The organism is Streptomyces sp. NPDC101132, from assembly GCF_044759225.1.
Lineage (GTDB): Bacteria > Actinomycetota > Actinomycetes > Streptomycetales > Streptomycetaceae > Streptomyces.
The window spans coordinates 54,980-99,243 of record NZ_JBIVYX010000004.1; the positions used below are offsets into that span (position 1 = coordinate 54,980).

The following is a 44,264-nucleotide window of genomic DNA, read 5'->3' on the forward strand; positions in this document are numbered from 1 at the left end:
CCGGGGGGGGGGGGGGGGGGGGGGGGGGCGCCGGGGGGGGGGGGGGGGGGGGGGGGGGGGGGGGGGGGGGGGGGGGGGGGCGGGCCGCCCCCACCCCCGCCGGCTCCGCTGAAGTCGTACGCGGTCTCGGCGTGCTCGACCTGGTCGATGCCGGAGACCTCGTCGTCCTCGGAGACGCGCATCCCGATCGTCTTGTCGAGCAGGAAGGCGAGCAGCGCGGACGCGACGAGAGAGTAGGCGAGGACCGCGAGGACGCCGACGGCCTGCTTGCCGAGCTGCTCGAAGCCGCCGCCGTAGAGGAGGCCCTTGGCCTTGGACTGGACGCCGCCGGTGGCGAAGAGGCCGACGAGGAGGGAGCCGACGACGCCGCCGACGAGGTGGACGCCGATGACGTCGAGGGAGTCGTCGTAGCCGAGCTTGTACTTCAGGCCCACGGCCATGGCGCACAGGAGGCCGGCGATCGCGCCGATGGCGATGGCGCCGAGCGGGGAGCAGGAGCCGCCGGAGGGGGTGATGGCGACGAGGCCCGCGACGGCGCCGGAGGCGGCGCCGAGGGTGGTGAAGGAGCCGTGGCGGAGCTTCTCGTAGCCGAGCCAGGCGAGCATGGCGGCGGCGGTGGCGACCTGGGTGTTGACGAACATCACGGCGCCGACGCCGTCGTCGTTGCCGAGCCAGGAGCCGGCGTTGAAGCCGAACCAGCCGAACCACAGCAGGCCGGCGCCGAGCATGACCAGCGGGAGGCTGTGCGGGCGCATCGGGTCCTTCTTGAAGCCGACGCGCTTGCCGATGACGAGGATGACGCCGAGGGCCGCGGCGCCGGCGTTGATGTGCACGGCCGTGCCGCCGGCGAAGTCGATCACGCCCATCTCGAAGAGCCAGCCGCCGGTGCCCCAGACCCAGTGGGCGACGGGGAAGTAGACGACGGTGACCCAGAGGGCGGTGAAGAGCACCCAGGCGGAGAACTTGACGCGGTCCGCGAGGGCGCCGCTGATCAGGGCCGGGGTGATGATCGCGAACATGAGCTGGAAGACGGCGAAGACGTAGACGGGGATGGTGTAGCCGTCCCACAGTTCCGTGAGGCCGATGTTGCTGAAGCCGGCGTAGTCGGAGCTCCAGCCGATGAGCGAGCCGGAGTCGGTACCGAAGGCGAGGCTGAAGCCGTAGAGCACCCAGAGGATGGTGACGATCCCGAGGCTGATGAAGCTCATCATCAGCATGTTGAGGCTGCTCTTCACGCGGACCATGCCGCCGTAGAAGAAGGCGAGCCCGGGGGTCATCAGCATGACCAGGGCGGAGCAGATGAGCATGAACCCGGTGTTGGCAGCAGACAGCTCGGGGGCGTCTGCGGCAAGGGTCGTGATGGCTGGGGCCATCGGCGTCTCCTCGTCGTCGGTACGTCGCGTGCGGGCGATCGTGGGAACCTGACGGCGCAAGGGGGCTGGCCGTCCCGGCTGGCTGGCCGGTTATGGCCCAGAGATTCGCGCAGGCCGGTTTCCGGCGTTGCCGCTCGATGTTTCGCGGCGGTGACGAAGGAGTCGGACGTGTTACGCGCCCATGAACGGGCTCCCGGCCCGGCGGGGCCGGGTCCGGACACGGGCCGGCCGCGGCAGCACCCGGTGACCTGGCAATGGGGGAGCCGAGTCGGGCTAACGGGGTGACTGCCGCGGCCGGGGCTTTACGGGCCCGGGGCGGGCCGCTAGACGGCCTCCGCCGTCTCGGGCAGCTGGGCGGCCAGGTGCTCGGTGAGGGAGACGATCTCGGCGACGTCCCCGTATGCGCGGACGGCCGTGTCCACGGTCTTCCGCAGCCGGGTGTTCACCCGCTCGGACCGTATCTTTCTGGCCACCACCAGGCCGCGCTCGGCCATGGCGGCGGCCTGCTCGGGCTGCCGCTGGAGGAGGTGGACGGTGGCCATGCCGATGAGGTTGAGGGCGTACGACCGCTGGTGCTCCTCGTCCTTCTGGAAGAGCTCGACGGCCCGCTCCATCACCGGCTCGGCCATGGACGCGTACATCGGGCTGCGCCCGGCGACGTAGGCGAGGTCGCGGTAGGAGTGGGAGTTCTCGCCGTTGAGCTCGGCCTCGGAGAAGAAGCGGATCCAGTCCGGCTCGGGCTCGCCGCCCAGGCCGACGTCGGCGAAGGTGTCCTCCGCCATCCGGACGGCGCGCTTGCAGCGGCTGGGCTGGCCCATGTTCGCGTACGCGCGGGCCTCCATCGCATACAGCATGGCCTGGGTGCGGGGCGTGGCGCAGTCGCGGCTGCCGTACTGGGCGAGGTGGATGAGTTCCAGGGCGTCCTCGGGGCGGCCGAGGTGGATCATCTGGCGGCTCATGTTGGAGAGGATGTACGAGCCCAGGGGCTTGTCGCCGGCCTCCTTGGCGGCGTGCAGGCCGAGCACGAAGTACTTCTGGGCGGTGGGCTGGAGGCCGATGTCGTAGCTCATCCACCCGGCGAGTTCGGCCAGTTCCGCGGCGACCTTGAAGAGGCGTTTCATCGTGGCGGCGGGGTGGGGCTCCTGGAGGAGGTCGGTGACCTCGTGGAGCTGCCCGACCACGGCCTTGCGGCGCAGGCCGCCGCCGCACTGGGCGTCCCACTGGCGGAACATCACGGTGGTGGCTTCGAGGAGGTCCAGTTCGGGATCTGAGAGGCGGGGCGGGCGACGGCCCGCCGGCCCGCTCTCGCGTGGTCCCGGGTCGGCGGCCGGGACGGGCACGAGCCAGCGCTGCATCGGCTCGATGAGGGCGGGGCCGGCGGAGAGTGCGAGCGAGGTGCCGAGGAAGCCCCGGCGGGCGAGCATGAGGTCGCTGCGCGAGAACTCGCTGAGGAGGGCGACGGTCTGGGGGCCCGCCCAGGGGAGGTCGACCCCGGAGACGGACGGCGACTGGTGGGCGGTGCGCAGACCGAGGTCCTCGATGGCGACCACGGCGCCGAAGCGCTCGGAGAACAGTTCGGAGAGGATCCGCGGGATGGGCTCGCGGGGCTGTTCGCCGTCGAGCCAGCGCCGCACGCGGGAGGTGTCCGTGCTGATGTGGTGGGCGCCCAACTGGCGTGCCCGGCGGTTGACCTGACGGGCCAGCTCGCCCTTGGACCACCCGCTGCGCACGAACCACGAGCCCAGCTGTTCGTTCGGGCGCTTCTCGGCTTGTGTTCCGCTTGCGCCGTTGCCGCTCACTGGAACGCCCCCATCCGCTCAGCCTCTTCGCATCCACCCCGGCCGCGGCCGGCCGGCGGCCGCCTTGCCTCCGGCATACCCATCGATGTGTGCGCCGTCGGGGTGTGTGCACCGAAAGTAATCCTACGATCACCCCTACGGCGAGGTCGATTCCAGAAACGCCACCATTCGCCACCCCTTCGAATGAACTCGCCACCCACGAAGCGCGATTCACTGGACACGGCACGCGTTAAGTGGCAGCGGCCGGGCGGAGGGATGTGCGGCGGGGCGCGCACTGCGAGGAGTGCGCCGGGCAGCGCCGCGGCGTCCCGTCCGCATCGGCCTCGTAACCACCGGCGAGTTGGACCCGTTGGAGGGGGCATGGGCTTCACGATCGGCAGCAGCCGGGGCACCAAGGAGTTCCGGTCCGGGTCCCGGCGCCGGGGCCGGATGTCGGAGTGCACAGCGGTGGCGGAGTACACCGGACTGTGGGGCTGGGACGTGGTCCCCGGGACGCGCGCCTCGGCCGCCGGGGAGTGCTCCTGCGGGGACGCGCAGTGCGCCGCGCCGGGCGCGCATCCGCTGGCCTTCGGGGCCGAGGTGCCCGCGGGGGCGACGCTGGACGAGGTGACCGAGGCGTGGGGCGCCTTCCCGGGGGCCGCGGTGCTGCTCCCGGTGGGCCGGTCCTTCGACGTCATCGAGGTCGCGGAGGAGGCCGGGCGGCGGGCGCTGGTCCGGCTGGAGCGGATGGGGCTGCCGCTGGGGCCGGTGGCGGTGACCCCCGCGGGCCGGGCGCAGTTCTTCGTGGCGCCGGGCGCGGCGGCGGAGCTGCCGGGGCTGCTGTACCGGATGGGCTGGGACGACGCGGACCTCGACCTGCGCGCGCTGGGCCCGGGTACGTTCGTCACCGCGCCGCCCTCGGACCGCTCCGGGCTCGGTGCGGTGGGCTGGCTGCGGCCGCCGACGCTGGACACGGCGGGCCGGCCGCCGCAGGCGCGGCTGCTGCTGGGCACCCTGGCCTACATCTGCCACCGCCTTCACCGCTTCTGACCGCGTCCCCCGCCTGTCCCCGTACACGAGGACGCCCCCGCACACCGGTCGTGTGCGGGGGCGTCCTCGCGTACGGGGTCGTGCCGGCCGGCACGGGGCGGCGTACGGGCGGTCAGTCGCCGATCAGGGCGTCGACGAACGCGCCGGGCTCGAAGGGCGCCAGGTCGTCCGCGCCCTCGCCGAGGCCGACGAGCTTGACGGGGACGCCCAGCTCGCGCTGGACGGCGATGACGATGCCGCCCTTGGCGGTGCCGTCGAGCTTGGTGAGGACGATGCCGGTGATGTCCACGACCTCCGCGAACACGCGGGCCTGGACCAGACCGTTCTGGCCGGTGGTGGCGTCGAGCACGAGCAGGATCTCGTCCAGCGGGCCGTGCTTCTCGACGACGCGCTTGACCTTGCCGAGCTCGTCCATCAGGCCGGTCTTGGTGTGCAGCCGGCCCGCGGTGTCGATGAGCACCACGTCGGCGCCCTCGGCGATGCCCTCCTTGACCGCGTCGAACGCGATGGAGGCCGGGTCGCCGCCCTCGGGGCCGCGGACGGTACGGGCGCCCACGCGCTCGCCCCAGGTCTGGAGCTGGTCCGCGGCGGCGGCGCGGAAGGTGTCGGCCGCGCCCAGCACCACGCTGCGGCCGTCGGCCACGAGGACGCGGGCGAGCTTGCCGGTGGTGGTGGTCTTGCCGGTGCCGTTGACGCCGACGACCATCACGACGCCGGGGGTGTCGAGGCCGCTCTCGGTCTTGACCCGGCGGTCCATGTCGGGGCCGATGATGGCCACGAGCTCCTCGCGCAGCAGCGCGCGCAGCTCCTCGGGGGTGCGGGTGCCGAGCACCTTGACCCGCTCGCGGAGCCGGTCGACCAGCTCCTGGGTGGGGGCGACGCCGACGTCCGCGACGAGCAGGGTCTCCTCGATCTCCTCCCAGGTGTCCTCGTCGAGGTGCTCGCGGGAGAGCAGCGTGAGCAGGCCCTTCCCGAGCGAGTTCTGGGAGCGCGAGAGGCGGGCGCGCAGCCGGACCAGGCGGCCGGCGGTGGGCTCGGGCACCTCGATCTCGGGCGCCGCCGGGGCCTCGGGCTCCGCGGCCGGCTCCTCGACGGCGACCGGGGTGCGCGCCTCCGCCTCGGGGAGCACGACCTCCTCGATCGTGCGGCGCGGCTCCTCCGCCGTCTGCGCGGCGTCCTCCCCCACCTGCGGTTCGGTGGGCGGGACAGTGATGGTCGGCGTGCTCGTCGGCGCCGTGGGCGGCAGCTGCTTCTTCTTGCGGCCGCTGACCACGAGCCCGGTGATCGCGCCGACCGCGACCAGGGCGATGACTACAGCGAGAATCAGGATTTCCATAACCCGACCAGTATCGGACACGGCTGCCGCGGGGCGGGGACCTCGGAGGTTGCCACAAGGGCTTAAGCCTCTGTTTGGGCTTTTCGGTGCGAATCTACGATGATGGACGACTTCCCCCGTCTGTACGGATTCCCCCTTTCCCCCTGCCCCACGGAGCCCCGATGCCTGCCGAGTCCGCCGAGCCCGACGGCGCGATAGAGACCCGCGGCCTGGAGCCGGTACCGGACCACGAGCGCGGCGGCCGCGTCCGTGAGCTGGTGCCGACCTGGGTCGCGGCCAACATCAGCGTGCTGCTGCTGACCATGGGCGCCGGCCTGGTGATCTTCAACGGGCTGAACCTGTGGCAGGTGCTGGTCGTCGCCGTCGTCGCGCCCGTCGTCTCGTACGGGCTGGTCGGCCTGATCTCCATCGCGGGCAAGCGGGGCGGCGCGCCGGGCATGGCGCTCTCCCGCGCGGTCTTCGGGCAGCGCGGCAACCTCTTCCCCGGCGGGCTGATCTGGGTCGCCCGGTGGGGCTGGGAGACCATCAACGCGGTCAGCGGCGCGTACGCCATCCTGACCGTGCTCGACCTGCTGTTCGGGGTGAAGAGCAACACCGTCCTGATCGTGGTCACGCTGCTGCTGTTCGTCGGCTGCACCTTCCTGGTCTCGGGTCTGGGCATCAACGCCCTGCGCGCGTGCAGCACGTGGTCGACGTACCTCTTCGGCGGCTTCAGCGTGGCCGTCCTGGGCTACCTGGTCGCCAACACCGACTGGTCGGCGGTCTTCGCCAAGCCGGCCGGGTCGACGGCCATGATGGTCGCGGGCATCGGCACCATCGCCGCGGGCGGCCTCAGCTGGGTGCCGTCCGGCCCCGACTTCACGCGCTACCTGCCGCGCACCGCGTCCTCGCGCGGCATGGTCGGCGCGACGATCGGCGGCGCCGCGCTCGTCGTGGTCCCGATGGTGCTGATGGGCGCCGTGATGGCGGTCGGCACGCCGGACCTGGCCACCGCGCAGGACCCGGTCTCGTTCATCGGCGAGCTGCTGCCCACCTGGATCGCCGTCCCGTACCTGCTGGTCGCCCTGGTCGGGATGCTGCTGATCAACTCGATGTCCATGTACTCGGCCGGCTTCACCGCGCAGACCCTGGGCATCCGGGTGCCGCGCGCCTGGGCGGTGAGCGTGAACGCCGCGATCAGCCTGGTCTTCGGCTTCCTGCTGATGGTCGTCGCCACGAGCTTCTTCGGCTCCTTCATCTCCTTCCTGACCCTGCTCGCCGTCGCGTTCTCCGCCTGGATCGGCGTGTTCGGCGTGGACCTGTGGCGCGGCCGTACGTACGACGCGCGGGCGCTGCTCGACACGGGCCGCTCCAGCGCGTACTGGTACCGGGGCGGCTTCGCCTGGCAGGCGATGACGGCCTGGGGCGCGGCCCTGCTGGTGGGGCTGCTGTTCACGAAGGTCGACTGGTTCTCGGGGCCGCTCGCCGGGACGTGGATCGGCGAGAACGGCCTGGGCTGGGTGGCCGGCATCCTCACCTCCGGCCTGCTGTACGCCGTACTGCCGCGCGCCGCCGGGCCGGCCCGCGCGGAGCGGGCGGAGGGGGCGGAGGGGGCGCGGCCGGAAGCGGAGCGCGAGCCCGCCGGATCCCTGTCCAACTGACGCCGCGTCAGCTAACGTCCCCCTTCGCCCGGCCCCTCCCGGCCGGTCCAGCATCCGGCGAAGGGGGACTCTCCATGCCCATCACCGTGGCCCGGTTCAATCTCGTCGACCCGCAGGGGACCCCGGAGTCCCTCTCGGCCCGCTACAAGGCCGCGCTGGAGATGGCGGTGTACGCGGACGACCGCGGCGTCGACACCGTCCAGACCGAGGAGCACCACGGCACGGAGAACAACTGGCTGCCCTCCCCCTTCGCCTTCGCCGGTGCCGTGTTCGGTGCCACCCGCCGGATCGCGGTCACCGTCTCGGCGATCATCGGCCCGCTGTACGACCCGCTGCGCGTCGCCGAGGACGTGGCGGTGCTCGACCTGCTGAGCGGCGGCCGCCTGGTGACCGTGGCCGGCATCGGGTACCGCCCGGAGGAGTACGAGCAGCACGGGGTGGAGTGGGGCCGGCGCGGCAGGCTCCAGGACGAGCTGCTGGAGACCCTGCTGAAGGCGTGGACCGGCGAGCCCTTCGAGTACCGCGGCCGGACGGTGCGGGTCACTCCCGTTCCCTTCACGCGGCCGCACCCGCTGCTGCTGGTGGGCGGCAGCTCCCGCGCGGCGGCCCGGCGGGCGGCGAGGCTCGGGCTGCCGTTCTTCCCGAGCGCGCACCTGCCGGAGCTGGAGGCGTACTACCGGGAACAGTTGGCGGAGCACGGCACCGAGGGCTTCTGCATGATGCCGGCCGCCGAGACCCCGCTGGTGCACGTGGCGGAGGACCCGGACCGGGCGTGGGCCGAGTACGGCCGGCACTTCCTGCACGAGGCCGGCATGTACGCGTCCTGGCAGTCCAAGGACATCCGCTCGGCGGTACGGTCCACCGCCCGGACGGTCGAGGAGCTGCGGGCGGAGGGCGTGTACCGGATCCTCACCCCGGACGAGGCGGTCGCGTACGCCCGCGGCGCGGGCGAGGCGGGGAACCTGGTGCTGCACCCGCTGTGCGGCGGGATGCCGGTGGACGAGGGGTGGCGGAGCCTGCAACTGCTCTGCGAGCAGGTGCTGCCGCGGCTCGGGGGCTGACCCGCCGCCGGCGGAGCTCCGGGGAACGGACACCGCCCCGGCCCGAGGAGGGGCCGGGGCGGTGCCGTCGTTCGAGGAGCGGGCGGGGCGGGGGTTGATCAGCCCATCTCCTCCAGCGCCTTGCCCTTGGTCTCCGGCACGAACTTGATGACGAAGGGGATCGAGAGCACGGCGAAGCAGGTGTAGATCACGTAGGCGCCCGACAGGTTCCAGTCGGACAGGGTCGGGAAGGTGACCGTGATGACCCAGTTGGCGACCCACTGGGCGGCGGCGGCCACGCCGAGCGCGGCGGCCCGGATGCGGTTGGGGAACATCTCGCCGAGCAGGACCCAGACCACCACGCCCCAGGAGAGGGCGAAGAAGAGGACGAAGGAGTGCGCGGCGACGAGGGCGACGATGCCCTGGTCGTGCGGCATGGAGATCTCTCCGTCGATCTCCTGCTTGTACGAGAAGGCCCAGGCGCAGGCCGCGAGGGAGATCGCCATGCCCACCGAGCCGATCAGGGCGAGCGGCTTGCGGCCGATCCGGTCCACGAAGATCATCGCGATCACGGTGCCGATGATGTTGATGATCGACGTGGTGAAGGAGTAGAGGAACGAGCTGGTCGGGTCGATGCCGACGGACTGCCACAGCGAGGAGCTGTAGTAGAAGATCACGTTGATGCCGACGAGCTGCTGGAAGACGGAGAGGCCGATGCCGATCCAGACGATGGGCAGCAGGCCGAACCGGCCGCCGCGCAGGTCCTTGAAGGTGGACTTGACCTCGGAGCTCATCGCCTGGCGGATCTCGCGGACCCGCGCGTCCAGGTCCACGTGGGAGCCCTCGACCTCGGCGAGCACCTTCTTGGCCGCGTCCTCGCGGCCCGCGGAGATCAGGAAGCGCGGGGACTCGGGGATCACGAAGGAGAGCAGGCCGTAGATCACGGCCGGGACGACCATCACGCCCAGCATCCACTGCCAGGCCTCCAGACCGCCGATCTCGCCGCGCTGGTCGCCGTCGGCGAGGTTGAGGATGCCCCAGTTGACCAGCTGCGAGATGGCGATGCCGATGACGATGGCGGCCTGCTGGAACGAGGCGAGCCGGCCGCGGTAGGCGGGGGGCGAGACCTCGGCGATGTACGCGGGGCCGATCACCGAGGCCATGCCGATGCCGAAGCCGCCGATGACCCGCCACATCGCCAGGTCCCACAGGGCGAAGGGCAGGGCCGAGCCGATGGCGCTGGCGGTGAAGAGCACGGAGGCGATCTGCATGACCCGGATGCGGCCGATCCGGTCGGCGATGCGGCCGGCGGTGGCGGCACCGAAGGCGCAGCCGATCAGCGCGGCGGCGATCACCTGGGCCAGGGCCTCGGAGCCGATCTCGAAGCGGTCCCGGATGGCCTCGACGGCACCGTTGATCACGGAGCTGTCGTAGCCGAAGAGGAAACCGCCCATCGCCGCTGCCGCGGTGATGAAGATGACGTGGCCGAGATGGTCGGGCTGGGAGGGGTTCCCGCCGCCCGGCGCAGGCGCCTTCGCTGTGCTGGTCAAGGTGCGCTCCGTGGGGTTTCGTCCGTCCTCCTAGTTGCGCACAGGTCAAGATCGCGCGCACCTGAAGACGAGAGGTAGCGCCCCAGAGCCTATGTGTTCACTTCCTGAAGTCAAGAGCGGGTACGAGGTTCATTCCAGCCGAAGACTTCGGCGCATGACTTCAAGAGATGAAATCAGCAGCCCTAGCGGAGACGCTGGCTGATCACCTTGGACACTCCGTCGCCCTGCATCGAGACGCCGTAGAGGGCGTCCGCGACCTCCATCGTGCGCTTCTGGTGCGTGATCACGATCAGCTGCGAGCTCTCCTGGAGCTCCTGCATGATCCGGATCAGCCGCTGGAGGTTGGTGTCGTCCAGGGCGGCCTCGACCTCGTCCATCACGTAGAAGGGACTGGGCCGGGCCTTGAAGATCGACACCAGCATGGCCACGGCCGTCAGCGACCGCTCGCCGCCCGAGAGCAGCGACAGCCGCTTGACCTTCTTGCCCGGCGGACGGGCCTCCACGTCCACGCCCGTGGTCAGCATGTTGTCCGGATCGGTCAGCACGAGCCGGCCCTCGCCGCCCGGGAAGAGCCGGGAGAAGACCCCCTCGAACTCGCGGGCGGTGTCCCGGTAGGCCTCGGTGAAGACCTGTTCGACGCGCTCGTCGACCTCCTTCACCACCTGGAGCAGGTCGGCACGGGTCTTCCGCAGGTCGTCCAGCTGCTCGCTCAGGAACTTGTGCCGCTCCTCCAGGGCGGCGAACTCCTCCAGTGCCAGCGGGTTGACCTTGCCCAGCTGCTGGTACGCGCGCTCGGCGGCCTTCAGCCGCTTCTCCTGCTGTGCGCGGACGAAGGGGCCGGGCCGGTTGCGCGGGTGGTCGGGGTCCTCGGGCAGCTCCTCGCCCTCGGCGGGCAGCGAGGGCGGTACGGGCTGGTCGGGCCCGTACTCGGCGACCAGGCCGGCCGGCTCGACGCCCAGCTCCTCCAGGGACCTGGCCTCCAGCGCCTCGATGCGCAGCCGCTTCTCGGCGCCCAGGACCTCCCCCCGGTGCACCGAGTCGGTCAGCTTGTCCAGCTCCCCCTTGAGGTCCCGGCCGTGGTTGCGCTCGTGCGCCAGCTGCTGCTCGCGGACGCCCTTGGCCTGCTCGGCGGCCTCGCGCTCGGCCCGGGCCCGGCCCAGCGAGACCTCGATGTGGGCCAGCAGCTGCCGCGCGCCGTCGCCGACCGCGGAGGCCACCGCGGCCTCGTGGCGCAGCCGGGCCCGCCGCCGCTCGGCCCGGGCGCGGGCCTCCCGCTCGGCCCGGGCACCGCGGTCCAGGGCGTCGGCCCGGCCGGCGAGCCCCTTGACCCGCTCCTCGTGGGTACGCAGCTGGAGGCGGGCCTCCATCTCGGTCTGCCGGGCGTTGGCGCCGTCGGCCGCGAGGCGGTCGCGCACCGCGTTGTCCGGCTCCTCCTCCGCGGGCATCTCCTCGGCCGTCACCAGCCGGGCGGCCAGCTCCTCGGCCTCTTCCAGGGCCCGCTCCAGGGCGTCCTGGGCCTTGGCCGCGGCGCCGGCCGCGCGCTCGGCCTCGCCGGCGGCGCCCCGCGCCTGGCCGGCCAGCCGGCCGAGCTGCTGCGCCACGCCGGACTTGTCCTTCTCGGCGGCGCGCCGGCGTTCGCCGAGCTCCTCCACACGGGCCGCGCACGCGGTCCGCCGGGCCGCGGCCGCCCGCTGGTCCTCCGTCAGCTCACCGCAGCGGCCGTCGAGCTCGACGAGCCGGGCCGCCGCCTCGTCGACGGAGGCCTGCACCTCCAGCAGGCTGGGGGCGCCGGCGGCGCCGCCGTACGCGAGGTGCGCGCCGAGCACGTCCCCGTCGGCCGTGACCGCGACCAGGTCCGCGCGCCCGCGCACCAGTTCGGCGGCCGCGTCGAGCGTGTCCACCACCACGAAGTCGCGCACCACCCAGCGCACGGCCGCCAGCGCCCCGGCCGGCCCGTGCACCAGTCCGGCCACGGGTACGGCGCGCACGCCGGCGGCCACCGGAGCCGCCCGGCCCGGGGCCTCGGCGAGGACCGCAGGACCGTCCGGCTCCCGCTCCCCGGCCCGCGCAGCACCGTCCTGCCCCCCGTCGCCACCCGCCGGCGGGGCGGACAGGTCGTCTCCCCCGGCTCCGGCGCCGCCGTGCCGCTCCCTCGCGGGCGCCGGGACGCGGCCCGCGGCGGAGCCCGGTACGGCGCCGACCGGAGCGGCGTCACCGGCCCCGGCCACCACCGCGTCTCCGGGCGCGGCCGCGGGGTGCGGGATGCCCGCGCCGCCTGCTCCGGCCGCACCGCCCGGGACCCCCGTCACCAGGAGCGTCGCCCGGCCGGCGTCCTCGGTGCGCAGGTGCCGCAGGGCGGCCACGGCGGCTTCGGCGTCGGCCACGGCCAGCGCGTCGGCCGCCGCCCCGAGTGCCGCCGCGACCGGGACCTCGTACCCTGGGGTGACCGACAGCAGCTCCGCCGCGGGGCCGAGCAGCCCGGCCAGCCGGTCCCGTGCCGCCAGCAGGGCACCCGTACCGTCCTTGCGCCGCAGACCCAGGGCGAGGGCGTCGTGCCGGGCGCGCACCGCGGCCCGCTCCCGCTCCGCGGCCGTGAGGGCGTCCCGGGCGCCGGCGAGGGCGGCTTCGGCCCCGGCCAGCTCGGCCCGCGCGGCCTCGTGTTCCGCGGCCAGCGCCTCGTCGCCGGTGTCCAGCTCCTCGACCTCGGCCCGCAGCTCCTCGTACTCCTCCTGGGCCCGCACGGCCCGTTCGGCCGCCGCGTCCCTGGCCTCGGCCAGCCGGTCGATCTCGGCCTGCGCGGCGGCGGCCCGCGAACGCGCCGCGCCCACCTGGCCGCTCAGCCGGGCGAGCCCCTCGCGGCGGTCGGCGATGGCCCGGGCCACGTCCTTGAGGCGGCGTTCCTCCAGCGCCAGCGCGCGCTCCAGCTCCGCCCGGTGCGCGACCGTGTCCTCCAGGGCCCGTTCGGCCGCCTCCAGGGCGGCGGACAGCTCCGCCTCCTGCTCGCGGATCCGGGCGGCCTCGCGCTCCATGTCCTCGGGGTCGCGGCCGCGGCGCTCCTCCTCGACCGGCGCCGTGGCGCTCTTGACCCGCGCGTCGGCCAGCGAGACGGTGCCCCGCACGCGTTCGGCGAGCTGGGAGAGCTCGTACCAGGTCTGCTGGGCGCGCTGGAGGCGCGGCGTCAGCTCGCGCACCGCCTCCTCCAGCTCGGCCTCGCGGCGCAGCGCGGCGGCCAGTTCGGCCTCGGCGGCCTCCTTGCGCTCCTTGAGCGCCGCCTCGTCGGCGAGTTCGGCGGCCAGGGCGGCCCGCAGGGTGACCAGGTCGTCGGCCAGCAGGCGGAGCCGGGCGTCGCGCAGGTCGGCCTGGATCACGGCCGCGCGGCGCGCCACGGCGGCCTGCCGGCCCAGGGGCTTGAGCTGGCGGCGGAGTTCCTCGGTCAGGTCCTGGACGCGGGCGAGGTTGGCCTGCATCGCGTCGAGCTTCCGCAGCGCCTTCTCCTTGCGCTTGCGGTGCTTGAGGACGCCGGCTGCCTCCTCGATGAAGGCGCGGCGGCCCATGGGGTCGGCGTGGAGCACGGAGTCCAGCTGGCCCTGGCCGACGATGACGTGCATCTCCCGGCCGATGCCGGAGTCGGAGAGGAGTTCCTGGATGTCGAGCAGCCGGCAGGTGTCGCCGTTGATCTGGTACTCGCTGCTGCCGCCGCGGAACATGATCCGCGTGATGGTGACTTCGGCGTACTCGATGGGCAGCGCGCCGTCGGAGTTGTCGATGGTGAGGGAGACCTCGGCGCGGCCGAGCGGCGGGCGGCCGGTGGTGCCCGCGAAGATGACGTCCTCCATCTTCCCGCCGCGCAGGGACTTGGCCCCTTGTTCGCCCATGACCCAGGAGAGCGCGTCCACCACATTGGACTTGCCGGAGCCGTTGGGGCCCACGACACAGGTGATTCCGGGCTCGAAGCGGAGCGTGGTCGCGGAGGCGAAGGATTTGAATCCGCGGAGGGTCAGGGCCTTGAGGTGCACGCCGCCGGACTCTACCTTTCACTTCCGGTTTCACATATGAAGGTGCAGGGCACATCAGACGTTAAAGAATCTCCCCGTCCACCTCCGGGCGGTGCGCCGTTCCCGTCCGGGCAAAAGAAAGAAGGGACGCCGAAGCGTCCCTTGCAGATCACGCGGGAGTAGTGACAGCGAACAGCGGGTCGAAGCGATCAGGTGAGCGCAGGCTCCGCCTTGGGTACGTCGATGTCAATGCTGTCCAGCAGCGAGTCTCCGTGCTGAGCGGCGGCCGTCAGCGCGTCGTTCTCGGACTGGATCCGTACGAGCTCGGACTCCAGGTCCTGGACGCGCTGCTGAAGCCGTCGCATCTCGGCGAGGAGTCGCGGGTCGGAACCGCCGACGTAACCGAGAAGCGCCTTTGCCATGATGGATGGTCCTCCACACTGAGTGACCGACCGAAGCGGTGTGGGTCGTGAGGGAATCGCACCCGCGGAGTCCGGCGGTGCCTGTCCGTCACTGCGGTTCTCGTGACGAACACCGTCAAACAGCTAGGTGCGCGGGGACTTCCAGCGTCTCACCAAAAAGTTTGACGGTCAACACGATCACGCCCCGTATCGGCGGGCAACCCGGCCCGCGTCGGGGCCCGGAGATCATCTGTGCAGGTCCGCGGGGCGTGGAAGGCCCGAATGGCGGACGGCCGAGATCATCCTCTCCCCGAGCCTTCCATGTCGCGGCGTGATCGGCAAGAGGTCCGCGGACCCGGCCGCCCCGCGCGTGACCGGCACGTCACCCCCGGTCAGCGCATTCCGAAGCCGTCGTAACCGCCCCGCGGGATGCCCCAGATCTCGGTGACGCCGTCCACCCGCCCCGGCGTGTCGGAAGACCGCAGCCATTCCAGGAGCCGGTGGCAATTCTCACGTTGACCTTCGGCCACCACCTGTACCCGCCCGTCGTCGAGATTGAGGGCGAATCCGGTGAGCCCCCCGATCGTCATCGCGTTCTCCCTGGTGAACCACCGGAAGCCCACTCCCTGCACACGGCCGCGTACCCACGCGGTCATACGGACGTCTTCGTTCATGCGTGAACGCTAACCGCCCGATTGGCCGACGAGCACTTCACGGCCATGCCCCATGGCGTACAGTCGCGCAGCAATAGCCTCACCCATTTGGGTGAGTAAAGGTTGATCTTGCACGCAAGGAAGGCATTGCCGATGGGACGCCACCGGAGCCCCGCGCCCCGCCGCGGAAAGCGGAACGCGCCCGTACGCACCGGCCTGCTGGGGGTGACCGCGGCCGTCGCGCTGGGCGCCGCCGCCGTGACCTCGGGGCTGGTGCCGGTCGGCGAGAACTTCGTCCTGGGCGGCCACGGGGATTCCGGGACGAAGGCGACGGCCCAGTCGTCGCCGAGCCGGTCCCCGCAGCCGCAGACGCAGACCGCGGCACAGCGGCCCGGGGGGCTGAAGAGCCTCAAGGACAGCGGTACGCCGGCCAGGAAGCCGGCCGCCCCGCCGACGTCGAAGCCGTCCGCGAAGCCCGTCCCGAAGGCGAAGCCGACCCCGTCGGCCAAGCCGGAGCCCGCCCCGAAGGCGAGCACCCGCGCGCCGGAGCGGCCCGAGCCGACGGCCACCCCGACGAAGGCCCCCGCCTCCGCCCCGGTCGTGCCGCGTGAGGACGCCACCGCCGCCGAGGCCGCGGTCCTGGCGTTGGTGAACCAGGAGCGCGCCCAGGCCGGCTGCCGCCCGGTCCGCGAGAGCCGGCCGCTGGCGGCGCTGGCCGGTGCCTTCAGCAAGGACATGGCCGTACGCGGCTTCTTCGACCACACCGACCCGGACGGCGCGAACCCCTGGGACCGCGCCTCCAACGCGGGCATAGGCGGCCTGGGCGGCGAGAACATCGCCCGCGGCCAGGGCGACGCGGACGCCGTGATGGCGGCCTGGATGAACAGCCCCGGCCACCGCGCGAACATCCTGAACTGCGAGTTCCGCACCCTGGGCGTCGGCGCGTACTTCGCCGCCGGCGGCCCCTGGTGGACCCAGGACTTCGGCTTCTGAGAAAACCGCAGGTCAGCGACCTATGAAGCGCCCTAGGTGTGTCGTCCTGGGACGTTGGTGACACGCGTGCTGGGTTCTTGAATGGGTGAGGGCCTCCGGGTTCGGTGTGGATTGCGACGTCTGCACCGAGATCAGGAGGCCCTCGTGCCCCACCGTAATGCCCCGCTGACCGAGACCGGGCGTCTTCGCCTGGCCCGCTGTGTCGTGGACGACGGCTGGCCATTGCGGCGGGCCGCGGAACGCTTCCAGGTCAGCCACACCACCGCATCCCGGTGGGCCGGCCGCTACCGACAGCTCGGCATCGCCGGAATGAGTGACCGCTCCAGCCGACCCCACCACCAGCCCCACAGGACCGCGCCCGAGGTCGAGGCCGAGGTGATCCGATTGCGGCGCGAGCACCGCATCCGCCCGCTGCGGCTGGCCGTCCGCTGCCACATCGCGGCCTCGACCGCCCACCGCATCCTCGTCCGCAACAACCAGCCGCCCCTGGCCACCCTGGACCGGGCCACCGGCGAGCCCGTCCGCCGCTATGAACGCGCCCGGCCCGGCGAGCTGGTCCACATCGACGTCAAGAAGCTCGGCCGGATCCCCGACGGAGGCGGCCACAAAACCCTGGGCCGGGCGGCCGGCAGCCTAAACAAGGACCGCCGCAACGGCGCCGGATACACCTACCTCCACACCGTCCTCGACGACCACAGCCGCATCGCCTACACCGAGGACCTGCCCAACGAGACCGCCCCGACATGCGCTGGTTTCCTGGCCCGGGCCACCGCCTACTTCGCGTCCCTGGGCATCCGCGTCGAACGGGTCCTGACCGACAACGCCTGGGCCTACACCAAGAACACCTGGCGCGACACCTGCCGTGACCTAGGCATCAGCCCCCGCTGGACCCGCCCCTGGCGGCCCCAGACCAACGGCAAGGTCGAACGCTTCCACCGCACCCTGCTCGAGGAATGGGCCTACCAGCAGCCCTACACCTCAGACCGCCAGCGCATGGAAGCGTTTCCCGACTGGCTGCATTGGTACAACTACCACCGACCCCATACCGGGATCGGCGGCCAAACACCCGCCAGCCGCGGCACCAACCTGCCCGGACAACACACCTAGGCCGTGCCGAGGCCGTCGTCCGCTGTGACGGCGCCCCGTAGACCGCGTCCACTGCGGCCCGGGTGCGGGTCGCGCTGTTCGGCATCAGGTGGGTGTAGGTCCGAAGGGTGAAGTCCGGATCATGGTGGCCGAGGTACTCGCTCAGGGCCTTGATGCTCTCCCCCGCGTCCAGAAGGACCGACGCGTAGAAGTGCCGCAGCGCGTGCATGCCGTTGTCCCGCCCAGAAGCCACACCGGCAGCGCGGAGAGCGGGCCGCCAATGCCGGTGGTTGAGGCGATTGCGGTCGAGCGGGAGTCCCTCTGGACTCCTGAAGATCAGAGTCGCCGTGACCGACGGTCCGGCAGCGTCTTCCAGGGCAACGTAACCTCAGGGGCCGGGAAGTTAGCTAAGTGGCCGGCGAGCGTGAAGCCGATGGACTCGGGCAGCGGCACGTCCCGCTCCTTACCTTCTTGGGCGGTGCGAAGACGGGCCGGTTCCCCCGCAGGGCTTGACCTGCCGGACGACGTGGACGACGCCGCCGAGGAAGTCGACGTCCTCGACCGCCAGGCCGAACACCTCCCCCTGGCGAAGCCCGCAACCGGCAGCGGGGTCCACCAGCGCTCGGTACCGCTCAGGCAACTCGGCCCGCACAGCCTTCACCCGCTCGCCAGACCAAGGCCGCACCTTGCGCGGATCGAGCCGAGGAGCCTTGACCGACCGGGCGCTGCACGGGTTCGACCGGATGATCCGGTCTTCCACGGCCGCCGTGAACACCGTAGAGACGTGGGCGAAGATCCCCCGGCGGTAGGCAGCCGACAGCCCCGAGTCCTCCCGCGTGCGCATCCAGAGGCGAAGGTGCGACGGGGCGAAGGAAGCCATCGGCCGCTTACCGAGGTGCGGGATGGCATGCACCCGTAGCGCATCTGGACGGATTCCCGCGTCGCCGGGTCCGTCATCTGCGTACGCATCCACTTGGTGGCGTACTGCTCGAAGGTGACCTTGCCAGCGTCCGGAGCGATGTAGTCGCCGCGCGACATGTGCGCTTCGATGTTCGTCAGCCACGTCTCAGCCTTGCGCTCTGCTTGTCCGGGAAGCTCTTGGACTTCTCGGAGCCGTCCTGGCCGACGTAGCGAGCCCGATAGCGGCGGCCGGTCCCGTGGCGGTCTGTCTTGACCTTGACGGACTTGCCGTCCGCACCGTGGACTCCCCGGCTCGGGCAGACCACGCTGTCTCGTGCACTCCCGGCCCGAGGCTTCATACGGCTTTGCCCGGACGAGGAGATGTACCGCCGACACGGCGTCTACGGAGTCGACTTCCCCCGCGGAACGTTCCCGCCCCTTGAACGACCCGTGCTCGAAGAGATCTCGGTCGAGCTTCAGCAGCAGCTCAGGGCCGGGCAAGACGTGGTGGTCGACCATGGATTCTGGACGCCGGACGACCGCGCTCACTGGCGACCACTTGCGACCGAGGCAAGAGCCAGCGTAGTGCTGGTGTATCTGGAGGCCAGCCATGACGAGCTGTAGTCGCGCGTGAGCAAGCGGAACGCTCAGCATGAAGCCGACCCGAATTCGATCTACTTCGCTGAAAGCGACTTGCTGCGCTACCGCACCCGGTTCGCGCCACCTGTGCCCAGCGAACCGCACATGATTTACAACGGCGACCCCGAATCGGTCCTGAAAGCCCTCGAAGCCGACTGAGCTGCAAGAAGTCTTTCGGAGACTCAATCCAGAGCCCTGTCCAGTTACAAGTTTCTCTACCTCATCAAGCACCCGTCGTCGCTCCGCTCCTCCGGGCGGGCGCGGGCGGCCCGGCGGCGCCCGCGCTCCTGCCTTCGCCCCGCTCGGCACCGCCGACCGCCCACCCCCGCCCAGGAGGCCAGCCACTTTGGGGCGAGCCTCGAAGATCATGGCCCCAACGTCGTGCTTTAACGGGCAGGTCCACAGACTGCCCGACTCGCCGGAAGCTTACGGGGCCATGATCACTCGCCCCAAAGCAGCTCCATCCCAAAGCCGCTACGCCGACCTTGCGACTACTCTGCCGGGCCCTGGGGGGCAGACTGGACATTCCCAGGCAACGCCCGCACGGAGAACGACAACTGCCAACTCTCCTCTGTACGGCCGTTCAGCTCTAGCCGCCAAGTGAAACGACCCCCCGGGGCAAGCGGAAGCGCACCTACACCGATTGCAAGAGGGACGTCTAGCGGGGTGCCAGGCATCAAGCCTGGAGGACGGCCAACCTCTACCTGCCCCTCCAAGCGGAGGGGCTGCAAGCCGAGGGGGCCTTGCTGCTGAACTGGCTTTCCGTCTTGATCAACTAGCCCCAGCGCGAATTTGATTGGCGTATTGGCCTGATCCCAAGGTACTTCAATCTTGAGGGCCAAAGCACTGGGGCTCGGCAGGGGTCCCGTGACGCTCCATCCGCCACCGGAAATAAAGAGCTTACCCTCCGCCACCTGAGCGTGGTCACAGAGCATCATGGTCACCCTCATAGGGCGAAACGGTCCTTTCGGGAAACCAGCTTTCCTGACGTCTGCGGCCGTCAGGCGTAGATCGGACTGCTCGTCACGACCTGAAACGCCGACGAAGAGCCGGTGACGACAACTACTGGTGCGACATCGTCTTGTGAGTCCCGCAGCCACATGGGTGCGCTGGGTGTGGCGTTGAGGACCTTTACGGAGGTCTCAACTTGCGGCCGAGCCAGTTGCTCACGGAGCTCGAACTGTTCGTCCTCCAGGTAAAAGGGCAACCCCTCATGGACTAGACCCCGCACCTCGGCGAGAGACTCACCGACGGCACCGAAGCCACTGACGTCCGGAGACTCCGCCCACCAGGAGCTACCCTCCTGGTGGTAGAGCACGGTAATGATCCGCATCTCACTTGCCTCCCAGCAGTCGAAGCGCCTCGTTGACAGTCAGCCCGATGTCGTTCACAAGGTACTTCCGAACAAGTCCAGGTGGAACGGTGACCCCGTCATGAAACGAAAAGAGCAGCTGAGGGTAATCATCTGACCTCAGGATGCGATGAGATCCCTTCTGCCGCACGATCACGTAGCCGAGTGGCTGACGCAGCAGTACCCCGAGCAGGGCACCTGCCTTCATAGATGGAAACTCGGACACTCAGCAATCATTCCATGCAGTGCGGGCAGCGTGGGGCGAATCTACAGGTTGCCTCACCGGCGAACGGCCTGCACGCCCATCACTTGGAAACATGCGGCAGGAGCTTGCCCGGAAGGCCCTCGATGCGTCCACATTCGAGCCCCCGGGCCGTCCCTGGGCCGTGCGGGGGCGCTCAACGACGACCAACGCTGACGACCACCGACAGCTAGGTCGCAGGTCGCAGCCTTGATCGATTACCCGGCCGCCGATTAGAGACCCGGACGACCGCTACTTCGGCTTCTGACCTTCGCCCCGCGCCCCGGACCGCACCGGGAGCCGGGCGGGGACGCACGGACGGGAGGGCCCCGGCACCATCTGGTGGTGCCGGGGCCCTCCCGTCTGCGCTCGTCCGCGCGTCGCGCCTCAGGCGGCCACGGCCGCCCGGCCCGCCCGCAGGACGCGGGCGGTCTCGGCGACCCGGCGGCCCAGGTGCTCGGCCGTCGCGATGTCGGCCTTGTGCACGGCGTCGGGGCCCTCGTCCGCGTTGGTCTGGGCACCGGCGCCGGAGAAGAAGCCGAGGCGGTTGAGGTCGTGCTCGGAGCCCGTGGTGGAGTTCCAGCCCGGCTTCAGGCCCAGGTTGACCCAGTGCATGCCGTGCTGCGCGGCCAGGGTCTGGAAGTAGGAGAGGGTGTGCGACTTGTCGCCGCTCTTCGAGCCGGAGTTGGAGAAGCCGGCCGCGAGCTTGTCCTGCCAGGCGTCGCCGAACCAGCGCTTCGAGGTCGCCTCGGCGAAGACGTGGAAGGCGCCGGAGGCGGTGCCCATGTACGTCGGCGAGCCGAAGACGATCGCGTCCGAGCCGTCGAGCAGCTCCCACTGGGCGTCGTCGATCTCGTCGACCTTGATCAGGTGCACCGTGGCGCCGGTGTCGGCGGCCCCGGCGCGGACGGCCTCCGCGATCACGGCGGTGTGGCCGTAGCCGGAGTGGTAGGCGATCGAGACGACGGGGGTGTGCGTGGTGGTCACGGCGGTTCTCTCCTCAGACGGGGTCCGGCACCGGTCCGTCCGGTCGCGGCGCCGGAAGAAAGGTAAGCACTAACTTTTGGAAAGCGCAAGCGGATGGTTAGCGCTTACCTGTGGGCGGTGCCCGGAGTACCCTGGTGCCATGGAGAGCGTGGAGACCACCGCCGCCGGCGAAGACCTGGCGTTCGACGTCTTCGCCCGCGCCTGTCCGTCCCGGGAGACCCTCGGGCACGTCACCGGCCGCTGGGGAAGCCTGACCGTCACGGCGCTGTACGACGGGGCGTGCCGGTTCAACGAGCTGCGCCGCCGCGTGGACGGCGTGAGCGAGAAGATGCTGTCGCAGACCCTGCACTCGCTGGAGCGGGACGGGATCGTGCACCGCGAGGCGCAGCCGACCAACCCGCCGCGGGTGGACTACGAGCTGACCCCGCTGGGCCGCGGGGTGGCGGAGCGCCTGATGGCGCTGATCGACCTCGTGGAGGCCGACATGCCGCAGGTCATCGCGGCACGCGAGCGCTACGACGCGGAGCGCGGCGCCCTCTGACAGCGCGGGCAGAAGTAGCTCGACCGGTTCATCCACGGACGGCGCCGCATCGGCGTGCCGCAGCGGCGGCAGGGCAGGTCCTCGCGCCCGTAGGCGTCCAGGGAGCGGTCGAAGTAGCCCGACTCGCCGTTGACGTTCACGTACAGGCTGTCGAAGCTCGTGCCGCCGACCGCGAGGGCCGCGTTCATCACGTCCCGCACGTGTCCCAGCAGCTCGGTGCTGCGCGGGCGGGTCAGGGTGGCGGTGGGGCGCTCGTAGTGGAGCCGGGCCCGCCAGAGCGCCTCGTCGGCGTAGATGTTGCCGACGCCGCTGATCAGCGACTGGTCCAGCAGGGCCCGCTTGAGGGTGGTCCGGCGGGCGCGCAGGGCCAGGTGGTAGGCGGTCTCGTCGAACAGCGGGTCGAGGGGGTCGCGGGCGATGTGCGCGATGACGTCCGGCAGGCCGTCCGGGGTGTTCTCGTGCAGCGACAGGCCGCCGAAGGTGCGCTGGTCGACGAAGCGCAGCTCGGTGCCGAGGTCGTCGTCGAAGCGCAGCCTGATCCGCAGGTGCTTCTCGTCCGGCGCCTCCTCGGGCTGTACGAGCAGCTGGCCGCTCATGCCGAGGTGGCCCAGGACCGAGGTCTCCCGGCCCTCCAGCGGCAGCCAGAGGTACTTGCCGCGGCGCCGGGCCTCGCCGATGGTCTCGCCCTTGAGCCGGGCCGCGAAGTCCTCGCCGCCGGCGGGGTGGCGGCGTACCGCGCGGGGGTGCAGCACCTGCGCCTCGGCCACGGTGCGTCCGGCGACCCAGCGTGCGAGGCCCCGGCGTACGACCTCGACCTCGGGCAGCTCGGGCACGGTGTTCCTCCACAAGGACGCGGGTCCGCGGCCGGGACCCCTGGGACGCCCCGAGCCTACCCGCGTGCGGCGGGGCCGCGGAGCGGACCCCGGAACATCGCGCCCCGGCCCGGCACGGACGGGGCACGGACGTGGCACGGACGGGGCGCACCGACCCGGAGCGGTTGCCGGCGGGCCCGCACGGACACGGCCGGAAACGCCGCCGCCCGCCCCCGGCGGACCGGGAGCGGGCGGTGCGTCGAAACGCGAAGGAAGCCTCAGCCGGCGGCCGGGCCTGCGGCGGGCGTCGGCGCCCCGCCGTCGGCCTGCTGCTCCGCGGACGCGGCGGCCTCGGCCGCCTTCTTCCGCTCGTCCGCGGCGGCGCGGATCTCGCGCCACGCGGACTCCGCCGCCTGCTGTTCCGCTTCCTTCTTGCTGCGGCCGGTGCCGGTGCCGTACGAGACACCACCGACGCGGGCGGCAGCAGTGAAGGTCTTCTCGTGGTCGGGACCCGTCTCGGTGACGAGGTACTCCGGCACGCCCAGACCCTCGGCCGCGGTGAGTTCCTGGAGACTGGTCTTCCAGTCGAGCCCGGCACCGAGGTTCGAGGACTTCTCGATCAGCGGGTCGAAGAGCCGGTGCACCAGCTCCGAGGCCGCGTCGAGACCCTGGTCGAGATAGACCGCGCCGATCACCGCTTCGAGGGTGTCGGCGAGGATGGACGCCTTGTCCCGGCCCCCGGTGCCTTCCTCGCCCCGGCCGAGCCGGATGAAGGAACCGAGTTCGAGGCCGCGACCGACCTCCGCCAGCGCACGCGAGTTGACCACCGCGGCCCGCAGCTTGGCCAGCTGGCCTTCGGGCAGGTCGGGGTGGGTGCGGTACAGCGTGTCGGTGACCACCAGGCCGAGCACGGAGTCCCCGAGGAACTCCAGCCGCTCGTTGGTGGGCAGACCGCCGTTCTCGTACGCGAACGAACGGTGGGTCAGCGCACGCACCAGAAGGGCGGACTCGACGTGGTAGCCGAGCCGCCCTTCTAGAAGCGTGTGGGACGAGGCCGCGTTGTTGCTGTCTGCCTGCTTTTTGGCGCTGGACAGTTCAGACATTGCGCCTCTCACCAGCCGCTCAGACCTCGAGGACCTGGCGCTTGTTGTAGGTGCCGCAGCTCGGGCACGCGATGTGCTGCTGCTTCGGCTCCTGGCAACGCTCGCACGAAACCAGGGTGGGGACCGCAGCCTTCCACTGCGACCGGCGGTGGCGCGTGTTGCTGCGCGACATCTTCCGCTTCGGAACAGCCACGGCTACTTCTCCTGCTTCTCGTCGACGCCGGATGCGGCGCCGCTCATGTTGTCCTTCTCGTCGTCCTGATCGGTCACGACGAGTCCCTGCAGTGCCGCCCAACGGATGTCGACGGCTTCATGGTGGTGGTCCGGGTCGTCGTTCAGGCTGAGCCCGCATTCGGGGCACAGACCGAGACAGTCCTCCCGGCACACCGGCTGCGACGGCAGTGTGAGCACCACCGCGTCCCGCAGCACGGGTTCGAGGTCGAACAGGTCGTCCTCGACGAAGTACCTGTCCTCGTCGTCCTCAGCGTCGTCGTCCGGTTCCGCCTTGGGGCGGCCCCGGCCATCGGCGTCAGGGTACGAGAACAGTTCCTGGAAGCGCGCATTGAGCTCCAGCTCAAGCGGCTCCAGACACCTTACGCACTCCCCCACGGCCTTTGCCACGGTGATGCCTGTGACGAGCACCCCTTCCATGACCGACTCCAGACGGAGGCCGATCTGCATCGAGGAGCCCTCGGGCACCTCGATGACGCCGGCGAGTCCGAGGTCCGCCGGGGCGGGGACGGTCCTGGACACCTTCTGCATGGCACCAGGACGCCGACCCAGGTCACGTGTGTCGAACACGAGGGGGTTGCGGTGGTCGAGGCGGGTGCTCAGGGCCGTTCCTGCTTTCGGATTCGCTGGGGGGTGCCGCTCCGGCGCCTCGGGCGAGGCTCTCAGGGCAGCATGGATCGCGGGCATACGCGCGACCGAAGAGCCAGGATACCCGGCGCCTCGCCCAGGACCCAAACCGGCCCGTCCGCGCAGCTCACCGCCCTGGCCGTCAGCGGCCCTGCTCGTACTGACGGAACTGGTCCAGGTCGATCACGCTCGTGTCGAAGAGGCTGGTCTCGTCGAGCGCTGCCCCCGGTGCCTGCCGGCCGTCCGCCTGGGGTGCGGGCTGCTGCTGGTAGCCGTACGGGTCGGGCTGGTAGCCGTAGGGGTCCGGCTGCTGCTGGTACTGCTGCTGGTACGGATCCGGCTGCTGGTACGCGTACGACGCGTCCTGGCCCCCGTACGCGGCCGCGTAGCCGCCCGTCGCGTACGGGTCCTGCCGGCCGTCCCACCCGGGCTCGGCGGGCGCCGCCTGGGCCGGGATGGCCGCCACCGGTGCCGCCGGCTCCGCGAGGCCGGCCAGGAAGTCCGCGTCGCTGGTGGCGCCGGGCCGGCCCTCCGCCGCGTCCTGGGCGGCGATGTGCTCGCGCAGCTCGTCCGTGGCCACCCGGCCCACCAGCTTCTGGCGGCCCCGGCCGACGGCCTCCAGCGTCTTGGAGAGCACCGCCTCGAAGGCGCCGAGCTTGGCGTCCACGTACTCGTCCGCCTGGCGGCGCAGCGTCTGGGGGTCGTGGGAGCCCTCGGGGGCGTCCGGGTCCGGGAAGCCGTCGGGGGAATCGCCGTAGGCGGCCCCCTGGCCCGAGAGGCCAGGACCGCGGCCCAGCAGCTTCTCGCGGCCGCGGTCCACCGAGCCGATGGTCTTGGTCAGCACGACCTCGAAGTTGGCCAGCTTGCTGTCGACGTAGTCGTCGGCCTCGGCGCGGATCTCCTCGGCCTCGCGCCGGGCCTCCGCCAGGATCCGGTCGGCCTCGCCCTGGGAGCGGCGGGCGACCTCGGTGTCGGAGATCAGCGAGCCGCGCTGGGCGTGGGCCGACTCGATGATCCGCTCGGCCTCCTGTCGGGCCTGCTCGACCATCTGGTCCCGGCCGCCGATCAGCTCCTGCGCCTGCGCGAGGGAGCCGGGCAGGGCCTGGCGCACCTCTTCGAGCAGGGCGAGCAGCTCGGCCCGGTTGACCACGCAGGAGGCCGACATGGGCATGGAACGGGCGCCTGCCACCGTGTCGACGATCTCGTCGAGCTTCTTCTGCACGTCCACCTGTGCTCGCACTCTCTCGGTGGTTCCGGTACGGACGGGGACGACTGTACGGCCAGCCGGTCCCCGCCCGACACCGACTGACGGACCGTCAGCCCCTCAGCGCTCCGCGAGGCGCTCGACGAGCGCGGCGTGGACCGTCGGGGGCAGCAGGTGGGACACGTCGCCGCCCCAGGCCGCGACCTCCTTCACGAGGGAGGAGGACAGGAAGCTGTACGTGGGGTTGGTCGGGACGAAGAGCGTCTCGACGCCCGTCAGGCCGTTGTTCATCTGGGCCATCTGGAGCTCGTAGTCGAAGTCGCTGACCGCGCGCAGGCCCTTGACGATGGCCGGGATGTCCCGCTGCTTGCAGAAGTCGACGAGCAGGCCGTGGAAGGATTCGACCTCGACGTTGCCGTACTCGGCCGTGGCCTCGCGGATCAGTTCGATCCGCTCCTCGACCGAGAAGAGGCCCTTCTTGGACTGGTTGATCATCACGGCCACGTGTACGACGTCGTACAGCCGGGAGGCACGCCCGATGATGTCGAGGTGCCCGTTGGTGATGGGGTCGAAGGACCCCGGACAGACGGCGCGGCGCACGCGAACTCCCTCGCTCTCAGGCCCGGTCATCATGAGTCTCCGCTGGTGGAGGCGGCGCGACCGTACCAAAGGGTGCCCTCGCCGTAGCGCCTGGACCGCAGCGGCTCGAAGCCGTCCGGCCACGGGAACTCCCCGCCTCGTGTACTGCGCTCCACGGTGACGAGCGCGTCCTCGGTGAGCCAGCCCTGGGACCGGAGTGTGAGGAGGATCTCGCGAAGATCGTCGTTGGTCACGGCGTACGGCGGGTCGAGGAACACGATGTCGTACGGGTCCCCGGGCGCCGGCCCCGTCACGACCTGCTCCGCCCGGCCCGACCGGAACTCGGCCCCCGGCAGCCCCAGCGTCCTGATGTTGTCCCGGATCGTCTTCCCGGCCCGGGCGTCCGACTCGACCAGCAGGGCGTGGGCCGCCCCCCGCGAGAGGGCCTCCAGGCCGACGGCTCCGGATCCGCCGTACAGGTCCAGCACACGGCTGCCCGCGAGGGGGCCGTGCAGGGACTCCCAGGTGGAGAAGAGCCCCTCGCGCGCCCGGTCGGAGGTGGGGCGGGTGCCGGTGCCGGGCGGCACGGCCAGGCGGCGGCCGCCCGCCACACCGGCGATCACGCGGGTCATCTGAGTCGGGTCCTCACGGCAGGGGGAACACAGGGGCGACTCCACGATAGGCGCTGGGCCGCGGCGCGCAGCCCGCGGCGGCGGCCCGCCCTTCGCCGGGCGGCGGTCAGCCCTTCTCCAGGTACTGCTCCCGCTCGTCGTCCAGGAGGGCGTCGAGCGCGGTGCGCAGGGCGGGCAGGCCGTCGAGGCCCGGGTCGGCGGCGACCACGGCGACGGCCTCCTCACGGGCCTGGGCGATGACCTCCTCGTCGTCGATCACGGCCAGCATCTTCAGCGAGGAGCGCACGCCCGACTGGGCCTGGCCGAGCACGTCGCCCTCGCGGCGCTGTTCGAGGTCGATCCGGGAGAGCTCGAAGCCGTCGAGGGTGGCGGCCACCGCGGCCAGCCGGGCCCGTGCCGGGCTGGCCTCCGGCATCTCGCTGACCAGCAGGCAGAGCCCGGGGGCCGAGCCACGGCCGACGCGGCCGCGGAGCTGGTGGAGCTGGGAGACGCCGAACCGGTCGGCGTCCATGATCACCATCACGGTGGAGTTGGGGACGTTGACGCCGACCTCGATGACGGTGGTGGCGACCAGCACCTGGACCTCGCCGGCGGCGAACCGGCGCATCACGTCGTCCTTGTCCGCGGGGTCCATCCGGCCGTGCAGCACCTCGACGGAGAGCCCGGCGAGCGGACCCTTCGACAGCTGCTCGGCGATGTCCAGCACGGCGAGCGGCGGCCGCTTCTCGGCCTCGTCCTCCGCCGGTCCGGCCGCCTTCTTCTCGTCCTCCTCGTCGCCGATGCGGGGACAGACCACGTACGCCTGGTGGCCGCCCTCCACCTCCTCGCGGACGCGCTCCCAGGTGCGGGCGAGGAAGTGCGGCTTGTCCTTGGCCGGCACGACGTGGGTGGCGATCGGGGACCGGCCGGCGGGCAGCTGGTCCAGGACGGAGGTCTCCAGGTCGCCGAAGACCGTCATCGCGACCGTGCGCGGGATGGGGGTGGCGGTCATGACCAGCAGGTGCGGCGGCTGCTTGCCCTTGCCGCGCAGGGCGTCGCGCTGCTCGACGCCGAAGCGGTGCTGCTCGTCCACCACGACCAGGCCGAGGTCGTGGAACTGGACCTTGTCCTCGATCAGGGCGTGGGTGCCGATGACGATCCCGGCCTCGCCGGTGACGAGGTCGAGCAGCGCCTGGCGCCGGGCGGCGGCGCCCATGGACCCGGTGAGCAGGACGACCTTGGTGGCGTGGTCGGCGCCCCCGAGCATGCCGCCCTCGGCCAGCTCTCCCATCATCTCGGTGACGGACCGGTGGTGCTGCTGTGCCAGCACCTCGGTGGGCGCCAGCATCGCGGCCTGCCCCCCGCAGTCGACCACGGCCAGCATCGCCCGCAGCGCCACCATCGTCTTTCCCGATCCGACCTCTCCCTGGAGGAGGCGGTGCATGGGGTGTTCGGTGGCGAGGTCGTCGAAGATCTCGCGGGAGACGGTCTGCTGGCCGTCGGTGAGGGTGAACGGGAGCTTGGCGTCGAAGGCGTCGAGGAGGCCGCCGGGGGCGGGCCTGCGGGCGACCGCCGGGAGCTGGGTGTCGGCGTACCGGCGGCGGGCGAGGGCGACCTGGAGGACGAAGGCCTCGTCCCACTTCAGGCGTTCCCGGGCCTGCTCGATCTCCGCCTTGGTGCGCGGGCGGTGGATCTTGAGGAGGGCCTCGGGGAGGGTGACCATGCCGCGGCCCTCGCGCAGCGCGGGCGGCAGCGGGTCCTCGGCCTCCTGGGCGCTGGGCAGCACGGCGTCGACCGCCTTGGCGATCTTCCAGCTCTCCAGCTTGGCGCAGGCGGGGTAGATCGGGATGAGCTGGTTGGCGAAGGCGTCGACCGCGGAGGCTCCGGCGTCGGCGCCGAGCAGCTCGTACGCCGGGTGGGAGAGCTGGAGGCGGCGGTTGAACATGCCGACCTTGCCGGCGAACATCGCGCGGCTGCCGGGCAGCAGTTCCTTGTGCGGCTTGTGCACGCCGGAGCCGAAGAAGACCAGCTGGAGCCGGCCGGCCCCGTCGGTGATGGTCACCTCCAGCCGTCTGCCGCGCCCGCCGTTGAAGGTGAGGACGCGGGCGTCGGCGACCTGGGCGACGACGGTGACGTGCTCGTCCAGCTGGTCGCCGAGGTCGGCGAGCGGGGTCAGCTCCCCGCGCTCGGCGTACCGGCGGGGGTAGTGGTGGAGCAGGTCGCCGACCGTGTGCAGGCCGAGCTGCTCGCCCAGCACCTTGGCGGTGGCGGGGCCGAGCGACTTCTTGAGTGGTTCATCCAGCGCGGGCACGTGTTCCATTGCACACCATGCCGCCGACAAGCCGGGTCACTCCACCCCGATGAGGAGCGGGGCGGAGTGCCGTCCGCCCTGGTAGACCACGGTGTCGACGGCCAGGTGGCGTTCGCGTACGTACCTCTCCAGGCGGTCGGCGAGGGCGTCCGGCACCTCCGGTCCGAGGACCAGGGTGACGAGTTCGCCGCCGGAGCCCAGCATCCGGGCGAGGACCGCCTCGGCGGTGGCGGTGAGTTCGTCGCCGATGACGGCGACGTCGCCGTCGATCAGGCCGAGCACGTCCCCGGCCTGGCAGATGCCGGCGGAGGTGAAGGACTGGCGTTCCGCGACGGCGAGTTCGCCGTAGCGGGTGGCTCCGGCGGCGGAGGTCATGGTGACGACGTCCTCGTCGAAGCTGCCGTCGGGGTCGTGCACGGCGAGGGCGGCCAGCCCCTGGACGGCGGAGCGGGTGGGGATGACGGCGACGCGGACGCCCTCGGCCCGGGCCCGTTCGGCGGCGCCGACGGCGGTGTGCCGGAGTTCGGCGTCGTTGGGCAGCAGGACGACCTCGCGGGCGTGGGCGCGGCGGATGGCGTCCAGGAGTTCGGTGTGGACCGGCGGCTCTCCGGGGCGGGCGAGGACGCAGGTGGCGCCCGCCTCCTCGCAGAGGCCGGCCAGGCCCTCGCCGGGGACCACGGCGACGACGGCGCGCTGGACCCGCTCGGGCAGTGCGGCCCGCCGCTGGTCGGCGAAGTGCGTGATGCGGATGCGGTACGGGCGGCCCGCCTCGATGCCGGCCTCGACGGCGGCGCCGGGGTCGTCCACATGGACGTGGACGTTCCACAGGCCCTCGCCGCCGACGACCACGAGGGAGTCCCCGAGGGCGTCGAGCCGCTCGCGCAGCCGCTCCACGGGCTCGTCCTGCGCCTCCAGGAGGAAGATCACCTCGTAGCCGGGGCCGTCGGCGCCGGCCTCCTGCTCGCAGGGGTCGGGCTGGACGGGGACGGCGACCGCGGGACCGCGGACGGGCTCGGGGTCCAGCTCCCGCCCGGACAGCGCCTGCCACAGGGCCCCCAGTACGGCGACCACGCCGCAGCCCCCCGCGTCGACCACCCCGGCCCGGCCCAGCACGCCCAGCTGGCCCGGCGTCTTCTCCAGCGCGGTCCGCGCGGCGTCGTACGCGCTCCAGGCGACGGCGACGGCCCCCTCGCCGGCGCTGCCGGCGGCCCGGGCGGCGGCGGAGGCCACGGTGAGCATCGTGCCCTCGACCGGGTGGGCGACGGCCTGGTAGGCGGACTCCGCGGCGCGGGCCAGTGCGGCGGCGAGCCGGCGCCCGGCCTCCGCCGCGCCGGAGACGGCGCCGGGGGCGGCGAGGTCGGCGCCAGACCCGGCGCCGTCCCCGGCCGGGGCCGCTGCGGCCGGCTGCTCCTCCGCCCGGCCCTCCCCCGGTCCGGCCGCCAGCACCTCGGCCATGCCGCGCAGCAGCTGGGCCAGGATGGTGCCCGAGTTCCCCCGCGCGCCTATGAGCGCGCCGTGCGCGTAGGCGCGTACGGCGTCGGCCAGGGAGGGCGGGGCCACCGCGGGGCCCCCCGCGAAGGCGTCCTCGACGGCCTGGGCGGCCGCCTCGGCGGTCAGGTAGAGGTTGGTGCCGGTGTCCCCGTCGGCGACGGGGTAGACGTTGATCGCGTCGATGTCCTCGCGGGCACGCCCCAGGGCGGTCAGCGCGAGGGAGCTCCAGGTGCGTACCGCGTCGGCGTCGAGGGTGGGCGGCACGTGCGGCACCGGGCGTTCCTCCTTGGACTGCCGTGGACGGCGGGGTCTGCACCCGCAGGGTAACGAAGGGGGCCCGGGTGGTCCGGGGCCCGGGGCGGGGGCCGCGGGAGCCATGGTAGTTTTCTTGTACGGGAGCAGCCGTTGTATGCTGCTCCGGTTGCCCGATGAGAATCGGGCCATTCCCCCGGCAAACCACTTCAGATCTCTGATCCGGTGCGCCGGATTTCACTGTAAGTGCATCTGAAGTCTTTGGAGTGACCTGTGGCTGCCAACTGCGACGTTTGCGGCAAGGGGCCGGGCTTCGGCAACAACATCTCGCACTCGCACCGCCGTACGCCCCGTCGCTGGAACCCGAACATCCAGCGTGTGCGTGCCGTGGTCGGTGGGACGCCGAAGCGCCTCAACGCCTGCACCTCGTGCATCAAGGCCGGCAAGGTCTCGCGCTGACGCTCCCGTCGTGGCGCAGCCCTTCCGGTTGCCTTGAAGGCCGGTCCACCTCGGTGGGCCGGCCTTTCTCTTTGTCCTGAAGTCGTCGTGAAGCGACGCCCGAGCCCGGAGGCGCGGCAGTGCCGCCCTCCGGGCTCAGTGGTGTCCGCCGGTCTGCGCCGGCGTCCGCTGGTCTCCGGTCCGGCTCAGCCGCGCCAGCGCCAGGCGTGGTCGACCGGTCCGATGCCCCCGCCCAGCGCGAATCCGGCGGCGATGGCGCCGGTGACGTACTCCTTGGCGGCGGTGACGGCCGCGGGGACGTCGAGCCCCCGGGCGAGGCCGGCGGCGACGGCGCTGGCCAGGGTGCAGCCGGTGCCGTGGGTGTGCCGGTTGTCGTGGCGCGGGGCGCGCAGCCACAGCTCCTCGGTGCCGTCGGTGAGCAGGTCGACGGCCTCGTCGCCGGCGGCCAGGTGGCCGCCCTTCACGAGCGCCCAGCGCGGCCCGTACGCCAGGATCGCGTCGGCGGCCCGGCGCAGGTCGTCCTCGGTCTCCACGACCAGGCCGGTGAGCTGCGTCACTTCGTCCAGGTTGGGCGTGGCGACGGTGGCCGCGGGCAGCAGCCGGGTGCGTACGGCGTCCAGCGCGGAGGCGGCGAGCAGCGCGTCCCCGTGCTTCGAGACGCCCACCGGGTCCACGACCGCGGGGGCGTCGGTGGCGGCTATCAGCTCGGCCACCGTCTCGACCAGTCCGGCGGAGGCCAGCATGCCGGTCTTGACGGCGTGGACCCCGATGTCGTCCACGACGGCCCGGTACTGGGCCGTCACGGCCTCCGCGGGCAGTTCCCAGGCCCCCCGGACGCCCAGGGAGTTCTGTGCGGTCACGGCGGTGATCACGCTCATCCCGTGCACGCCGAGGGCCTGCATGGTCTTGAGGTCGGCCTGGATGCCGGCGCCGCCGCCGGAGTCGGATCCGGCGACGGTCAGGCAGAGCGGGGGCCTCGTCACGGGGCGGTCTCGATCTCGCCGCCGAAGTGGTCCCAGCCGCCGGTGCTGGTCCAGGGTGCGCCGTCGACGGTGACCTGGGGCTGGGCGGAGGGGTTGAGGACCTCGCCGATGACCTTCCAGCGGGCGGGGAGCTTCACGTCCGGCGGGAAGGTGGCGACGATCGCGTGGTCCTCGCCGCCGGTGAGCACCCACTGGAGCGGGTCGACGCCGACGGCCTGGCCGATGTCGTTCATCTGGGTGGGGATGTCGATGGCGCTGGAGTGCAGGTCGATGCGGACCTTGCTCGCCTCGGCGATGTGCCCGAGGTCGGCGACCAGGCCGTCGCTGACGTCCGTCATGGCGGTGGCGCCGAGTCCGGCCGCCGCGGGGCCCGCGTGGTACGGGGGCTCGGGGCGGCGGTGCGCCTCGACGAAGGCCCGGGGGGAGCGGAAGCCGCGGGAGAGCACGGCGAAGCCGGCGGCGGACCAGCCGAGCCAGCCGGTGACGGCCACGACGTCGCCGGGCTGGGCGCCGGCGCGGGTCACGGGCTCGTGGTTGCGCAGGTCGCCGAGGGCGGTGATGGCCACGGTGATGGTGTCGCCGCGTACGACGTCGCCGCCGACCACGGCCGCGCCGGCGACCTGGCACTCGTCCCGGATGCCGTCCATCAGCTCGGTGGGCCAGGTGACCGGCAGTTCGGCCGGGACGACCAGGCCGAGCAGGAGGGCGGTGGGCACGGCGCCCATGGCGGCGATGTCGGCGAGGTTCTGGGCGGCGGCCTTGCGGCCGACGTCGTAGGCGGTGGACCAGTCGCGCCGGAAGTGACGCCCCTCCAGGAGGATGTCCGTGCTGGCGACGACGCGCCGGTCGGGCGCGGTCACGACCGCGGCGTCGTCGCCGGGGCCGAGCCGTACCGCTGGGGTGGAGGTGAGGCGGGAGGTCAGCTCTCTGATGAGCCCGAACTCCCCCAGCTCGCCCACAGTGCCCTTCATCGCTGTGCTCCTTCTGGCCCAGTGGGCTTGCGGTCGCGAGCCGTCACTGCTCTGGGTACTGTCAACAGACACGTCAACTTCTGTTCCTCGTACGCCCCGCTGAGCGCGGCGCCGTGCCCTCGGGTCTCCCCGCGGCAGTCGGCGACGCGGTACCGTGGCGTCCCTTCTTCCCTGGGGCCCCGCCGAGTCAGGGGCGGGTTCCCCACCCGAAGGTTAGGGGAGATCATCCTCGTGGCCGCCCTGGAGGTTCCGTGGTACAGGCGTACATCCTCATCCAGACCGAGGTGGGCAAGGCGTCGCTGGTCGCCGAGTCCATCGCGAAGATCCCGGGGGTGATCCAGGCGGAGGACGTGACAGGTCCGTACGACGTCATCGTGCGGGCCCAGGCCGACACGGTAGACGAACTCGGCCGCATGGTGGTCGCCAAGGTCCAGCAGGTGGACGGGATCACCCGCACCCTGACCTGCCCGGTCGTCCATCTGTAGCCCCCGTCTAGTCTTGGCCGGTGACGTTCTCCCGCCTCCGGCCCCTCTGCCTGCCCGTGCTGGCCGCGTGCCTGGCCCTGGCGGGCTGCACGCCCGGGAGCGCGCGGGCGGAGGTCGCTCCCCCGCCCGCCCCGCCCGCGGACGTGGTCAGGATGTGCTCGGCGCTGCACGGCGCGCTCCCGGAGACGGTGGCCGGCCTGGACCGGGAGGACCCCGAACCCGCGTCCGATCTGACCGCCGCGTGGGGCGGCGCAGCGATCGTACTGCGCTGTGGCGTCCCCAAGCCCCTCGACCTGATTTCCGATCCGCAGGGCACCGGGCAGGTCGAGGTGAACGGCGTGGGCTGGCTGATCGGCAAGCGCCGGGACGACGGCTCGTTCCGCTTCGTCACCGGCGGCCGTCTGGCCTACGTCGAGGTGGTCGTCGACCGGGAGCACGCCACGGACGCGGGGCTGCTGGTCGCCTTCGGTCCCGCGGTGCAGAAGAGCGTTCCGGTGGGCGTCTCCTCGTACTGACGCGGGCGCCGCACCGCGGGCCCGTCCCCCGTCCCGGCCCTCCGGCCCCCCTACGTACGGCCGCCCGCCAGGATGACCTGGCGGGCGGCCGTACGTAGGGGAAGGGCTCAGCGCAGGCCGGTCGAGCGGCGCATGGCGGCCTGGATCAGGCGGTCGACCAGCTCGGGGTACGAGACGCCGGACTCCTGCCACATCCGCGGGTACATGGAGATCGGCGTGAAGCCGGGCATGGTGTTGATCTCGTTGATGACGAACCGGCCGTCCTCGGTGAGGAAGAAGTCGGCGCGCACCAGGCCCTCGCAGGAGGCGGCGTCGAAGGCCTCCACCGCCAGGCGCCGGACCTCGGCGGTCTGGGCCTCGTCGAGCGGGGCGGGGACGATTCCGGAGGCGGAGTCGATGTACTTGGCCTCGAAGTCGTAGAAGTCGTGCGAGCTGACCGGCGGGATCTCGGCCGGGACGCTGGCACGCGGGCCGTCCTCGAACTCCAGGACGCCGCACTCGATCTCGCGGCCGCGCACGAGCGCCTCGATGAGGATCTTCGGGTCGTGGCGGCGGGCCTCCTCGACGGCCTCGTCCAGGCCGGACAGGTCGTCGACCTTGGTGATGCCCACCGAGGAGCCGCCGCGGGCGGGCTTGATGAACAGCGGCCAGCCGTGCTCGCCGGCGAAGTCCACGATCTTCTTGCGGGCGGCCGCCGGGTCGGCGTCCCACTCGCGGGGGCGGATCACCTCGTACGGGCCGACCTCCAGCCCGAAGGAGACGAAGACCCGCTTCATGTACTCCTTGTCCTGGCCGACGGCCGAGGAGAGCACGCCGGAGCCGACGTACGGGACGCCCGACAGCTCCAGCAGGCCCTGGAGGGTGCCGTCCTCGCCGTAGGGGCCGTGGAGCATCGGGAAGACGACGTCGACCTCGCCCAGTGCCTTCGGGACGGCGCCCGGCTCGGTGTAGACGACCTCGCGGTTGGCGGGGTCGACGGAGAGCACCACGCCGCCGTCGGCGGACTCGGTGAGCTCCGCGACGTTCGGCAGCCTGCGGTCGGCGATGGCCATCCGCTCGGGCTCGTCGGCCGTGAGCGCCCAGCGGCCGTCCGTGGTGATGCCGATGGGCAGCACCTCGTACTTGGAACGGTCGATCGAGCGCAGGACCGCGCCCGCGGTGACGACCGAGATGGCGTGTTCTGAGCTGCGGCCGCCGAAGACGACGGCCACACGCGGCTTGCGGCCCTGCTGCTCAGGAGTCTGGGGGAGGTTCTCGCTGCTCATATCGCCACGAGAGTACCCGCTCAAGCGTCCGGAAAGGAGTCAGCTGCGTTCCGGTTTGGCGCTGCGTCCCATGAGGTCCTTCAGCGCGACCAGCGGCGGCTTCCCGTTGTGGACGATGTCGACCACGGTGTCCGTGATGGGCATGTCGACCCCGTGCCGGCGGGCCAGATCGGCCACCGACTCGCAGGACTTGACGCCTTCCGCGGTCTGGCGGGTGACCGCGATGGTCTCCTCCAGGGTCATCCCGCGGCCGAGGTTGGTGCCGAAGGTGTGGTTGCGGGAGAGCGGCGAGGAGCAGGTGGCGACGAGGTCGCCGAGGCCGGCGAGTCCGGAGAAGGTCAGCGGGTCGGCGCCCATGGCCAGGCCGAGCCGGGTGGTCTCCGCCAGGCCCCGGGTGATGAGGGAGCCCTTGGCGTTGTCGCCCAGGCCCATGCCGTCGGCGATGCCGACCGCGAGGCCGATGACGTTCTTGACGGCGCCGCCCAGCTCGCAGCCGACCACGTCGGTGTTGGTGTAGGGGCGGAAGTACGGGGTGATGCAGGCGGCCTGGAGGCGCTGGGCCACGGCCTGGTCGACGCAGGCGACGACGGAGGCGGCGGGCTGCCGGGCGGCGATCTCGCGGGCCAGGTTGGGGCCGGTGACGACCGCGACGCGCTCGGCGGGGACCTTGGCGACCTCCTCGACGACCTCGCTCATCCGCTTGGCGGTGCCGAGTTCGATGCCCTTCATCAGGGAGACGAGGACGGTGTCGGGCGCCAGCAGCGGGGCCCACTCGGCGAGGTTGCCGCGGAGGGTCTGGGAGGGGACGGCGAGGACGGTGAAGTCCGCGCCGCGGGCGGCCTCCGCGGGGTCCGTGGTGGCGCGGAGGCGCTCGGGGAGTTCGATCCCCGGCAGGTAGTCCGGGTTGGTGCGTCCGGTGTTGACGGCCTCGGCGAGCTCGGGGCGGCGTCCCCAGAGGGTCACCTCGCAGCCCGCGTCGGCGAGGATCATGCCGAACGCGGTGCCCCAGGAGCCGGTTCCGAAGACGGCGGCCTTGACGGGACGGTTCACTTCCTGCCCTCCCCGGCGGCCTTGCGCCGCTGTTCTGCCCGGGCCTTGCGGTGGTCGTACGGCTCGGCGGGGGCGGTCTCGCCGCGCAGCTCCTCCAGGAGTGCGGTGATGGCGGCCATGATGACCTCGGTGGCTTCCTTGAGCACGTCGGGCGTGGGCTCCAGACCGTGGAAGCGGGAGAGGTCCACGGGCGGTCCGGCCAGCACCCGCAGGGTCTTGCGGGGCAGCAGCCGGATCTTGTTCTCCTTGGCGTAGGGCGGCATCGCGAGGTTCGCGCCCCACTGGGCCACCGGGATGACCGGGGCACGGGTCATGAGCGCGACGCGGGCGGCGCCGGTCTTGCCGGCCATCGGCCACTGGTCGGGGTCCCGGGTGAGGGTGCCCTCCGGGTAAAAGGCCACGCATTCCCCGCGCTCGATCGCGTCGACGGCGGACCGGAATGCGTCGAGGGCGTTGGTGGTCTCGCGGTAGACGGGGATCTGGCCGGTGCCGCGGAGCATCATGCCGACGAAAGGCGCCTTGAACAGGGCGGCCTTCGCCAGGAAACGCGGGACGCGGCCGGTGTTGTACTGGAAGTGCGCGTAGGAGAGCGGGTCCAGATACGAGTTGTGATTCACCGCGGTGATAAAGCCGCCGTCTGCGGGAATGTGTTCCATTCCCCGCCAGTCCCGCTTGAACAGCACTACCAGCGGCGGTTTTGCGATGACCGCCGCCAGGCGGTACCAGAAGCCGATTCTGCGGCGGGACACTCGGACACCTTCCTTCTAGGACCGGTGCTGGGGCACCTCCCGGCGGTAGCGGGGGAGGGTACGGCACCTGGTCGGCCGGACAAGTGTCGCCCCAGGTCCGGTCTCTGTCGAGAACACCGTACGCCCCGCTCGCGGGACGGTACCCCCTGCCCGGTGGGGCCGGGGTGACAATGGGGCCCACTCGCGTGCTTTTCGAGGAGGGGGCCGCCACGAACGCCGTCTGGACGCTGATCGTCCCGCTGAAGCCCCTCTCCGTGGCCAAGAGCCGTCTGGCGGCGGCCGCCGGCACCGCACGCTCCGACCTCGCGCTGGCGTTCGCGGTGGACACCGTGGCCGGGGCGCTGGCCTGCGCCGCGGTCCGGGATGTGGTGGTCGTCACGGACGACCCGGTGGCCGCCGGGGAGCTGGCCGGCCTGGGCGCCCGCGTCGTGCCGGACTCCCCCGCGGCGGGGCTCAACGCGGCGCTGGCGCACGGGGCGCGCGCGGCGCGGCAGGGGCGCCCGGGGGCACCGGTGGCGGCGATGAACGCGGACCTGCCGGCCCTGCGCCCGGAGGAATTGCGACGCGTGCTCGATACCGCCGCCGCATTTCCCAGGGCATTTCTGGCGGATGCGGCAGGAATCGGAACAACTCTGCTTTCCGCCGCCCGCGGGGTGGAATTGGCACCCGCGTTCGGGGGACCGTCCCGGGCCCGGCATTCCGCCTCGGGGGCGGTGGAAATGGCCCTGGACGGGGTGGACAGCGTGCGCCGGGACGTGGACACCGGGGAGGACCTGGCGGCGGCCGCGGCGCTGGGCCTGGGCGGCCGCACGGCCCGGCTGTACCGGCCCGTTCGCGTGGTGGGACGCCTCTGAGGCGGCGGCCGGGCGGCGATAGGGTGCGGGTATGCAGGCGACCTCGTACACGTACGACCCCGAGACCCGCAGCGGCAGCGTGCTGCTCGACGACGGCACCCCGGTGGACTTCGACGCCCCGGCCTTCGACGCCGGCGGGCTGCGCCTGCTGCGTCCGGGGCAGCGCGTACGGATCGAGACCGAGGGCTCGGGCACGGACCTGCGAATCACCCTGATCACGCTGCAAACCCTCTGACCAGGGCTTTCCGCGGCTCCGAGAGTCCGGGGACGCCGCGGGCCGGCGTCCCCCCGCAGGGGGCACCGGCCCGGCGCGTCGAAACCTCGGCTGCTCGGCCTACTTGCGGGCGGCCGTCTTCTTCGCGGTGGTCTTGCGCGCGGTCGTCTTCTTGGCGGGCGCCTTCTTCGCGACGGCCTTCTTGGCGGGCGCGGTCTTCTTGGCGGTGGTCTTCTTGGCGGCGGTCTTCGCCGGGGCCGCCTTCTTCGCGGCGGCGGTGGTGGTCTTCTTCGCCGCGGTGGTCTTCTTGACGGCGGTGGTCTTCTTCGCCGCCGGCGTCGCCTTCTTCGCGGCGGCGGTCGTGGTCTTCTTCGCCGCCGTGGTCTTGGCCGCCGTGGTCTTCTTGGCAGCCGCCTTCTTGGCGGTGGTCTTCTTGGCCGCGGCCTTCTTGACCGTGGTCTTGCTGCCCGCCGCGGCCGCCATCAGGCTGCCCTTCGGGGCCTTCTTCACGGCCACCTCGTCGCCCTTGGGGAGCTTCTTGGTGCCGCTGACGAGGTCCTTGAAGCCCTGACCTGCGCGGAAGCGGGGTACGGAGGTCTTCTTGACCCGGACGCGCTCACCCGTCTGCGGGTTACGGGCGTACCGGGCGGGGCGGTCGACCTTCTCGAACGAGCCGAAGCCCGTGACCGAGACCCGGTCGCCCGCGACGACCGCGCGGACCATCGCGTCGAGCACCGCGTCGACAGCGTCCGCGGCCTGCTGGCGGCCGCCGAGCTTGTCGGCAATCGCTTCTACGAGCTGCGCCTTGTTCACGTCTTCCCCTTCGGAGACATAGCCAGAACGAATGTGTTCAAGCTTTTTCGCACGTTAGGCGGATATATACCGCAAATCAAACACGAAACGGGCTAATCACCCTAGTGCCGCAACGATGTGGACCGTTGCGGAGTTCCTTCGCATCAGTCGCCTTCAGGGAATCGACCCTCGTCGAGGTCCTTCATCAACCTGTCCAGGCGCCTTGCCGCATCGGCGAGATCATGCTTCGCCGCGGCTGTGGCGACCAACAGCTTCCGGGTCAGCGCCATCCTTACGCCCTCCGGGACTTGCAGTGTGCGCACCCTTGTGTGTGCTTCTTTCAGCCGGTCCGCGACGAGTTCGTAGAGCTCGAGTTGACTGTCGCGTTCCATGCACAGATTGTGCCATCTGGGGCGAGTTGTCGCCTCACGGGGCCTCAACATACGACTGTGCCCCCCGCCGGAAGGCGGGGGGCACAGTGTTCGTGCACCGGCGAATAAGCCCTGATCAGGCCTGAATCGTGCGCGGCTTGAAGCTCGGCCGGGCGCTTTCGTAAGCGGCGATGTCGGCTTCGTTCTGAAGGGTGAGAGAGATGTCGTCCAGCCCCTCCAGCAGTCGCCAGCGGGCGTTCTCGTCCAGCTCGAACTCCGCCTCGATTCCCGCCGCGCGCACCTGGCGGGCGACGAGGTCGACGGTGATTTCCGCGGTGGGGTCGGCCTCGGTCAGCTCCCACAGCCGGTCGACGGTCTCCTGCGGCAGGACCACGGTGAGCAGTCCGTTCTTCAGGGAGTTGCCGCGGAAGATGTCGGCGAAGCGCGAGGAGATGACGGTCTTGAAGCCGTAGTTCTGCAGCGCCCAGACGGCGTGCTCACGGGAGGATCCGGTGCCGAAGTCGGGGCCCGCGACCAGCACCGTCGCGCCCTGGCGCTCGGGGCGGTTCAGGACGAACTCCGGGTCCTTGCGCCAGGCCTCGAAGAGCCCGTCCTCGAATCCGTCACGGGTGATCTTCTTCAGCCAGTGGGCCGGGATGATCTGGTCGGTGTCGACGTTGCTGCGGCGCAGCGGGACGGCCCGGCCGGTGTGCGTGGTGAAAGCTTCCATGGGTGATCAGACTCCGGCGGGCGTGGGGGCGTCGGTCAGGTCGGCGGGCGAGGCCAGGTGGCCCAGGACCGCGGTGGCGGCGGCCACCTGCGGGGAGACCAGGTGGGTCCGGCCACCCTTGCCCTGCCGGCCCTCGAAGTTGCGGTTGGAGGTGGACGCGGAGCGCTCACCGGGGGCCAGTTGGTCGGGGTTCATGCCCAGACACATCGAGCAGCCCGCGTGCCGCCACTCGGCGCCGGCCTCCTTGAAGACCTTGTCCAGGCCCTCCTCCACGGCCTGCAGGGCGACCCGGACCGAGCCCGGGACGACCAGCATCCGTACGCCGTCGGCGACTTTGCGGCCCCCGATGACCTGGGCCACGGCCCGCAGGTCCTCGATGCGGCCGTTGGTGCAGGAGCCTACGAAGACGGTGTCGACCTTGATGTCGCGCAGCGGCTGCCCGGCGGTCAACCCCATGTACTCCAGGGCCTTTTCGGCGGCCAAGCGCTCCGAAGCGTCCTCGTACGAAGCCGGGTCGGGGACGTTCGCGGAGAGCGGCGCGCCCTGGCCCGGGTTGGTGCCCCAGGTGACGAACGGCGACAGGGCGGCGCCGTCGATGACGACCTCCGCGTCGAAGACCGCGTCGTCGTCGGTGCGCAGCGTCCGCCAGTACGCGACGGCGGCGTCCCAGTCCTCGCCCCGGGGCGCGTGGTCGCGGCCCTGGAGGTAGTCGAAGGTGGTCTGGTCCGGGGCGATCATGCCCGCCCGGGCGCCGGCCTCGATCGACATGTTGCAGATGGTCATGCGCGCCTCCATCGAGAGCTTCTCGATGGCCTCGCCGCGGTACTCCAGGATGTAGCCCTGGCCGCCGCCGGTACCGATCTTGGCGATGATCGCCAGGATCAGGTCCTTGGCGGTGACGCCCTCCGCCAGCTCGCCCGTGACGGTGATCGCCATCGTCTTGGGGCGGGCCAGGGGCAGCGTCTGCGTGGCCAGCACGTGCTCGACCTGGCTGGTGCCGATGCCAAAGGCCAGCGCGCCGAAGGCGCCGTGCGTGGAGGTGTGCGAGTCACCGCAGACCACCGTGGTGCCGGGCTGGGTCAGTCCCAGCTGCGGTCCCACCACGTGGACAACACCCTGCTCGACGTCGCCCAGCGGGTGCAGCCGGACGCCGAACTCCGCGCAGTTCTTGCGGAGCGTCTCCAGCTGGGCCCGGGAGACCGGGTCCGCGATGGGCTTGTCGATGTCGAGGGTGGGGGTGTTGTGGTCCTCGGTGGCGATGGTGAGGTCGAGGCGCCGCACCTGGCGGCCGTTCTGCCGCAGCCCCTCGAAGGCCTGCGGGCTGGTCACCTCGTGCAGCAGGTGCAGATCGATGAAGAGGAGGTCGGGCTCGCCCTCGGCGCGCCGGACGACATGGTCGTCCCAGACCTTCTCCGCGAGTGTCCTACCCATCGCTTTCCCTCCGGTCGGCTGGTGAGCCGACGCTTCTAGAGATCTTTTCGAGGCCGCGTCCGTCCGGACCCCACGCCCCGGGCGGCGGGCTCTGACCCGTGGTTTCCGGGCCCGCACCTCTAGCCTGGCGGGTTCTCGGGAAAATTGAACTTGCGTTTCACAGTGTGAGACGTGAATATCGTTGCATGGACAACTCTAGCGGCGTCGGCGTTCTCGACAAGGCAGCTCTGGTATTGAGCGCACTGGAGTCCGGTCCGGCCACCCTCGCCGGGCTGGTCGCGGCGACAGGGCTCGCACGACCCACGGCACATCGTCTGGCCGTGGCTTTGGAACACCACCGGATGGTGGCGAGGGACATGCAGGGCCGGTTCATCCTCGGACCGCGGCTGGCGGAGCTCGCCGCCGCGGCCGGCGAGGACCGCCTGCTGGCCACGGCGGGACCGGTACTCACCCACCTCCGTGACGTGACGGGCGAGAGCGCGCAGCTCTACCGCCGTCAGGGAGACATGCGGATCTGCGTGGCGGCGGCCGAGCGGCTGTCCGGCCTCCGGGACACGGTCCCGGTCGGCTCCACGCTGACCATGAAGGCCGGGTCCTCCGCCCAGATCCTGATGGCCTGGGAAGAGCCCGAGCGGCTGCACCGGGGCCTGCAGGGCGCGCGCTTCACGGCCACCGCGCTCTCGGGCGTACGGCGCCGCGGCTGGGCGCAGTCGATCGGCGAGCGGGAGCCCGGCGTGGCCTCCGTCTCGGCGCCCGTACGCGGGCCGTCGAACCGCGTGGTGGCCGCCGTGTCGGTCTCCGGGCCGATCGAGCGGCTGACCCGCCACCCCGGCCGGATGCACGCCCAGGCGGTCATCGACGCCGCCGCGCGCCTCACGGAGGCCCTGCGCCGCTCCGGCTGATCCTTTCCGACCCGTTCACCACCCCGGGGCCCCGGGGGCGCCACGACGCCGCACACGTCCGAACAGGCGCCCTCAGGGCCCCTCTTGCGTGCCGGGTGCCGGATCGGTCCGCGGGCCCGCCGCCGGAGGCCGGCCGCCGGACACCGGTCCTCGGACGCCGACCCTCGGACTCGGGGACACCGGCCGGCGGGCGCTCGTACGGATCGCGTCCGGGCATGCGAGAAGGCCCTCCGTGATGATCACGGAGGGCCTTCCCTGTGCGTACCCCCGACCGGATTCGAACCGGCGCTACCGCCTTGAGAGGGCGGCGTGCTAGGCCGCTACACAACGGGGGCAAGATCTGAAGTTTCTGCAGATCAGCTGGCCTACCTGGACTCGAACCAAGACTAACTGAACCAGAATCAGTCGTGCTGCCAATTACACCATAGGCCACTGGTGGTTTAGACCAGTTGGTACCCCCGACCGGATTCGAACCGGCGCTACCGCCTTGAGAGGGCGGCGTGCTAGGCCGCTACACAACGGGGGCCCTAGCGATCCTGCATCGAGGCGTCCGGGAGCTACCCAGGAGACCTCGCGGGAAGGATCTGTACCCCCGACCGGATTCGAACCGGCGCTACCGCCTTGAGAGGGCGGCGTGCTAGGCCGCTACACAACGGGGGCAAGCACTGCATGCGCACTGCGCTGGGGTACCAGGACTCGAACCTAGAACAACTGAACCAGAATCAGCCGTGTTGCCAATTACACCATACCCCACCAAAACTCAACCCCCTGCGGGGGTCTCATTCAGTGGCGCCTCCGGCTTCCCGGCCTTTCGGCCCGCCCCGGCGGCGCAGAAAGAACATTACCGGAAGGGTGAGCCAGCTCCAAAACGGGTATCCATGGCCAGCACTCGGGGCAGCTCCGCCAGGCCCCGGATCCGGTGCACGCCCGCCGGTACGACCGCCTCCGCGGGCCCTTCCCGGTCCAGCCAGACGCCCACCAGCCCGGCGTCGCGGGCGCCCTCCGCGTCCACGTCCAGCCGGTCTCCCACGTACGCGACCTCGCCGGGCGGCAGGCCGAGCGCCTCGCAGGCGGCGCGGAAGGAACCGGGGTCGGGCTTGGCCAGCCCCAGCTCGGCGGCGCACACCAGCACCTCGAAGCGGTCGCGCAGGCCCAGGGCGCGCAGCTTGGGGTCCTGGTTCGCGTACGAGGAGTTGGAGAGCACCCCGTGGCGGTGGCTGGCGGCCAGGGCGTCCAGGGCCGGCAGCGCGTCCGGGAAGAGCGCCCAGGCGGCGCGGTAGTGGGCGACGTACCGGTCGAACCAGGCGTCGGCCGCCGCGTCGCCCAGGGCGGGCTCCCGCAGGAACTCGCGCACCCGGTCGCGCCGCTGCCCCTGGAAGTCCACGGCGCCGGTCTCGAAGCGGGCCCACTGCCGCTCGGTGATCTCCCGCCACAGCGCGAGCGCCTGGGCGGCCGAGCCGTACGCGGCGGCCAGGCCCTCGGCCTCCAGGTGGCCGGCCAGCCCGGACCGGTCGGACCCCGTGTAGTCGAACAGGGTGTCGTCGATGTCCCAGAGCACGGCGCGGAGCGTCATGTGACCGACGCTACAACGCCCCAGGGGGCGGTCGTCCGGAATTCCGGACGACCCCCCCCCCGGGGCGACCCCCCGCCCGGGCGGGGGGGGGGGGGACCACCAAGGCCCCGCGGAGCCCGCGGGGCAGGGGGGGGCCCCCGCGCTG

At 71.8% G+C, this 44,264-nt stretch carries 43 protein-coding genes, 5 tRNA genes and 1 pseudogene; 14 read left to right on the top strand and 35 right to left on the bottom strand.

The features are described from left to right. Nucleotides 1-1,373 (bottom strand): ammonium transporter (locus ACIQUR_RS10735; RefSeq protein WP_403661603.1); only part of this gene is annotated, 1,373 nt, incomplete at its 3' end. A gap of 323 nt (nt 1,374-1,696) precedes the next feature. Further along, a complete protein-coding gene (locus ACIQUR_RS10740; RefSeq protein WP_403661606.1) occupies nt 1,697-3,172 on the bottom strand; it encodes a hypothetical protein in 1,476 nt (491 codons plus the stop codon). A gap of 360 nt (nt 3,173-3,532) precedes the next feature. On the opposite strand from ACIQUR_RS10740, the gene ACIQUR_RS10745 reads away from it, so the two are divergent. Further along, the gene (locus tag ACIQUR_RS10745; protein ID WP_403661609.1) at nt 3,533-4,201 is read left to right on the top strand and encodes a bifunctional DNA primase/polymerase; all 669 of its coding nucleotides are present in this window, start codon (nt 3,533-3,535) and stop codon (nt 4,199-4,201) included. 112 nt (nt 4,202-4,313) lie between these two features. On the opposite strand, the gene ftsY is transcribed toward ACIQUR_RS10745, so the two are convergent. Next, nucleotides 4,314-5,537, bottom strand: coding sequence for a signal recognition particle-docking protein FtsY (gene ftsY, locus ACIQUR_RS10750; RefSeq protein ID WP_403661612.1), 1,224 nt, complete (start codon nt 5,535-5,537; stop codon nt 4,314-4,316). Nucleotides 5,538-5,698: 161 nt separating this feature from the next. Between ftsY and ACIQUR_RS10755 the strand changes: the two genes are divergently transcribed. Further along, on the top strand, nt 5,699-7,177 hold the full coding sequence (locus ACIQUR_RS10755; protein ID WP_403661615.1) for a cytosine permease: 1,479 nt from the start codon (nt 5,699-5,701) through the stop codon (nt 7,175-7,177). Nucleotides 7,178-7,251: 74 nt separating this feature from the next. Next, nucleotides 7,252-8,238, top strand: coding sequence for an LLM class flavin-dependent oxidoreductase (locus ACIQUR_RS10760; RefSeq protein WP_403661618.1), 987 nt, complete (start codon nt 7,252-7,254; stop codon nt 8,236-8,238). A gap of 98 nt (nt 8,239-8,336) precedes the next feature. Here the strand turns inward: ACIQUR_RS10760 and ACIQUR_RS10765 are convergent, their stop codons facing one another. The 4 genes from ACIQUR_RS10765 to ACIQUR_RS10780 form a co-directional block, all read right to left on the bottom strand. After that, nucleotides 8,337-9,767, bottom strand: coding sequence for a sugar porter family MFS transporter (locus ACIQUR_RS10765; protein WP_403661621.1), 1,431 nt, complete (start codon nt 9,765-9,767; stop codon nt 8,337-8,339). A gap of 182 nt (nt 9,768-9,949) precedes the next feature. Further along, nucleotides 9,950-13,783 carry a chromosome segregation SMC family protein gene (locus ACIQUR_RS10770; protein ID WP_403661624.1) on the bottom strand — a complete coding sequence of 1,278 codons (3,834 nt, stop codon included), beginning with the start codon at nt 13,781-13,783 and terminating at the stop codon, nt 9,950-9,952. A gap of 188 nt (nt 13,784-13,971) precedes the next feature. Next, entirely contained in the window at nt 13,972-14,184 is a 213-nt protein-coding gene (locus ACIQUR_RS10775) for a hypothetical protein (protein WP_389475524.1), read from the bottom strand. Between the two features lie 371 nt (nt 14,185-14,555). After that, the gene (locus ACIQUR_RS10780) at nt 14,556-14,837 is read right to left on the bottom strand and encodes an acylphosphatase (RefSeq protein ID WP_399952939.1); all 282 of its coding nucleotides are present in this window, start codon (nt 14,835-14,837) and stop codon (nt 14,556-14,558) included. A gap of 132 nt (nt 14,838-14,969) precedes the next feature. Between ACIQUR_RS10780 and ACIQUR_RS10785 the strand changes: the two genes are divergently transcribed. Both ACIQUR_RS10785 and ACIQUR_RS10790 read left to right on the top strand, forming a co-directional pair. Then, nucleotides 14,970-15,809: a CAP domain-containing protein gene (locus tag ACIQUR_RS10785; protein ID WP_403661628.1), complete on the top strand. Its 840-nt coding sequence runs from the start codon at nt 14,970-14,972 to the stop codon at nt 15,807-15,809. Between the two features lie 144 nt (nt 15,810-15,953). Continuing rightward, entirely contained in the window at nt 15,954-16,916 is a 963-nt protein-coding gene (locus ACIQUR_RS10790; RefSeq protein WP_403661631.1) for an IS481 family transposase, read from the top strand. Nucleotides 16,917-16,944: 28 nt separating this feature from the next. On the opposite strand, the pseudogene ACIQUR_RS10795 reads toward ACIQUR_RS10790, so the two are convergent. Then, nucleotides 16,945-18,154, bottom strand: a pseudogene (locus ACIQUR_RS10795) (tyrosine-type recombinase/integrase); the annotation flags it as partial. On the opposite strand from ACIQUR_RS10795, the gene ACIQUR_RS10800 reads away from it, so the two are divergent. Then, nucleotides 18,081-18,419 carry an AAA family ATPase gene (locus ACIQUR_RS10800; RefSeq protein WP_403661634.1) on the top strand — a complete coding sequence of 113 codons (339 nt, stop codon included), beginning with the start codon at nt 18,081-18,083 and terminating at the stop codon, nt 18,417-18,419. The pseudogene ACIQUR_RS10795 and the gene ACIQUR_RS10800 overlap by 74 nt on opposite strands. A gap of 6 nt (nt 18,420-18,425) precedes the next feature. Continuing rightward, entirely contained in the window at nt 18,426-18,593 is a 168-nt protein-coding gene (locus tag ACIQUR_RS10805; RefSeq protein WP_403661637.1) for a hypothetical protein, read from the top strand. Between the two features lie 332 nt (nt 18,594-18,925). On the opposite strand, the gene ACIQUR_RS10810 is transcribed toward ACIQUR_RS10805, so the two are convergent. The 3 genes from ACIQUR_RS10810 to ACIQUR_RS10820 form a co-directional block, all read right to left on the bottom strand. Continuing rightward, entirely contained in the window at nt 18,926-19,384 is a 459-nt protein-coding gene (locus tag ACIQUR_RS10810; protein WP_403661640.1) for a DUF6941 family protein, read from the bottom strand. Between the two features lie 384 nt (nt 19,385-19,768). Beyond that, nucleotides 19,769-19,993, bottom strand: coding sequence for a type II toxin-antitoxin system HicA family toxin (locus ACIQUR_RS10815; protein WP_403662651.1), 225 nt, complete (start codon nt 19,991-19,993; stop codon nt 19,769-19,771). Nucleotides 19,994-20,413: 420 nt separating this feature from the next. Further along, nucleotides 20,414-21,013 carry a flavodoxin family protein gene (locus tag ACIQUR_RS10820; RefSeq protein WP_403661643.1) on the bottom strand — a complete coding sequence of 200 codons (600 nt, stop codon included), beginning with the start codon at nt 21,011-21,013 and terminating at the stop codon, nt 20,414-20,416. 139 nt (nt 21,014-21,152) lie between these two features. Here ACIQUR_RS10820 and ACIQUR_RS10825 point away from each other — a divergent pair, with 139 nt between their 5' ends. Next, the gene (locus ACIQUR_RS10825) at nt 21,153-21,554 is read left to right on the top strand and encodes a winged helix-turn-helix transcriptional regulator (protein ID WP_403661646.1); all 402 of its coding nucleotides are present in this window, start codon (nt 21,153-21,155) and stop codon (nt 21,552-21,554) included. Here the strand turns inward: ACIQUR_RS10825 and mutM are convergent. From mutM to ACIQUR_RS10870, 9 genes are all read right to left on the bottom strand, one after another. Further along, entirely contained in the window at nt 21,527-22,387 is an 861-nt protein-coding gene (gene mutM, locus ACIQUR_RS10830) for a bifunctional DNA-formamidopyrimidine glycosylase/DNA-(apurinic or apyrimidinic site) lyase (RefSeq protein WP_403661649.1), read from the bottom strand. The two genes, ACIQUR_RS10825 and mutM, sit on opposite strands and share 28 nt — an antisense overlap. Nucleotides 22,388-22,644: 257 nt before the next feature. After that, nucleotides 22,645-23,469: a ribonuclease III gene (rnc, locus tag ACIQUR_RS10835; RefSeq protein ID WP_403661652.1), complete on the bottom strand. Its 825-nt coding sequence runs from the start codon at nt 23,467-23,469 to the stop codon at nt 22,645-22,647. A gap of 19 nt (nt 23,470-23,488) precedes the next feature. Next, nucleotides 23,489-23,662 (bottom strand): 50S ribosomal protein L32, encoded by a 174-nt coding sequence (gene rpmF / locus ACIQUR_RS10840; protein WP_026165248.1) that lies wholly within the window; start codon nt 23,660-23,662, stop codon nt 23,489-23,491. A gap of 2 nt (nt 23,663-23,664) precedes the next feature. After that, the gene (locus tag ACIQUR_RS10845) at nt 23,665-24,303 is read right to left on the bottom strand and encodes a YceD family protein (protein ID WP_403662654.1); all 639 of its coding nucleotides are present in this window, start codon (nt 24,301-24,303) and stop codon (nt 23,665-23,667) included. A 166-nt stretch (nt 24,304-24,469) separates the two neighbouring features. Beyond that, a complete protein-coding gene (locus tag ACIQUR_RS10850; RefSeq protein ID WP_403662657.1) occupies nt 24,470-25,555 on the bottom strand; it encodes a DivIVA domain-containing protein in 1,086 nt (361 codons plus the stop codon). A gap of 96 nt (nt 25,556-25,651) precedes the next feature. Continuing rightward, nucleotides 25,652-26,131, bottom strand: coding sequence for a pantetheine-phosphate adenylyltransferase (gene coaD / locus ACIQUR_RS10855; protein ID WP_403661655.1), 480 nt, complete (start codon nt 26,129-26,131; stop codon nt 25,652-25,654). Between the two features lie 29 nt (nt 26,132-26,160). Next, nucleotides 26,161-26,742, bottom strand: coding sequence for a 16S rRNA (guanine(966)-N(2))-methyltransferase RsmD (gene rsmD, locus ACIQUR_RS10860; protein WP_403661658.1), 582 nt, complete (start codon nt 26,740-26,742; stop codon nt 26,161-26,163). A 106-nt stretch (nt 26,743-26,848) separates the two neighbouring features. After that, the gene (gene recG, locus ACIQUR_RS10865) at nt 26,849-29,041 is read right to left on the bottom strand and encodes an ATP-dependent DNA helicase RecG (protein WP_403661661.1); all 2,193 of its coding nucleotides are present in this window, start codon (nt 29,039-29,041) and stop codon (nt 26,849-26,851) included. 27 nt (nt 29,042-29,068) lie between these two features. Then, nucleotides 29,069-30,787 carry a DAK2 domain-containing protein gene (locus tag ACIQUR_RS10870; RefSeq protein WP_403662660.1) on the bottom strand — a complete coding sequence of 573 codons (1,719 nt, stop codon included), beginning with the start codon at nt 30,785-30,787 and terminating at the stop codon, nt 29,069-29,071. A gap of 261 nt (nt 30,788-31,048) precedes the next feature. On the opposite strand from ACIQUR_RS10870, the gene rpmB reads away from it, so the two are divergent. Beyond that, nucleotides 31,049-31,234: a 50S ribosomal protein L28 gene (gene rpmB / locus ACIQUR_RS10875; RefSeq protein ID WP_030195073.1), complete on the top strand. Its 186-nt coding sequence runs from the start codon at nt 31,049-31,051 to the stop codon at nt 31,232-31,234. 185 nt (nt 31,235-31,419) lie between these two features. Here the strand turns inward: rpmB and thiD are convergent, their stop codons facing one another. Together thiD and ACIQUR_RS10885 are read right to left on the bottom strand one after the other, a co-directional pair. Then, nucleotides 31,420-32,217: a bifunctional hydroxymethylpyrimidine kinase/phosphomethylpyrimidine kinase gene (thiD, locus tag ACIQUR_RS10880; protein ID WP_403661664.1), complete on the bottom strand. Its 798-nt coding sequence runs from the start codon at nt 32,215-32,217 to the stop codon at nt 31,420-31,422. Then, nucleotides 32,214-33,188, bottom strand: coding sequence for a thiamine-phosphate kinase (locus ACIQUR_RS10885; RefSeq protein WP_399952976.1), 975 nt, complete (start codon nt 33,186-33,188; stop codon nt 32,214-32,216). The genes thiD and ACIQUR_RS10885 overlap by 4 nt, the downstream gene beginning before the upstream one ends. 251 nt (nt 33,189-33,439) lie before the next feature. On the opposite strand from ACIQUR_RS10885, the gene ACIQUR_RS10890 reads away from it, so the two are divergent. After that, the gene (locus tag ACIQUR_RS10890) at nt 33,440-33,673 is read left to right on the top strand and encodes an Lrp/AsnC family transcriptional regulator (protein WP_030195064.1); all 234 of its coding nucleotides are present in this window, start codon (nt 33,440-33,442) and stop codon (nt 33,671-33,673) included. 20 nt (nt 33,674-33,693) lie between these two features. Next, nucleotides 33,694-34,188 carry a DUF3515 domain-containing protein gene (locus ACIQUR_RS10895; RefSeq protein ID WP_403661667.1) on the top strand — a complete coding sequence of 165 codons (495 nt, stop codon included), beginning with the start codon at nt 33,694-33,696 and terminating at the stop codon, nt 34,186-34,188. 107 nt (nt 34,189-34,295) lie between these two features. Here ACIQUR_RS10895 and ACIQUR_RS10900 read toward each other — a convergent pair whose 3' ends face one another. From ACIQUR_RS10900 to ACIQUR_RS10910, 3 genes are read right to left on the bottom strand one after another with little or no spacing between them, the layout of a single operon-like run. Next, a complete protein-coding gene (locus tag ACIQUR_RS10900; protein WP_403661670.1) occupies nt 34,296-35,453 on the bottom strand; it encodes a D-alanine--D-alanine ligase family protein in 1,158 nt (385 codons plus the stop codon). 39 nt (nt 35,454-35,492) lie between these two features. Further along, entirely contained in the window at nt 35,493-36,503 is a 1,011-nt protein-coding gene (locus ACIQUR_RS10905) for an NAD(P)H-dependent glycerol-3-phosphate dehydrogenase (RefSeq protein WP_403661673.1), read from the bottom strand. Then, nucleotides 36,500-37,252, bottom strand: a complete 753-nt coding sequence (locus ACIQUR_RS10910) for a lysophospholipid acyltransferase family protein (RefSeq protein ID WP_403661676.1) — start codon at nt 37,250-37,252, stop codon at nt 36,500-36,502. Before ACIQUR_RS10910 ends, ACIQUR_RS10905 begins: the two co-directional genes overlap by 4 nt. Before the next feature lie 185 nt (nt 37,253-37,437). On the opposite strand from ACIQUR_RS10910, the gene cofC reads away from it, so the two are divergent. Beyond that, nucleotides 37,438-38,106 (top strand): 2-phospho-L-lactate guanylyltransferase, encoded by a 669-nt coding sequence (gene cofC / locus ACIQUR_RS10915; RefSeq protein ID WP_403661679.1) that lies wholly within the window; start codon nt 37,438-37,440, stop codon nt 38,104-38,106. Nucleotides 38,107-38,137: 31 nt separating this feature from the next. Next, complete coding sequence (locus tag ACIQUR_RS10920) at nt 38,138-38,341, top strand: hypothetical protein (RefSeq protein ID WP_403661682.1); 204 nt, start codon at nt 38,138-38,140, stop codon at nt 38,339-38,341. Nucleotides 38,342-38,440: 99 nt separating this feature from the next. Here ACIQUR_RS10920 and ACIQUR_RS10925 read toward each other — a convergent pair whose 3' ends face one another. The 4 genes from ACIQUR_RS10925 to leuC form a co-directional block, all read right to left on the bottom strand. Then, a complete protein-coding gene (locus tag ACIQUR_RS10925; protein WP_403661685.1) occupies nt 38,441-39,133 on the bottom strand; it encodes an HU family DNA-binding protein in 693 nt (230 codons plus the stop codon). A 143-nt stretch (nt 39,134-39,276) separates the two neighbouring features. Further along, on the bottom strand, nt 39,277-39,504 hold the full coding sequence (locus ACIQUR_RS10930) for a hypothetical protein (RefSeq protein WP_399953000.1): 228 nt from the start codon (nt 39,502-39,504) through the stop codon (nt 39,277-39,279). Nucleotides 39,505-39,619: 115 nt separating this feature from the next. Further along, nucleotides 39,620-40,213 carry a 3-isopropylmalate dehydratase small subunit gene (gene leuD, locus ACIQUR_RS10935; protein WP_403661688.1) on the bottom strand — a complete coding sequence of 198 codons (594 nt, stop codon included), beginning with the start codon at nt 40,211-40,213 and terminating at the stop codon, nt 39,620-39,622. Nucleotides 40,214-40,219: 6 nt separating this feature from the next. Next, entirely contained in the window at nt 40,220-41,644 is a 1,425-nt protein-coding gene (leuC, locus tag ACIQUR_RS10940; protein WP_403661691.1) for a 3-isopropylmalate dehydratase large subunit, read from the bottom strand. A gap of 185 nt (nt 41,645-41,829) precedes the next feature. Between leuC and ndgR the strand changes: the two genes are divergently transcribed. Then, entirely contained in the window at nt 41,830-42,546 is a 717-nt protein-coding gene (gene ndgR / locus ACIQUR_RS10945) for an IclR family transcriptional regulator NdgR (RefSeq protein WP_355356330.1), read from the top strand. Nucleotides 42,547-42,808: 262 nt separating this feature from the next. On the opposite strand, the gene ACIQUR_RS10950 is transcribed toward ndgR, so the two are convergent. The 6 genes from ACIQUR_RS10950 to ACIQUR_RS10975 all read right to left on the bottom strand — a co-directional run bounded on the left by ACIQUR_RS10950 (nt 42,809) and on the right by ACIQUR_RS10975 (nt 44,119). Then, nucleotides 42,809-42,881 (bottom strand) — tRNA-Glu (locus ACIQUR_RS10950). A gap of 25 nt (nt 42,882-42,906) precedes the next feature. Further along, nucleotides 42,907-42,978: transfer RNA gene (locus ACIQUR_RS10955), tRNA-Gln, on the bottom strand. 18 nt (nt 42,979-42,996) lie between these two features. Beyond that, nucleotides 42,997-43,072 (bottom strand) — tRNA-Glu (locus tag ACIQUR_RS10960). Nucleotides 43,073-43,133: 61 nt separating this feature from the next. Further along, nucleotides 43,134-43,206 (bottom strand) — tRNA-Glu (locus ACIQUR_RS10965). Nucleotides 43,207-43,227: 21 nt separating this feature from the next. Further along, nucleotides 43,228-43,299, bottom strand: a tRNA-Gln gene (locus tag ACIQUR_RS10970). A gap of 88 nt (nt 43,300-43,387) precedes the next feature. Next, nucleotides 43,388-44,119: an HAD family hydrolase gene (locus tag ACIQUR_RS10975; RefSeq protein WP_403661695.1), complete on the bottom strand. Its 732-nt coding sequence runs from the start codon at nt 44,117-44,119 to the stop codon at nt 43,388-43,390. Nucleotides 44,120-44,264 lie beyond the last annotated feature (145 nt).

What these genes read in the sequence shown, in the direction of transcription:
- ACIQUR_RS10745 (WP_403661609.1), top strand. Translation starts at nt 3,533, where the DNA reads ATGGGCTTCACGATCGGCAGCAGCCGGGGCACCAAGGAGTTCCGGTCC.
- ftsY (WP_403661612.1), bottom strand. Translation starts at nt 5,537, where the DNA reads ATGGAAATCCTGATTCTCGCTGTAGTCATCGCCCTGGTCGCGGTCGGC.
- ACIQUR_RS10755 (WP_403661615.1), top strand. Translation starts at nt 5,699, where the DNA reads ATGCCTGCCGAGTCCGCCGAGCCCGACGGCGCGATAGAGACCCGCGGC.
- ACIQUR_RS10760 (WP_403661618.1), top strand. Translation starts at nt 7,252, where the DNA reads ATGCCCATCACCGTGGCCCGGTTCAATCTCGTCGACCCGCAGGGGACC.
- ACIQUR_RS10775 (WP_389475524.1), bottom strand. Translation starts at nt 14,184, where the DNA reads ATGGCAAAGGCGCTTCTCGGTTACGTCGGCGGTTCCGACCCGCGACTC.
- ACIQUR_RS10780 (WP_399952939.1), bottom strand. Translation starts at nt 14,837, where the DNA reads ATGAACGAAGACGTCCGTATGACCGCGTGGGTACGCGGCCGTGTGCAG.
- ACIQUR_RS10785 (WP_403661628.1), top strand. Translation starts at nt 14,970, where the DNA reads ATGGGACGCCACCGGAGCCCCGCGCCCCGCCGCGGAAAGCGGAACGCG.
- ACIQUR_RS10810 (WP_403661640.1), bottom strand. Translation starts at nt 19,384, where the DNA reads ATGAGGGTGACCATGATGCTCTGTGACCACGCTCAGGTGGCGGAGGGT.
- ACIQUR_RS10815 (WP_403662651.1), bottom strand. Translation starts at nt 19,993, where the DNA reads ATGAAGGCAGGTGCCCTGCTCGGGGTACTGCTGCGTCAGCCACTCGGC.
- ACIQUR_RS10825 (WP_403661646.1), top strand. Translation starts at nt 21,153, where the DNA reads ATGGAGAGCGTGGAGACCACCGCCGCCGGCGAAGACCTGGCGTTCGAC.
- rnc (WP_403661652.1), bottom strand. Translation starts at nt 23,469, where the DNA reads ATGTCTGAACTGTCCAGCGCCAAAAAGCAGGCAGACAGCAACAACGCG.
- rsmD (WP_403661658.1), bottom strand. Translation starts at nt 26,742, where the DNA reads ATGACCCGCGTGATCGCCGGTGTGGCGGGCGGCCGCCGCCTGGCCGTG.
- recG (WP_403661661.1), bottom strand. Translation starts at nt 29,041, where the DNA reads ATGGAACACGTGCCCGCGCTGGATGAACCACTCAAGAAGTCGCTCGGC.
- ACIQUR_RS10885 (WP_399952976.1), bottom strand. Translation starts at nt 33,188, where the DNA reads ATGAAGGGCACTGTGGGCGAGCTGGGGGAGTTCGGGCTCATCAGAGAG.
- ACIQUR_RS10900 (WP_403661670.1), bottom strand. Translation starts at nt 35,453, where the DNA reads ATGAGCAGCGAGAACCTCCCCCAGACTCCTGAGCAGCAGGGCCGCAAG.
- ACIQUR_RS10920 (WP_403661682.1), top strand. Translation starts at nt 38,138, where the DNA reads ATGCAGGCGACCTCGTACACGTACGACCCCGAGACCCGCAGCGGCAGC.
- ACIQUR_RS10930 (WP_399953000.1), bottom strand. Translation starts at nt 39,504, where the DNA reads ATGGAACGCGACAGTCAACTCGAGCTCTACGAACTCGTCGCGGACCGG.
- leuD (WP_403661688.1), bottom strand. Translation starts at nt 40,213, where the DNA reads ATGGAAGCTTTCACCACGCACACCGGCCGGGCCGTCCCGCTGCGCCGC.
- leuC (WP_403661691.1), bottom strand. Translation starts at nt 41,644, where the DNA reads ATGGGTAGGACACTCGCGGAGAAGGTCTGGGACGACCATGTCGTCCGG.
- ndgR (WP_355356330.1), top strand. Translation starts at nt 41,830, where the DNA reads ATGGACAACTCTAGCGGCGTCGGCGTTCTCGACAAGGCAGCTCTGGTA.
- ACIQUR_RS10975 (WP_403661695.1), bottom strand. Translation starts at nt 44,119, where the DNA reads ATGACGCTCCGCGCCGTGCTCTGGGACATCGACGACACCCTGTTCGAC.